The sequence below is a fragment of the Actinokineospora xionganensis genome (assembly GCF_014323725.1).
GTDB lineage: Bacteria > Actinomycetota > Actinomycetes > Mycobacteriales > Pseudonocardiaceae > Actinokineospora > Actinokineospora xionganensis.
Genome location: NZ_JABVED010000003.1, coordinates 393358 through 448325, shown reverse-complemented (window position 1 = coordinate 448325; position 54968 = coordinate 393358). Strand labels below are relative to the sequence as shown.

General features: G+C 69.3%; 60 protein-coding genes and 1 riboswitch (1 of these 61 running past the window's edge). Of the genes, 24 read left to right on the top strand and 36 right to left on the bottom strand.

Features of this window, described 5'->3' with window-relative positions:
- The 4 genes from GPZ80_RS08455 to GPZ80_RS32540 all read left to right on the top strand — a co-directional run.
- A protein-coding gene (locus tag GPZ80_RS08455; protein WP_187219678.1) for a YccF domain-containing protein crosses the window boundary here: on the top strand, window positions 1–262 show its 3' portion. The gene continues 113 nt to the left of window position 1, outside the view; 262 of the gene's 375 nt are visible here — the last part of the coding sequence; its start codon lies off the left edge, out of view; its stop codon occupies window positions 260–262.
- A gap of 93 nt (window positions 263–355) precedes the next feature.
- Window positions 356–838: a Scr1 family TA system antitoxin-like transcriptional regulator gene (locus GPZ80_RS08450; RefSeq protein ID WP_187219677.1), complete on the top strand. Its 483-nt coding sequence runs from the start codon at window positions 356–358 to the stop codon at window positions 836–838.
- An 11-nt stretch (window positions 839–849) separates the two neighbouring features.
- Entirely contained in the window at window positions 850–1443 is a 594-nt protein-coding gene (locus tag GPZ80_RS08445) for a DUF3558 family protein (RefSeq protein WP_187219676.1), read from the top strand.
- A 204-nt stretch (window positions 1444–1647) separates the two neighbouring features.
- The gene (locus GPZ80_RS32540) at window positions 1648–1881 is read left to right on the top strand and encodes a helix-turn-helix domain-containing protein (protein WP_312880210.1); all 234 of its coding nucleotides are present in this window, start codon (window positions 1648–1650) and stop codon (window positions 1879–1881) included.
- A 16-nt stretch (window positions 1882–1897) separates the two neighbouring features.
- Here the strand turns inward: GPZ80_RS32540 and GPZ80_RS08435 are convergent, their stop codons facing one another.
- The 6 genes from GPZ80_RS08435 to GPZ80_RS08410 form a co-directional block, all read right to left on the bottom strand.
- Window positions 1898–2710 (bottom strand): metallophosphoesterase family protein, encoded by an 813-nt coding sequence (locus GPZ80_RS08435; RefSeq protein ID WP_187219675.1) that lies wholly within the window; start codon window positions 2708–2710, stop codon window positions 1898–1900.
- Between the two features lie 48 nt (window positions 2711–2758).
- Window positions 2759–3529 (bottom strand): HAD-IIA family hydrolase, encoded by a 771-nt coding sequence (locus tag GPZ80_RS08430; RefSeq protein WP_187219802.1) that lies wholly within the window; start codon window positions 3527–3529, stop codon window positions 2759–2761.
- Between the two features lie 113 nt (window positions 3530–3642).
- A complete protein-coding gene (locus GPZ80_RS08425; RefSeq protein WP_376771657.1) occupies window positions 3643–4719 on the bottom strand; it encodes a sulfate/molybdate ABC transporter ATP-binding protein in 1077 nt (358 codons plus the stop codon).
- Complete coding sequence (locus GPZ80_RS08420; protein WP_312880196.1) at window positions 4716–5489, bottom strand: ABC transporter permease; 774 nt, start codon at window positions 5487–5489, stop codon at window positions 4716–4718. Before GPZ80_RS08420 ends, GPZ80_RS08425 begins: the two co-directional genes overlap by 4 nt.
- 158 nt (window positions 5490–5647) lie before the next feature.
- The gene (modA, locus tag GPZ80_RS08415) at window positions 5648–6361 is read right to left on the bottom strand and encodes a molybdate ABC transporter substrate-binding protein (protein ID WP_187219673.1); all 714 of its coding nucleotides are present in this window, start codon (window positions 6359–6361) and stop codon (window positions 5648–5650) included.
- Window positions 6358–6750 (bottom strand): TOBE domain-containing protein, encoded by a 393-nt coding sequence (locus GPZ80_RS08410; protein WP_187219672.1) that lies wholly within the window; start codon window positions 6748–6750, stop codon window positions 6358–6360. The genes modA and GPZ80_RS08410 overlap by 4 nt, the downstream gene beginning before the upstream one ends.
- Window positions 6751–6918: 168 nt before the next feature.
- On the opposite strand from GPZ80_RS08410, the gene moaA reads away from it, so the two are divergent.
- From moaA to GPZ80_RS08395, 3 genes are all read left to right on the top strand, one after another.
- Window positions 6919–7944, top strand: coding sequence for a GTP 3',8-cyclase MoaA (gene moaA / locus GPZ80_RS08405; protein WP_187219800.1), 1026 nt, complete (start codon window positions 6919–6921; stop codon window positions 7942–7944).
- Entirely contained in the window at window positions 7941–8201 is a 261-nt protein-coding gene (locus tag GPZ80_RS08400) for a MoaD/ThiS family protein (RefSeq protein ID WP_187219671.1), read from the top strand. Before moaA ends, GPZ80_RS08400 begins: the two co-directional genes overlap by 4 nt.
- Before the next feature lie 444 nt (window positions 8202–8645).
- A complete protein-coding gene (locus tag GPZ80_RS08395) occupies window positions 8646–9299 on the top strand; it encodes a LysM peptidoglycan-binding domain-containing protein (protein ID WP_187219670.1) in 654 nt (217 codons plus the stop codon).
- Between the two features lie 154 nt (window positions 9300–9453).
- On the opposite strand, the gene GPZ80_RS08390 is transcribed toward GPZ80_RS08395, so the two are convergent.
- The 4 genes from GPZ80_RS08390 to GPZ80_RS08375 all read right to left on the bottom strand — a co-directional run bounded on the left by GPZ80_RS08390 (window position 9454) and on the right by GPZ80_RS08375 (window position 12587).
- Window positions 9454–10368 (bottom strand): molybdenum cofactor biosynthesis protein MoaE, encoded by a 915-nt coding sequence (locus GPZ80_RS08390; RefSeq protein WP_312880195.1) that lies wholly within the window; start codon window positions 10366–10368, stop codon window positions 9454–9456.
- Window positions 10365–10844 (bottom strand): cyclic pyranopterin monophosphate synthase MoaC, encoded by a 480-nt coding sequence (moaC, locus tag GPZ80_RS08385; protein ID WP_187219669.1) that lies wholly within the window; start codon window positions 10842–10844, stop codon window positions 10365–10367. The genes GPZ80_RS08390 and moaC overlap by 4 nt, the downstream gene beginning before the upstream one ends.
- 16 nt (window positions 10845–10860) lie before the next feature.
- The gene (locus tag GPZ80_RS08380; protein ID WP_187219668.1) at window positions 10861–12255 is read right to left on the bottom strand and encodes an NAD-dependent malic enzyme; all 1395 of its coding nucleotides are present in this window, start codon (window positions 12253–12255) and stop codon (window positions 10861–10863) included.
- A gap of 143 nt (window positions 12256–12398) precedes the next feature.
- Window positions 12399–12587: a hypothetical protein gene (locus tag GPZ80_RS08375; protein WP_187219667.1), complete on the bottom strand. Its 189-nt coding sequence runs from the start codon at window positions 12585–12587 to the stop codon at window positions 12399–12401.
- A 79-nt stretch (window positions 12588–12666) separates the two neighbouring features.
- Here GPZ80_RS08375 and GPZ80_RS08370 point away from each other — a divergent pair, with 79 nt between their 5' ends.
- A complete protein-coding gene (locus GPZ80_RS08370; protein ID WP_187219666.1) occupies window positions 12667–14907 on the top strand; it encodes a helicase-associated domain-containing protein in 2241 nt (746 codons plus the stop codon).
- Window positions 14908–15083: 176 nt separating this feature from the next.
- Here GPZ80_RS08370 and GPZ80_RS08365 read toward each other — a convergent pair whose 3' ends face one another.
- Genes GPZ80_RS08365 through GPZ80_RS08350 form a run of 4 tightly spaced genes read right to left on the bottom strand, consistent with a single transcriptional unit; the run spans window position 15084 to window position 19763 of the window.
- Window positions 15084–15689, bottom strand: coding sequence for a GTP-binding protein (locus tag GPZ80_RS08365; protein ID WP_091379336.1), 606 nt, complete (start codon window positions 15687–15689; stop codon window positions 15084–15086).
- A complete protein-coding gene (locus GPZ80_RS08360) occupies window positions 15670–16362 on the bottom strand; it encodes a DUF742 domain-containing protein (protein ID WP_091379339.1) in 693 nt (230 codons plus the stop codon). The genes GPZ80_RS08365 and GPZ80_RS08360 overlap by 20 nt, the downstream gene beginning before the upstream one ends.
- Window positions 16363–16386: 24 nt before the next feature.
- Window positions 16387–16812: a roadblock/LC7 domain-containing protein gene (locus GPZ80_RS08355; RefSeq protein WP_026422971.1), complete on the bottom strand. Its 426-nt coding sequence runs from the start codon at window positions 16810–16812 to the stop codon at window positions 16387–16389.
- Window positions 16809–19763, bottom strand: coding sequence for a sensor histidine kinase (locus GPZ80_RS08350; protein WP_187219665.1), 2955 nt, complete (start codon window positions 19761–19763; stop codon window positions 16809–16811). Before GPZ80_RS08350 ends, GPZ80_RS08355 begins: the two co-directional genes overlap by 4 nt.
- Window positions 19764–20416: 653 nt before the next feature.
- On the opposite strand from GPZ80_RS08350, the gene GPZ80_RS08345 reads away from it, so the two are divergent.
- The 4 genes from GPZ80_RS08345 to GPZ80_RS08330 are packed head-to-tail and all read left to right on the top strand — an operon-like array spanning window position 20417 to window position 23813.
- A complete protein-coding gene (locus GPZ80_RS08345; protein ID WP_187219664.1) occupies window positions 20417–21430 on the top strand; it encodes an ABC transporter substrate-binding protein in 1014 nt (337 codons plus the stop codon).
- Between the two features lie 39 nt (window positions 21431–21469).
- Window positions 21470–22246 (top strand): ABC transporter permease, encoded by a 777-nt coding sequence (locus tag GPZ80_RS08340; protein WP_312880194.1) that lies wholly within the window; start codon window positions 21470–21472, stop codon window positions 22244–22246.
- Window positions 22243–23025 carry an ABC transporter permease gene (locus GPZ80_RS08335; protein WP_187219663.1) on the top strand — a complete coding sequence of 261 codons (783 nt, stop codon included), beginning with the start codon at window positions 22243–22245 and terminating at the stop codon, window positions 23023–23025. Before GPZ80_RS08340 ends, GPZ80_RS08335 begins: the two co-directional genes overlap by 4 nt.
- Window positions 23026–23030: 5 nt before the next feature.
- A complete protein-coding gene (locus tag GPZ80_RS08330; protein ID WP_187219662.1) occupies window positions 23031–23813 on the top strand; it encodes an ABC transporter ATP-binding protein in 783 nt (260 codons plus the stop codon).
- Between the two features lie 52 nt (window positions 23814–23865).
- On the opposite strand, the gene GPZ80_RS08325 is transcribed toward GPZ80_RS08330, so the two are convergent.
- Window positions 23866–24729 carry an LppU/SCO3897 family protein gene (locus tag GPZ80_RS08325; protein WP_187219661.1) on the bottom strand — a complete coding sequence of 288 codons (864 nt, stop codon included), beginning with the start codon at window positions 24727–24729 and terminating at the stop codon, window positions 23866–23868.
- A 655-nt stretch (window positions 24730–25384) separates the two neighbouring features.
- The gene (locus GPZ80_RS08320; RefSeq protein WP_187219660.1) at window positions 25385–25918 is read right to left on the bottom strand and encodes an LppU/SCO3897 family protein; all 534 of its coding nucleotides are present in this window, start codon (window positions 25916–25918) and stop codon (window positions 25385–25387) included.
- 119 nt (window positions 25919–26037) lie between these two features.
- Between GPZ80_RS08320 and GPZ80_RS08315 the strand changes: the two genes are divergently transcribed.
- Window positions 26038–27699, top strand: coding sequence for a DNA repair helicase XPB (locus GPZ80_RS08315; protein WP_187219659.1), 1662 nt, complete (start codon window positions 26038–26040; stop codon window positions 27697–27699).
- Here the strand turns inward: GPZ80_RS08315 and GPZ80_RS08310 are convergent.
- Genes GPZ80_RS08310 through ligD form a run of 4 tightly spaced genes read right to left on the bottom strand, consistent with a single transcriptional unit; the run spans window position 27670 to window position 30433 of the window.
- Window positions 27670–28494 (bottom strand): serine hydrolase domain-containing protein, encoded by an 825-nt coding sequence (locus tag GPZ80_RS08310; RefSeq protein WP_187219658.1) that lies wholly within the window; start codon window positions 28492–28494, stop codon window positions 27670–27672. The two genes, GPZ80_RS08315 and GPZ80_RS08310, sit on opposite strands and share 30 nt — an antisense overlap.
- A 54-nt stretch (window positions 28495–28548) precedes the next feature.
- Entirely contained in the window at window positions 28549–28977 is a 429-nt protein-coding gene (locus GPZ80_RS08305) for a PPOX class F420-dependent oxidoreductase (protein ID WP_187219657.1), read from the bottom strand.
- 15 nt (window positions 28978–28992) lie between these two features.
- Window positions 28993–29490 carry a riboflavin biosynthesis intermediates N-glycosidase gene (ybiA, locus tag GPZ80_RS08300; protein WP_187219656.1) on the bottom strand — a complete coding sequence of 166 codons (498 nt, stop codon included), beginning with the start codon at window positions 29488–29490 and terminating at the stop codon, window positions 28993–28995.
- Entirely contained in the window at window positions 29483–30433 is a 951-nt protein-coding gene (gene ligD, locus GPZ80_RS08295) for a non-homologous end-joining DNA ligase (RefSeq protein ID WP_187219655.1), read from the bottom strand. The genes ybiA and ligD overlap by 8 nt, the downstream gene beginning before the upstream one ends.
- Window positions 30434–30465: 32 nt before the next feature.
- Between ligD and GPZ80_RS08290 the strand changes: the two genes are divergently transcribed.
- Window positions 30466–31407, top strand: coding sequence for an o-succinylbenzoate synthase (locus GPZ80_RS08290; protein ID WP_312880192.1), 942 nt, complete (start codon window positions 30466–30468; stop codon window positions 31405–31407).
- Between the two features lie 13 nt (window positions 31408–31420).
- Here GPZ80_RS08290 and GPZ80_RS08285 read toward each other — a convergent pair whose 3' ends face one another.
- The 4 genes from GPZ80_RS08285 to GPZ80_RS08270 form a co-directional block, all read right to left on the bottom strand.
- On the bottom strand, window positions 31421–32002 hold the full coding sequence (locus tag GPZ80_RS08285; protein WP_246476855.1) for a Uma2 family endonuclease: 582 nt from the start codon (window positions 32000–32002) through the stop codon (window positions 31421–31423).
- Between the two features lie 133 nt (window positions 32003–32135).
- Window positions 32136–33758 carry a chaperonin GroEL gene (groL, locus tag GPZ80_RS08280; protein ID WP_091379368.1) on the bottom strand — a complete coding sequence of 541 codons (1623 nt, stop codon included), beginning with the start codon at window positions 33756–33758 and terminating at the stop codon, window positions 32136–32138.
- Window positions 33759–33927: 169 nt separating this feature from the next.
- Window positions 33928–35157 carry a serine/threonine-protein kinase gene (locus GPZ80_RS08275; RefSeq protein WP_187219654.1) on the bottom strand — a complete coding sequence of 410 codons (1230 nt, stop codon included), beginning with the start codon at window positions 35155–35157 and terminating at the stop codon, window positions 33928–33930.
- Between the two features lie 55 nt (window positions 35158–35212).
- Window positions 35213–35842 (bottom strand): AIM24 family protein, encoded by a 630-nt coding sequence (locus tag GPZ80_RS08270; RefSeq protein ID WP_187219653.1) that lies wholly within the window; start codon window positions 35840–35842, stop codon window positions 35213–35215.
- A 155-nt stretch (window positions 35843–35997) separates the two neighbouring features.
- Here GPZ80_RS08270 and moeA point away from each other — a divergent pair, with 155 nt between their 5' ends.
- From moeA to GPZ80_RS08250, 4 genes are all read left to right on the top strand, one after another.
- The gene (gene moeA / locus GPZ80_RS08265; RefSeq protein WP_187219652.1) at window positions 35998–37194 is read left to right on the top strand and encodes a molybdopterin molybdotransferase MoeA; all 1197 of its coding nucleotides are present in this window, start codon (window positions 35998–36000) and stop codon (window positions 37192–37194) included.
- 481 nt (window positions 37195–37675) lie between these two features.
- A complete protein-coding gene (locus tag GPZ80_RS08260; RefSeq protein WP_187219651.1) occupies window positions 37676–38392 on the top strand; it encodes a phosphatidylserine decarboxylase in 717 nt (238 codons plus the stop codon).
- Between the two features lie 3 nt (window positions 38393–38395).
- Complete coding sequence (pssA, locus tag GPZ80_RS08255; RefSeq protein WP_187219649.1) at window positions 38396–39373, top strand: CDP-diacylglycerol--serine O-phosphatidyltransferase; 978 nt, start codon at window positions 38396–38398, stop codon at window positions 39371–39373.
- Window positions 39374–39439: 66 nt separating this feature from the next.
- The gene (locus GPZ80_RS08250) at window positions 39440–41659 is read left to right on the top strand and encodes an AAA family ATPase (protein WP_187219647.1); all 2220 of its coding nucleotides are present in this window, start codon (window positions 39440–39442) and stop codon (window positions 41657–41659) included.
- Between the two features lie 39 nt (window positions 41660–41698).
- On the opposite strand, the gene GPZ80_RS08245 is transcribed toward GPZ80_RS08250, so the two are convergent.
- From GPZ80_RS08245 to GPZ80_RS08235, 3 genes are all read right to left on the bottom strand, one after another.
- Window positions 41699–42079: an SSI family serine proteinase inhibitor gene (locus GPZ80_RS08245; RefSeq protein WP_187219645.1), complete on the bottom strand. Its 381-nt coding sequence runs from the start codon at window positions 42077–42079 to the stop codon at window positions 41699–41701.
- Between the two features lie 270 nt (window positions 42080–42349).
- The gene (locus GPZ80_RS08240; protein ID WP_187219643.1) at window positions 42350–42970 is read right to left on the bottom strand and encodes a LytR C-terminal domain-containing protein; all 621 of its coding nucleotides are present in this window, start codon (window positions 42968–42970) and stop codon (window positions 42350–42352) included.
- A complete protein-coding gene (locus GPZ80_RS08235) occupies window positions 42967–43281 on the bottom strand; it encodes a DUF3263 domain-containing protein (RefSeq protein ID WP_187219641.1) in 315 nt (104 codons plus the stop codon). Before GPZ80_RS08235 ends, GPZ80_RS08240 begins: the two co-directional genes overlap by 4 nt.
- Window positions 43282–43432: 151 nt before the next feature.
- Between GPZ80_RS08235 and GPZ80_RS08230 the strand changes: the two genes are divergently transcribed.
- On the top strand, window positions 43433–44008 hold the full coding sequence (locus GPZ80_RS08230; protein WP_187219639.1) for a peptide deformylase: 576 nt from the start codon (window positions 43433–43435) through the stop codon (window positions 44006–44008).
- A 239-nt stretch (window positions 44009–44247) separates the two neighbouring features.
- A complete protein-coding gene (locus tag GPZ80_RS08225; protein WP_312880190.1) occupies window positions 44248–44847 on the top strand; it encodes a LysE family translocator in 600 nt (199 codons plus the stop codon).
- Window positions 44848–45007: 160 nt separating this feature from the next.
- Here GPZ80_RS08225 and GPZ80_RS08220 read toward each other — a convergent pair whose 3' ends face one another.
- Window positions 45008–45526, bottom strand: a complete 519-nt coding sequence (locus GPZ80_RS08220) for a hypothetical protein (RefSeq protein ID WP_312880189.1) — start codon at window positions 45524–45526, stop codon at window positions 45008–45010.
- 310 nt (window positions 45527–45836) lie between these two features.
- Between GPZ80_RS08220 and thiC the strand changes: the two genes are divergently transcribed.
- The 3 genes from thiC to GPZ80_RS08205 are packed head-to-tail and all read left to right on the top strand — an operon-like array spanning window position 45837 to window position 49144.
- Window positions 45837–47492 carry a phosphomethylpyrimidine synthase ThiC gene (thiC, locus tag GPZ80_RS08215; RefSeq protein ID WP_187219635.1) on the top strand — a complete coding sequence of 552 codons (1656 nt, stop codon included), beginning with the start codon at window positions 45837–45839 and terminating at the stop codon, window positions 47490–47492.
- Complete coding sequence (thiD, locus tag GPZ80_RS08210; protein WP_187219633.1) at window positions 47492–48325, top strand: bifunctional hydroxymethylpyrimidine kinase/phosphomethylpyrimidine kinase; 834 nt, start codon at window positions 47492–47494, stop codon at window positions 48323–48325. Before thiC ends, thiD begins: the two co-directional genes overlap by 1 nt.
- 9 nt (window positions 48326–48334) lie before the next feature.
- Window positions 48335–49144 (top strand): ion transporter, encoded by an 810-nt coding sequence (locus tag GPZ80_RS08205; RefSeq protein WP_187219631.1) that lies wholly within the window; start codon window positions 48335–48337, stop codon window positions 49142–49144.
- Here GPZ80_RS08205 and GPZ80_RS08200 read toward each other — a convergent pair.
- Genes GPZ80_RS08200 through thiO form a run of 4 tightly spaced genes read right to left on the bottom strand, consistent with a single transcriptional unit; the run spans window position 49141 to window position 51686 of the window.
- Complete coding sequence (locus GPZ80_RS08200) at window positions 49141–49587, bottom strand: MarR family winged helix-turn-helix transcriptional regulator (RefSeq protein WP_187219629.1); 447 nt, start codon at window positions 49585–49587, stop codon at window positions 49141–49143. The genes GPZ80_RS08205 and GPZ80_RS08200 overlap by 4 nt on opposite strands.
- Window positions 49588–49616: 29 nt before the next feature.
- Window positions 49617–50372: a thiazole synthase gene (locus GPZ80_RS08195; protein ID WP_187219627.1), complete on the bottom strand. Its 756-nt coding sequence runs from the start codon at window positions 50370–50372 to the stop codon at window positions 49617–49619.
- A gap of 1 nt (window position 50373) precedes the next feature.
- Window positions 50374–50574 carry a sulfur carrier protein ThiS gene (gene thiS, locus GPZ80_RS08190; protein ID WP_187219625.1) on the bottom strand — a complete coding sequence of 67 codons (201 nt, stop codon included), beginning with the start codon at window positions 50572–50574 and terminating at the stop codon, window positions 50374–50376.
- Window positions 50571–51686, bottom strand: a complete 1116-nt coding sequence (thiO, locus tag GPZ80_RS08185; protein ID WP_187219624.1) for a glycine oxidase ThiO — start codon at window positions 51684–51686, stop codon at window positions 50571–50573. Before thiO ends, thiS begins: the two co-directional genes overlap by 4 nt.
- A gap of 3 nt (window positions 51687–51689) precedes the next feature.
- A riboswitch (TPP riboswitch) is annotated at window positions 51690–51796 on the bottom strand.
- 28 nt (window positions 51797–51824) lie between these two features.
- Here thiO and thiE point away from each other — a divergent pair.
- Window positions 51825–52472 (top strand): thiamine phosphate synthase, encoded by a 648-nt coding sequence (gene thiE / locus GPZ80_RS08180; protein ID WP_187219621.1) that lies wholly within the window; start codon window positions 51825–51827, stop codon window positions 52470–52472.
- A gap of 33 nt (window positions 52473–52505) precedes the next feature.
- On the opposite strand, the gene GPZ80_RS08175 is transcribed toward thiE, so the two are convergent.
- From GPZ80_RS08175 to GPZ80_RS08160, 4 genes are read right to left on the bottom strand one after another with little or no spacing between them, the layout of a single operon-like run.
- On the bottom strand, window positions 52506–52898 hold the full coding sequence (locus GPZ80_RS08175; RefSeq protein ID WP_222718992.1) for a hypothetical protein: 393 nt from the start codon (window positions 52896–52898) through the stop codon (window positions 52506–52508).
- Complete coding sequence (locus GPZ80_RS08170) at window positions 52895–54106, bottom strand: putative T7SS-secreted protein (protein ID WP_187219619.1); 1212 nt, start codon at window positions 54104–54106, stop codon at window positions 52895–52897. The genes GPZ80_RS08175 and GPZ80_RS08170 overlap by 4 nt, the downstream gene beginning before the upstream one ends.
- Window positions 54099–54425: a hypothetical protein gene (locus GPZ80_RS08165; RefSeq protein ID WP_187219617.1), complete on the bottom strand. Its 327-nt coding sequence runs from the start codon at window positions 54423–54425 to the stop codon at window positions 54099–54101. The genes GPZ80_RS08170 and GPZ80_RS08165 overlap by 8 nt, the downstream gene beginning before the upstream one ends.
- On the bottom strand, window positions 54422–54844 hold the full coding sequence (locus tag GPZ80_RS08160; RefSeq protein WP_187219615.1) for an SseB family protein: 423 nt from the start codon (window positions 54842–54844) through the stop codon (window positions 54422–54424). The genes GPZ80_RS08165 and GPZ80_RS08160 overlap by 4 nt, the downstream gene beginning before the upstream one ends.
- Window positions 54845–54968 lie beyond the last annotated feature (124 nt).

The following is a 54968-nucleotide window of genomic DNA, read 5'->3' as shown; positions in this document are numbered from 1 at the left end:
CCTCGCGTCGTTCCGGATCGCCAACTACGCCCTCTGGCCCTTCGGTCGCACCATCGAACCCCGCGTGGACGCGGGCGCGCCGTCCGTGATCGGCAACATCATCTGGATCGTGTTCGCCGGCTGGTGGCTGGCGATCGGCCACATCGTCACGGGGATCGCGCTGTGCGTGACGATCATCGGGATCCCGTTGGGAATCGCCAATTTCAAGATGATTCCGGTGTCGCTGGTGCCTCTCGGCGCGCGCATCGTTCCGGTCGACTGAGCTTGTTTCACGGGTGGTGACAACTGGCCTGATCAGGTGGAATCCGGGTCAGGATGGCACGCTGCGGCATCGAATGTCCGTAGCGTGCCACGCATGGGATCGAGAAACAGGGCCAGCGCGCGCGAATTGGGCTCGCGACTCCAGGCTTACCGCGACAGTGCCGGATTGACCCTGCGCGATCTCGCCCAGAAGGTCGGCCGGTCGCCCGCACATTTGAACCGGCTCGAGAACGGCGTTCCGGGCACGGCGTCGGAGTCGGAGGTCGTCTACTACCTCGCCTCTTGCGGGGCGAGCTACGGGGACGTCGAGCGACTGCTGCAGTTCTGTCGGGATGCCAATGACGACCGCGGATACTGGCTGTGCCCGAGCGGCGAGTGGATGTCCGACAGCCTGCGATCGCTGATGTTCCACGAGTCGTCGGCGAACCAGGCGGTCAATTACCAGCCGGAAGTCATTCCCGGTCTACTTCAGACCGAGCCATATATCCAGGCCCTGCTCAGTCACGAGAACATATCGACCGAGCGGCGCCAAGCGAGGCATGTCGATGAAATTGGCTCATCGAAGTTCAAAGGATGAGCGGTGGAAGGATGGCGGGAATCATCGTGAGGCGTTCGACTCTGGTTCTTTCTTGTGCCGTTGCTGCGCTCATCAGCATCGGCGGCTGCACAAGTCCGACATCAGGAACCGCTACCCCAACCGGTGATGTGACAAGTGAGCCGACGTCTACTGGTGGTAGCTCGACCAAGACGTTCAAACCGACAAGCTCGACGAAGGTACCGGACAGCCCACTCGCAGATGCGCGGCCATGCGATCTCTTGACCAGCTCGGCCGCAAGTGCGATCAAGGTTGCGGGGGCCGGGTCCGACGATGAAGTCGGACGAGGAAGGATCTGTCTGTGGACGATTCCCGCTGAGTCGCTTCGAGACCGGGCGAACTTCACCATCGCGATCTTTGACACCCTCGGTGTCAAAGACATTAAAGCCAAAGGTGAAGTCAAGACAATCCCAAACATCGGGAAACATGAGGCACGACAGTGGGTCGGTATTGCGGACAACTGCGTATTCTCGCTCGCCGTTGGCCCGTCGACCAGGGTGGACGTCCTGACGTCATCGGCGAGTCTTGAAAAGTCGTGCGCAATCGCAGAGCAAGCCGCGAAGCTCGTCGAGCCGGAACTGCCCTGATAAATACTGACCACCAACCCGCTAAGAGCCTGAGCGCGCTTACGTCTCCCAAGCAGCCGCAGACGACCACGGCCGGTCCGATCAGACACCGCCCGACGGCGGATCGGCTCAGCAGGCGTTGCGGCTCTGTGTCGATCAGGAACACACGGCGGAGGGGTGAGGCGGGTGTCGGACCAAGACTGGCGCGGCCTTCGTGATCGGCGGATGGCGGAGCCGGGCGCGGCGGAAGCGTATGAGGCGGCGCGGCTGGCGTTCGAGCTTGGCACAGCGGTGCGGGAGATGCGAGAAGCACGCGGGTGGACCCAATCGCGGCTCGCTGAGGCGTCCGAGATGACCCAGCCCGCGATCGCACGGTTCGAGGTGGGTGGGACCGTTCCCACCATCCCGTGCTTGAGCGGCTGGCCGTCGCCTTGGCCGCTGAATTGGTGGTCGAGCTGAACCCGAAGTCCGTCGCCTAGTCCGGCTTCCACGGAAGTTCGACCACCAGGCACGGCCCGCCCACGAACACCCCGGCGTCCACGCCCAGCGCCTTGCCGCCGGCGTACTCGTGTGGACCGTCGATCTCCACCGGCAGCCTGCCGACCTGGTCGGCGATCACGCTGTGCCCGTGGACGACCTGACTTCCGCCCAGCACGGCCAGCAGGTCGTCCGCCACCTGTTCCCCATGGGGCCCGCGGAAGGCGTACCGGGTGGTCATCCGGCGCCAGACCTCCCACCAGTCGACGAGGTCGTCGGAGCGCAGGACGTCTCTGACGGCGGTGTTGATGGCTTCGATGTCCGGGCCCCAGTTGAGGTATTCGAGGGTGTCGGAGTGCATCAGCAGGTGGTCGCCCACCAGTGCCAGGACCGGGCGGTCGAGCAGCCAGGACACGTGGTCGTCGGTGAGCGCCTCCTGGTCGCTCACCATGCCGCCGTTCATCTCCCAGCTGCGCGCGAAACTGCGGGGGCCGAAGTCGGACGGGACCTCCGTGTCGCCGAACTTGTGCATGCCCAGGAGCAGGATCTCGTGGTTGCCGAGGAGCGTCTCGACCTTGCCGCCCGCCTTCTCCGCTGCTACGCCGAGGCGGATGACCAGGTCGATGACGCCGATGCCGTCCGGGCCGCGGTCGACGAAGTCGCCAAGGAACCACACGCGCGCGTCGCCGCCCGCCCAGGCGGCGTCGTCGTCGATGAGGTCCGCGGAGCGGAGCGCGTCAAGGAGTTCGTCGCGGTGCCCGTGGACGTCACCGACGACGTAGGTGCGCGCCACGGAACTTTCTTCCTGCACGGTCCGACGATAGGCGAGCCTCGCTCACGATGCGAAGGTATCGGCTGATCATCCTTCGACGCCCACCGGAAAGGGGTCCTTCGTCTGCCCGACGAGGTCGGCGATCGAGTCGATCACCCGGGTCGGGCGGAACGGGAACCGCTCGGCCGTGTCGCGGTCCGAGATGCCGGTGAGGACGAGGATCGTCCGCAGGCCCGCCTCCAGGCCGCTGAGCACGTCGGTGTCCATCCGGTCGCCGATCATCAGCGTGTTCTCCGAGTGCGCACCGAGGGAACGCAGGCCGGAGCGCATCATCAGCGGGTTCGGCTTGCCCACGAAATACGGCGCGTGGCCGGTGGCCTTCTCGATCAGCGCGGCGACGGCGCCGGTCGCGGGGGTGATGCCCTCACGGCTGGGGCCGGAGGCGTCGGGGTTGGTCGCGATGAAGCGGGCGCCCGCGACGATCAGCCGAATCGCGTGGGTGATCGCGGGGACGCTGTACGTCCGGGTCTCGCCGAGGACCACGTAGTCGGGGTCGCGTTCGGTGAGGGTGTAGCCGATCTCGTGCAGGGCGGTGGTCAGCCCGGCCTCGCCGATGACGAACGCGGATCCGCCGGGGCGCTGGCTGTCGAGGAACTTCGCCGTGGCCAGCGCGGAGGTCCAGATCGAGGACTCGGGCACGTCGAGTCCGGTGCGCAGCAGCCGGGCCCGCAGGTCGCGCGGGGTGTAGATCGAGTTGTTGGTCAACACCAGGAACGGCGTCTCGTCCGCGGTGAGCTCGGCGATCACCGCGTCCGCGCCGGGGATGAGGTGCTCCTCGTGCACCAGCACCCCGTCCATGTCCATGAGATACGTCCAGGGCCCACTCACCTGGCCACCTCACCGGTTCGGTGGCTCCACTCGCGAAGGCACTGTGACATTGATTCGCTCGCAAGCTCGCTCATGGCGTGAGGCTACCCAGCCGGGTCGGCGACGGCGGGGTGGACGCGGACCTCGGTGGCCTTCACCGCCAGGTAGACGCGAGATCCCGGCTCGATTGTGAGTTCGGCGACCGCGCCCACGGTCAGGTCCGCGGCCAGCCCGGACACCCACGGCCTGCCACCCGCGACCCGGATCCGCACGACGTCGCCGTGCGGCTCCATCGCCGTCACCGTCGCCTCGAACACGTTGCGCGGGCTGCCGTGGATCCGCTCGGTGTAGACCGCGACGTCGGCGGGCCGGAACACGGCGACCGCGGGCTCACCGTTGATCTCGGCGCCGCCGGAACCCGCGATGAGCGCACCGTCCACTGTTCGCAGCCCGTCGGGGCAGGCGGTGCCCGCGACCAGGTCGAGCCCGGCGACGCGGGCGGTGAACGGGGTGCGTGGGCGGGACAGGACCTCGCGGGTCGGGCCCTGTTCGACGACCCTCCCGCCTGCCAGGACGACGACCCGGTCGGCGATGGCGAGCGCGTCGAGCGGGTCGTGGGTGACCAGCACGGCCGCGCGGTCCCGCAGGACGCGGCGGACCACGCCGCGCAGCGCGGGGGCGGCGTCGACGTCGAGGGCGGCGAACGGCTCGTCGAGCAGGAGGAGCACGGGGTCGGCCGCGAGCGCCCGCGCGAGCGCGACACGCTGCGCCTGGCCGCCGGAGAGGCCGCGCGGCCTGCGGTCGGCGAGGTCCCCGGCGCCGACGTCGTCGAGCCACCGGCGGGCCGTGGTGTGGTCCTTGCCTTGCACGCGCGGTCCGAACTCGACGTTCGCCAGCGCGGTGAGGTGCGGGAAGAGCAGCGCCACCTGGGCGAGCAGGCCGACACCCCGGCGGTGTGGCGGCACCCGCACGCCGCCCGCGGTGTCAGTCAGCGTCATGCCGTCGACGGCGACCACCCCGGAATCGGGTTGGCGCAAACCGGCGAGGACGTCGAGGAGGGTGGACTTGCCGGAGCCGTTGGGCCCGAGCACGGCGATGACCTCCCCCGGCTCCGTGCGCAGGTCGACTTGGAGCCGGAAATCCCCCTGCGTCAGCACGAAGTCCGCGCGCAGCCCGGTCACGGCGCGCGCTCCACCGCGCGCGGGCGGGCCACGACGATCACCGCGATCGCGACCAGGACCAGCAGCAGGGACACGGCGATCGCACCGTCCACATCGGTCTCGCCGAGGAGGTACACCTGCAGCGGGAGCGTGCGGGTCACGCCTTCGAGGCTGCCCGCGAAGGTGATCGTGGCCCCGAACTCGCCGAGCGCGCGGGCGAACGACAGGACGACGCCGGAGCCGATGGCGGGCAGCAGGAGCGGGACGGTGACCCGGCGGAACACCGTCCACGGCCGGGCCCCGAGGGTCGCGGCGACAGCCTCGTAGCGCTCCCCCGCGGTCCTGAGTGCCCCTTCGAGCCCGACCACGAGGAACGGCATGGCCACGAACGTCTGCGCGATCACGACGGCGGCGGTCGTGTACGGGACCCGGACGCCGAACGCCAGGTCGAGTGCGTGACCGGCGAAGCCGGAACGGCCCAGGAGATAGAGGAGTGCGAGCCCGCCGACCACCGGCGGCAACACCAACGGAAGCAACACGACCGCGCGGAGCACCCGCACCCCCGGAACGCGCGCGCGTGCGAGCACGACGGCGAGGGGGCCGCCCAGGATAAGACAGAGAACGGTCGACATGGCCGCCGTCCGCAAGGAAAGCCCGAGCGCGGCCACCGCGCCCGGGCTCGTGACGTGTTCGACCCAGTTCCCCAAGTCCGCGCGGACGAGCAAACCGACCAGCGGCAACACCACGATGGCCAACCCGAGCACAGCGGGCACCCACAACACCCCCGGCACCCACGACGCTCCACGCCTGCTTCTCGTCGCCCGAAACCAGCGCGGCCCCCGCCCTTCCCTGGGGGGACGTCCCTTGGCCAGTCTATCGGCGCTGGGGGCCGGGGAGGAGGGGGTGTGGGGTTGCTGTGGATAACCGGGGCACCCTGTGGATGGCGGGGTCATGGCTTGCCGAAACCGGCTCTGACCAGCTCGTTCTGGCCGGTGGAACTCAGCACCAAGTCGACGAAGCGGCGGGCAAGGGGGGCGTTCGGGGCCTGTTTGGTGAGCGCGATCGGGTAGTTGTTGACCGCCGCCGCCGACTCCGGGAAGTCGATCGCGTCGACCTTTCCCGACCGGGCGTCGGTGACGTAGACCAAGCCCGCGTCGGCCTCCCCCGCCGCGACCTTGGTCAGCACCGCCTTCACGTCCTGCTCCTCGCTGGCGGGCCGCAGACCCGGGGCGACCTTGCGTGTCGCCGCGCCGCAGGGGACTTGGGGGGCGCAGACGACGACGGTCACGCCCGGGCGGGTCAGATCGGCGAGGCCGGTGATCCTGGCCGGGTTGCCGCGCGGGACGGCGATGGTGAGGTGGTTGGTGGCGAACACCGCCGGATTTTCCAGGTGGTCGGCCACGCGCGCGATCGTCGTCTCGTCCGCGGCGGCGAAGACGTCGGCGTCGGCGCCGTTGGCGATCTGCTGGGCGAGCGCCGATGAGCCCGCGAAGTTGAGCCGCACGTCGACGCCGGGGTTGTCGGTCTCGAATCCTTTCTCCAGGGCGGTGAACGACTCGGTCAGCGAGGCGGCCGCGAACACGGTCACGGTCGTCTCTGCCGGGCCCGCGCCGGTGCCGCAGCCCGCGAGCAGCGCCGCGGCCAGGAGCACGGCCTTGATCATGGCGTCTCCACCACCACTTGGGTGGCCTTCACGTAGGCGACGGCGAGCACCCCCGGTTCGAGGCCGAGTTCCCGGACCGCCTCCGAGCTCATCAGCGACACCACGCGGTGGGGACCGCACTGCATCTCCACCTGGGCCATGACCTGGTCGGCCAACACCTCGGTCACCAGTCCGACGAACCGGTTGCGCGCCGACCGCCCGCCCGCCATGGGGTCGGGTATCTCGCGGGCCTGGGTCCGGGCGAAGTCGGCGAGGACCGAGCCCTCCACGACCTTGCGCCCGGCCGCGTCGGATTCCGCCCGAAGGTGTCCGGCGTCGACCCATCGGCGAACGGTGTCGTCACTGACGCCGAGCAGGCGGGCGGCTTCGGATAACCGGAAGTACGGCACACTGGGAGCGTAACCTCCGCAGTCACGTCCTCATAGGACAATTTCACCCGCAATCGCGGTTGGACACTCGCCTCGCGGTCGTGCTCAGATAGCGGGCACCTCAGCCCATTCGGTGAAATCGCGACTACCCTGGATCAGGTGACAGCGGTTGATCTGGGACTTCCGGCAATGCCCGGCACGTCGAGTGCGCCACGCCCGGACAACCCCGCGTTGATCGACCGGTTCGGTCGGATCGCCAGGGACCTGCGGGTGTCGCTCACCGACCGCTGCAACCTGCGCTGCACCTACTGCATGCCCGCCGAGGGCCTCGACTGGATGCCCGGCGGCGAGATGCTCGACGAGGACGAACTCAGCAGGCTGATCCGCATCTCCGTGGAGACCCTCGGCATCACCAACGTCCGGTTCACCGGCGGCGAGCCGACGCTGCGCAAGGGCATCGAGAAGATCATCTCCGCCACCGCGGCCCTCTCCCCCCGACCGCGGATCTCGATGACGACCAACGGCATCGGGCTGGTGCGCCGCGCCAAGTCGCTGGTCGACGCCGGGCTCGACCGGATCAACGTCTCCCTGGACACCCTGCGGCCCGAGCGGTTCATGGAGATCACCCGCCGCGACCGGCTCTCCGACGTGCTCGACGGCCTCGCCGCCGCGCGCGACGCCGGGCTGACGCCGGTCAAGGTCAACGCGGTGCTGCTGCCCGGGATCAACGACGACGAAGCCGCCTCGCTGCTGCGCTACTGCGTCGACCACGGCTACCACCTGCGGTTCATCGAGCAGATGCCGCTCGACCCGCAGCACGGCTGGAAGCGCACGCAGATGATCACCGCGGAGCGCATCCTCGAGATGCTTCGCGAAGAGTTCGAGCTGACCGAGAGCCCGAGTCCGCGCGGGGCGGCCCCCGCGGAGCGCTGGCTGGTCGACGGCGGACCCGCCGAGGTCGGCGTCATCGCCTCGGTGACCCGCCCGTTCTGCGGCGACTGCGACCGCACCCGGCTGACCGCCGACGGCGCGCTGCGCTCGTGCCTTTTCAGCCAGTCGGAGACCGACCTGCGCGCGCCGCTGCGGGCCGGGGCCGACGACGCGGAGATCGCCGACCTGTGGCGGGCCACGATGTGGGCCAAACTCGCTGGGCACCAGATCAACGACGCCGGGTTCGCCCAGCCGCTGCGACCGATGAGCGCGATCGGGGGATGAGCGTGACGACAGCCACGGTCCGGTACTTCGCCGGGGCGCGAGCCGCCGCGGGCGTGCCCGAGGAGACCCTGGGACTTCCCTCCGGCGCCACGGTCGCCGATGCGCTGAAGGAGCTTTCCGTCCGCCACGGCGAGGCGCTCTCCCGGGTCCTGCTGGCGTCGAGCTTCCTGCTCGACGGTGTCGCGGTGCGCGATCGATCGATTCCGTTGAGCGACGGAATCGTGCTCGATGTGCTCCCGCCCTTCGCCGGCGGCTGAGTTCACGAACGGCCCAACACGCCGAAACGACGTGAGCCAAACCTCACCTAGCGTGAATTATCTCGAGCAGGACACGGAATCATAACAGCGAAACACAACCCTCTGACCTGCGGATTTACGGCCATCGAAGGCCCTTCGTCCAGCGTTACTGTGACGACGGTCACGGCTTGGATAATTTCCGAAACCCCTCCCGGTTACGTACCGTCGCTTTCTGGCTGGCCCCGAACCAGCCACGCACTACCCGGGAGTCCGTAGCGCCAAGTCCTGTCCGGCGGCCTCTCGGGAACCAACCCCGAGCGAAAGCGAACTTCCGGACAGGGGCGAGGGACCACGACGAACGTGCTTCGGCACGCCAGGCGTGGCAGCCGGGTGAGAGCCCCGGCCGGGCCGAAGTCTGGCCCGCCCACAGCGACACCGCTCGCAGGCGCGGGAGGAGAGACCCAAATGTCCTACCTAGGCAAGCACCGCAAGCCGTCCTCCGCCAAGCGCACCATCGCCCGCGTCATCGTCGCGGGTGTCGCGATCGGCGCCCCGATGGTCGCCGTCGCCGCCCCCGCCTCCGCCAGCAGCGTCAACTGGGACGCCATCGCCCAGTGCGAGAGCGGCGGCAACTGGAGCATCAACACCGGCAACGGCTACTACGGCGGCCTGCAGTTCAGTGCCAGCACCTGGCGGGCGTACGGCGGGTCGGGCATGGCCCACCAGGCCTCCCGCGAGGAGCAGATCCGCGTCGCGGAGAACGTCCTCAAGGGCCAGGGCATCGGCGCGTGGCCGACCTGTGGCAAGCGGGCCGGTTCGACCGCCGCTGTCGCGAAGAAGCCCGCCGCGGCTCCCAAGAAGGCCGCCACGAAGCCCGCTGCCCCCAAGGCCGCGGCGCCCAAGGTGACCGCCCCCAAGGTCGCGGCCCCCGCCGCCCCGGTGGCGCTGTCGAAGTCGAACCCGGCTGGCGACTACACCGTCGTCGCGGGTGACACCCTGTCGCAGATCGCCAAGCAGCTCAACGTGACCGGCGGCTGGCAGGCCCTGCACGAGAAGAACAAGAACTACATCGGCGACCCGAACCTGATCCTCGTGGGTCAGAAGATCGCCACCAAGTAAGTACGACGCCCCGCTCGATTGGGGCCCCAGCTCCGGACCCTCACCGCTACCCCCCGGCGGTGAGGGTCCGGTTCTGTTTCCGGGCGTTCGCGGATTCGTTGCGGGTGCCTGTTTGGGGTGAAGAGGCTGCGATACGGGCAGGCGGTGCGGCGGATCAGGGGCAGTTGACCCATTCATCGGTGCCGTCGGTGAAGAGCTGGTGCTTCCAGATCGGCAACCGCGCCTTGACCTCATCCACCAAATCCGCGCAGGCCACGAATGCCTCTCGCCGGTGTTCGGCGGCCACGGCGCACGCCAGGGCCACGTCCCCGATCGCCAGGTCACCGATCCGGTGGCTCACCGCGATCGCCCGGACGCCCGGGCGCCTGGCGATGTCAGCCGCCACTTCGGCGACGATGTCCTTCGCGTTGGGGTGGCCCTCGTAGCTCAGCCCGCGCACGCCACGGCCGTGGTCGTGGTCGCGGACAACGCCCGCGAAGGTCACCACAGCACCGGCCGCCGCGTGTTCCACCAGGGCCGCGTGTTCCTCGACGCTGATGGTGGAGTCGCTGATGTCGGCCCGCAGCACCTGGGCCGTCGCGGGCGCTTCAGCAGGTCGTGGGTGGTCACCCCCACGTAGTTGGTCCACCGCATGGGCCAGGACCGGCTCCAGAACGCCCAGACCGTCCCGAACGCCCCCGGAGGACCCCGGCAGATTCACCACGAGCGTGCGCCCAGCGACGCCCGCGAGGCCGCGGGACAGCACCGCAGTCGGCACTTTGGGCAACCCGGCTGCCCGAATGGCGTCCGCCAAGCCCGGGATCTCGTAGTCCAGGACCGCCCGCGTCGCCTCCGGGGTTCCGTCGGTCGGGGTGAGGCCGGTGCCGCCAGTGGTCACCACGACGTCCACCCCGGCGGCCACAGCCGCCCGCAGGGCCGTCTCGACCGGGGCGCCGTCGCGCACCACCACCGGGTCCGGGACGTCGAAACCGCGCTCGCGCAGCCAGGCGACGATGACCGGGCCGGTCTTGTCCTCATATACGCCGGTGGCGGCCCTGTTGGACGCGGTGATGACGTGTGCGGTGTTCACGACTGCTCCTCCCGGACCCAGGTGCCGCTCTTCCCGCCGTCCTTGCGCTCCACGCGGACCGCGTCGAGCACGGCGGCCGGGTCGACGGCCTTGATCATGTCGTGCAGGGTGAGCCCGCAGACCGCGACGGCGGTGAGCGCCTCCATCTCGACGCCGGTGCGGTCGTTGGTGCGCACGGTCGCCGAGATTCGCACCCGCGGCCCGTCGAGGTCGAAGTCCACCCGGACGCCGGAGAGGGCGATCGGGTGGCACAGCGGCACCAGCTCCGAGGTCTTCTTCGCCGCCATGATCCCGGCGATCCGGGCCGTGGCCAGCGCGTCGCCCTTGGGCAGGCCGTCCCGCCGCAGCAGCGCGACCACTTCCTCGGTGGTTCTGACAACCCCGCTGGCCACCGCGGTGCGCGAGGTCACCTCCTTGGCGGAGACGTCGACCATCCGGGCCGCGCCGCTGGCATCAACATGACTGAGTTCACCCACGAATTGAGCCTAGTACTCAACCCGAGTGAGAGGTCCCCGCGGCTTTGCGCACGGCTTCGGCGACCGCGGACGCGACCGCCGGGTCGAACACGCTGGGAACGATGAACGAGGCGTTGAGCTTGTCGCCGTCGACCACGTCGGCGATGGCGTCGGCGGCGGCGAGGAGCATTGTGTCGGTGATGCCGCGGGCCTGGGCGTCGAGCAGACCGCGGAATACGCCGGGGAAGGCCAGGACGTTGTTGATCTGGTTCGGGTAGTCCGAGCGGCCGGTCGCGACCACCGCGGCGTGTTTCTGCGCCTCGAGCGGGTCGATCTCCGGGTCCGGGTTGGCCAGGGCGAACACCACCGGGTCAGCGGCCATCGTCGCGACCTGGTCGGCGCCGAACAGGTTGGGGGCCGACACCCCGATGAACACGTCGGCACCGACCAGCGCGTCGTGCAGGTTGCCGGTCTTGTTGTCCCGGTTCGTGTTGGCCGCGACCCACTTCAGGTTCTCGTCGCCGTCGCCGCGTCCGGAGTGGACGATGCCGTCGACGTCGACGGCGACGATGTCGGCGGGGCCGCGGCGCAGCAGGAGCCGGATGATGGCCGAGCCCGCCGCGCCCACCCCGCACACCACGATCTTGGTGTCGGCCATGTCCTTGCCGACGACGCGCAGCGCGTTGCGGAGCGCGGCGACCACACAGATGGCGGTGCCGTGCTGGTCGTCGTGGAAGACGGGGATGTCGAGCAGGTCGCGCAGCCGGGCCTCGATCTCGAAGCACCGGGGCGCGGCGATGTCCTCGAGGTTGATGCCGCCGTAGACCGGCGCGATGAGCTGCACGGTCCGGATGATCTCCTCGGTGTCCTGGGTGTCCAGGCACACCGGCCAGGCGTCGACGCCCGCGAACTTCTTGAACAGCGCCGCCTTGCCCTCCATGACCGGCAGCGCGGCGGCGGGTCCGAGATTGCCCAGGCCGAGCACGGCCGAGCCGTCGGTGACGACGGCGACGGTGTTGCGCTTGATCGTCAGACGGCGGGCGTCGTCCGGGTTGTCGGCGATGGCCTGGCAGATGCGGGCGACACCGGGGGTGTACGCGCGGGACAGGTCGTCACGGTTGCGGAGCGCGACCTTGGCGTTGACCTCGATCTTGCCGCCGAGGTGCATGAGGAAGGTGCGGTCGGACACCTTGCGCACGACCACACCCGGCAGCACTTCCAGCGCCTCGGTGATGTCGCGGGCATGGTTGGCCGACACCGCGTTGCACGTGATGTCGACGACGATCCGGTCACTGTGCGACTCGACGACGTCGAACGCCGTGATGACCCCGCCGACCCGGCCGATGGCCCCAGCCAGGTCCCCCGCCGCGCTCGCCGAGGGCGGCGCCTCCACGCGGACGGTGATGGAGTAGCCGGGACCGGGCACTGGCATGCGGGGCTCCAAAGAAGACGACGCGTCTGGAATGGAGCGAGCCTAGCGCGAGGAGGTGATCACATTCTGTGTACTGACCGGTAGTAGGCGCAGGTCACGCCGTTCCCGAGGCAGGCGGTGGTCCACCGCCTGCCGCCCGCGGGTCAGCGGGTCTTGTTGATCTCCGTGACGGGGTGCTGGTAGGGCACCTGCTCCAGCGGGAACGTGACGTCGCCGTAGGGCGAGAGAGCGCCCTGGCGGTCCGAGGTCAGCTCGCTCACCGGGTGCGTGCCGTGGTCGTCGTCCCCCGCCCAGTGCGGGTCGACACGGTGGCTCTTGGCGGCCTTCGCCACGGCTCCTCCTTGGGATCACACGAACAGGTTTCGCGAGTACGGAGATTACCGGAACCACGGGCCGTATACCGTGGTCAGGGTGTCCAGCACCACGCTCACCGATTGGCTGCGCGCCCGGGACGACGAGGCGCTGACCGAGGTGCTGCGCGTGCGCCCCGACCTGGCCACGCCACGGCCCGCCGACACGACGGTGCTCGCCACCAGGGCCGGGACCCGCGCGTCCGTGGCCAGGGCGGCCGAGGGGCTCGACACGTTCACCCTCGCCGTGCTCGACGCGCTGCTCACGGCGGGCGCGGACAAGCAGCCCGTGCCGCTCGAAGGCCTGCTCGACGTGCCGCCCGAGCGGCTCAAGGAGGCGGCCGACACGCTGCGCACCATGATCCTGGCCTGGGGCGAGGACGACGGGATCAGTCTGGTCCCCGCCGCCCGGGAGGCGGGCGGCCTCTACCCGGGCGGGCTGGGCCGGTCCTCACCTTCGCTGACCGACGTCGACGTGTCCGTGCTGCTCGCCGAGATCGAGGACGACGAGCGCAAGGTCGTCACCGCCCTCGCGCACGGGCAGCCGGTCGGACGCACGAAGGACGCCGCGGAGATCCTTCCGCTGGCCGACGCGCGGACCCCGATCCAGCGGCTGCTCGCCCGCGGCCTGCTGCTGCGGGTGGACGCGCAGACCGTCGAACTGCCGCGCGAGGTCGGGCTGGCCGTCCGCCGGGAGCGCACCGGCGCCCTTACCGAGCCGACCCTGCACACCGCCACGAACAAGCAGTCCACTGTGGACGCCACGGCGGCGAGTGAGACGCTTGAAGTGTTGCGGCACATGGAAGCCCTCATCCACATGTGGTCCGACGATCCCGCCACGACGCTTAAGTCCGGCGGCATCGGCGTGCGCGACGTGCGGCGGCTGACCAAGGCCCTCGAGATCAGCGAGCGGCAGGCGACACTGCTCGTGGAGCTTGCGTTCGGCGCGAGCCTGGTCGCCGAGACCGACACCGTGATCCCCGAGTGGGTGCCGACCAACCACGCCGACCTCTGGCTCGCCGCCTCCCCCGCCAACCGCTGGGCGACGCTCGCGACCGCGTGGCTCGACCTGCCGCGACTCCCCGGCCTCGGCGGGCTGCGCGACGGCAAGGACAAGCTGCTCGCGCCGCTGTCGGAGGACCTGCGCCGCCCGGTCGCGCCGCTGGAGCGGCTGCGGGTGCTGACCGCCCTCACCGACCTCAAACCCGGCACCGGCATCGTCTCCCCCGACGAACTCGCCGCCGTCCTCGCCTGGCGCGCCCCCCGGCGCGGCGGCAGGCTGCGCGACGAGATCGTCCGCTGGACCCTGACCGAGGCCTCCGCTCTCGGCGTCGTCGCCCTCGGCGCGGTGAGCGGACCAGGCCGGGCGCTGCTCGACGAGGGCGCCGCGGCCTCCGCGAAGCGGATGGCCGAGGCGATGCCCGAGCCGATCGACCACTTCCTGGTGCAGGCCGACCTCACCGTCGTCGCCCCCGGCGTGCTCGAACCGCACCTGGCCGCCCAGGTCGGCGAGGTCGCCGACGTCGAGTCCGCGGGCAGCGCCACGGTCTACCGGGTGTCGGAGACGTCGATCCGGCGCGCGCTCGACGTCGGCCGCACCGCCGCCGACCTGCACGAACTATTCCGGCTGCGGTCCCGCACGCCGATCCCGCAGTCGCTGACCTACCTGATCGACGACGTCGCCCGCAGGCACGGGAGGCTGCGCGGCGGCGCGGCCACGTCGTTCCTGCGCTGCGACGACCCGGCGCTGGTCGCGGAGGTGGCGGCGCACCCGGTGGCGACGTCGCTGCGGCTGCGTCGGATCGCGCCGACGGTGCTGATCAGCCCGGTTCCGCTGCTGGAGATTCTCGACGAGCTGCGTGCCGTCGGGTTCACCCCGGCGGCGGAGGACGTCGACGGACAGGTCGTCGACCTGCGTCCCACCGGCAGGCGGGTGCAGACGGCCACGCGGGCGTTGCGCAGGCCCGCCGGCACGCGGGTGGCCGACCCCGAGCAGCTGTCCGACATCGTGCGGAGCATGCGGGCGGGCGACCGCGCGGCGGAGAGCAGGCGCAGCCGCCCGGTGTCGCCGAGCTCCGGCGGGGCGAACCTGGCGGAGGTGATGGCCCTGCTGAAAACGGCCATCCAGGACGGCAGCAAGGTCTGGATCGGCATGGTCGACGGCCACGGCAGCGCCGTCCAACGCGTCCTCATACCAGTCCGCCTGGGCGGCGGCGTCGTCGAAGGCCACGACCCCACCGGCGACGACCTCCACCGCCTCCCAGTCCACCGCATAACCAGCGCGGCGTTGGTCGACGACTGACCCGCTGGTCGCCTTCCCATACGGTCGCGAGTCCAACGTTCAAAACAACGAGTCCAACGTTCAGAACATCCGAAGTCCCAGCTCACGGTGACGTGAAAGTGGAAGTCGATGTTCTGAACGTTGGACTCGTTGTTTTGAACATTGGACTCGCGACCGTATGGGAAGGCGACCCCGGGCTAGACGGCGCGGGACATGCGTTGTTGCATGGCGTGTTGGACGAGGGTGATGAGCGCTTCCTTGGTGGAGTCGCGGTCACGCGCGTCGGTGGTCACGATCGGCACCGAAGGCTCGACGGTGAGCGCGTCGCGCACGTCGTCGATGCGGTGGTGCAGGACGCGGTCGAAACAGTTCAGCGCGATGATGTACGGCAGTCCGCGGTCCTCGAAGAAGTCGATGGACGCGAACGCGTCGGCCAGGCGCCGGGTGTCGACCAGGACGATGGCGCCGATGGCGCCGCGGACCAAGTCGTCCCACATGAACCAGAATCGGTGCTGACCCGGCGTACCGAACAGGTACAGGATCAGGTCGGAGTCGAGCGAGACGCGACCGAAGTCCATCGCCACCGTGGTGGTCGTCTTGTTCGGCGTCGACGACAGGTCGTCGACGTCCACGCTGGCCTCGGTCATGACGGCCTCGGTGGTCAGCGGAACGATCTCGGAGACCGAGCCGACCAGGGTCGTCTTGCCCACACCGAACCCGCCGGCCACCACGATCTTGGCCGAGGTGGTCGGCTGCGGTGCCGCGCCACGCGCGCTGAGAGGACTAGAGCCTGCGGAGCCCACTGAGCACCCTTTCCATGAATTCGATCGACGGCCGGTCGCCCACGACCATGCCGCTCTGGTGGATCGAGACCAGGCCCATTCCCGCCATGTCCCCGATCAGGACCCGGGCGACGCCGAGCGGAAGCCGCAGGTGCGCGGCGACCTCGGCGACCGAACGGGTATCCAGGCACAGGCCGCAGATGGATCTGTGCTCCGGGCGCACCGCCGCGTCGGGGACCCGGCCTCGGTCACTGGTGGACACCAGAGCCTCGATCGCCAGGTCGTAGTCGGAGCGGGTCCGACCACCGGTCTTGGTGTACGGGCGCACCAGTGAACCGGTTTCCTGCAGCGGGTCGTGCTCCGGCTCCGGGTCGAACGTCGGGACCGCGGGGATCTCCTTGCTGTCCCAGTCGGACTGCGCGGGGATACCCGAGTCGCCGTACAGCGCCGCGCTTGGCCCACCGAAGAGCCTCGCCCGGAACCCATCGATGTCGAACCGGTTCGGCGGGTCGCCGATGCCATGTTCGGGCAGGTCCTCCCAGCCGCGTTCCGACATCTCCGTCAGCCTCCGCTCGGGCTCATCCAGGGGTTCGTCGAGGTCGGATTCGCCGAAGCGGGAGTCCGAGCCGAACAGGTCCCGGTAGGAGAAGTCGTCCTCGGTACGCCTGCCGGTCGCCCGGCGCCCCGTACTCATCGCGCTCTCACCCCGCCGTCTCGATTACCTGCGCTGCGAGCCCTGAAGCTGCGCGCGCAGCTCGGGCGTCATCTGCTGGCCGACTCGCTCGACCAGGAGGGTCATCTCGTAGGCGACCAGTCCGATGTCGCAGTTCGGAGCAGCGAGCACCGCGAGGCACGAGCCGTCCGAGATCGACATCAGGAACAGGTAACCGCGGTCCATCTCGACCACGGTCTGGTTGACTCCGCCCGCTTCGAAGCACCTCGCGGCACCGGCGGTGAGGCTCACCAGGCCGGACGCCACCGCGGAGAGCTGTTCGGCGCGATCGCGGGGCAAGCCCTGCGATCCGGCCAACAGCAGTCCGTCGGCGGAGACCACCACGGCGTGCGCGACGCCGGGGACCTGGCGAACGAAATCGGTGATGAGCCACCCGAAGCTGCCGGGCTGCTGTACTGACGCGGTCGTCACTCCTGCTCCTCGTCTTGGCGGCTCTCGTCTGAACCGGTCTGGTCACCAGGGTAAGCGTCGACAAGGGCGTGTCGGCCCCGCCGAACCCCTTGTTGGAAGCTCGACATGCGGCCGCGGATCGCGTCCGCCGTGCGGGGAGGCAGTGGAGGCACCGCCGGCTGTTCGCCGGTGGTCTCCTCCCTTGGCGCTGCCGAACCGGGGACCAAGTGGGCTTTGGGGACCCGCTTGGGCAGTCCTGCGGTAGTCATGGTGTCAGCACTGTGGTCGAGCAGTGCACGGGCCCGCTGCCAACCGTCGTCACCAGGGGAAACCCAGGGATCGATGACGGGGGCCGGTTCGGGCTCCGGTGCGGGCTCGGGCTCGACGGCCGCGACGGGCGCCTCGACGGCCTCGGCCCGGGGCTCGGTGCGGTGGTCGGTCTCGGGCTCGGCCGGGGTCAGTGCGCCGTTGATCGTGCCGTTCGCGGGCGGGTTGCCGTTGGCGGCGGGGGTGGAGCCGGTGTCGCCCGCTTCGAACCACTGCGACAGGACGGCTTCGTAGATCGGCAGCCGCTCCGTGGGGGCGTCGCCGCCGTGGGTCTGCTCGGCGGGCCGGGGCGGCGGTTCGTACGCGTAGGCGCCGTTGGCCTCGTCGTCGTAGGGCTGCTCCGGCATCGGGGTGCCGAACAGTCCGACCCCCGAGTCGTCGTAGATGTGGCCGTTGAGCGCGGAGTTGATCTCTTCCGGGGAGGCGGGGGGACCCCAGCCGCCGGTGTCGTCGATCTTCTCCGCGCCGAAGCTCGGCTGGAACGGCGGGTAGCCGGTGACCTGCGCGGCGGAGCGCTCCACCGGGGACTCGGCCACCACGCCGCCGTCGGAGCGCAGTCGCGGCATGCTGCCGGTGAACGCGCCCGCGATGCCACTCGCCTTGGCCGCCGTGTCGCCGATGGCGGGCGGCAGGGCGATCGGAGAGATGATGTTGTTGGTCTGCGCCGGGGCGCCGGAGCCGTGGACCAGGCCCGCGGGGACGGTGATCCGGGCGATCAGGCCGCCCTCGATGTCCTCGTTGTCGCGCAGCCGCACGACGATGTCGTGCCGCTTGGCCAGCCGGGCGACCACGTACAGACCCATTCGCCTGGTCACGGCGACGTCGAGGTCGGGCGGGTCGGCGAGGCGGGTGTTGGCGTTCTCGATCTCGTCCTCGTTCATGCCGACGCCGGAGTCGGTGATCTGGATGGCGAGTTCCTTCTTCCTGGTCACCGCCATCCGGACGTAGACCTTCTTCTCCGGCTCGGAGAACGAGGTCGCGTTGTCCAGCAGTTCGGCGATCAGGTGGACGAGGTCGGAGACGGCGCGGCCCTGCACGGCGATGTCCGGCGCCGACAGCACCTCGATGCGGGCGTACTGCTCGACCTCGGACACCGCGGCGCCGACGACCTCCGCGGCGGGCACCGGGCGGCTGAGCTGGCGGCTCAGGCCGGAGCCGGAGAGCACCAGGAGGCTTTCGGAGTTACGCCGCATCCGGGTCGCGAGGTGGTCGAGCTCGAAGAGGCTGGCGAGCTGGTCCGGGTCCTGCTCGTCCTGCTCGAGCCGGTCGATCAGCGACAGCTGGCGCTCGACGAGCGTCTGGCTGCGCCGGGAGAGGTTGACGAAGATCGAGTTGATGTTGTCACGCAGCAGGGCCTGCTCGGTCGCCATCCGGACCGCCTGGTCGTGCACGGCGTCGAACGAGCGGGCGAGCTGGCCGGTCTCCTCGCGGGTGAACACCGGGACCGGCTCGACCGCGTTCTTGGCGGCCTCGACCGGGTCCGGGTCGGCGAGGATTCGCTGCACCGTCTCGGGCAGCCGCCGGTTCGCCACGTCCAGGGCGTCGCGGCGCAGCACGCGCAGCGGCACCAGCAGCGAGCGGGCGACGATCAGGGTGACGATCAGGGCGAGCAGCACGGCGGCGAGGACGATCGCGGCGTCGCGCCAGGCATCGACCTTGGCCGTGTCGGCGGCCGCGATGGCTTTCGACCGCAGCTTCTCCAGCAGCGAGATCTCGACCTTGCGCAGCGCCTCGGCGGTGGCCCTGGCGTCCTCGCGCAGCGAGTCGATCGAGATGCCCAGGGGCTGGTCCCGTGAGGCGTGGTAGAAGGCGAGCTGCTTGGTGGACTCGCGGTGGTCGACCTCGGCGCCGGAGAACGTGTCGGAGTAGAACTGCGACTCGACCGGCTCGGCGTTGGCGCGGAAGTTGGCGACGGAGGCGGCGTAGCTGGCCTCGGCGCCGCGGGCCATCTCGAGCATGCCGGAGGGGAAGTTGTCCCGGATGGCGGCGATCATCAGGATCGAGTTCTGCCTGCCCAGGAACTCCTTGCTCTCCACGACGCTGAGCGCGGCGCTGGCGAGGCGGTTGATCTCCGGGTCGCCGAGCGACGCGGTGAACTCCGAACCCGCGGCCAGCACGGCCTCCAGCAGGGAGGTGTACGCGCCGTAGACGCCGACGTCGGGGTATTCGCTGCTCATCGCGGCGGTGCGGACCGACTCGACGGCGGAGAGGCGGTTGGCCAGCGGCATCAGCAGCCGGGCGTCCTCCCGCTCCGCTTCGACGGTCTTCGCGGCCTGCGCGAGCCGGGCGAGGGTGGCGTTGGTCTTCTGGAACTGCGCCTGGATGTTGCCGACATCACCCTGTCGCTTGCCCGCGACATGGGCGACGACCAGGTTACGTTCGTTCTGCAGCTCGTGGACGAGCGCGACGACGTCGAGGGTCGAGCTGATGTCCGCGGCGGCTTCGTCGAAGTCGGCGGCGCGCTGCAACTCGTTGTCGGCGCGGAGCACGCCCAGGGCGATGGCGGTGATGACCGGGACCATGAGGACCGCGATCAGCTTGGTCCGCAGGCGCCAGTTGCGCAGCCGCCAGCGGGAACCGCCCTCGACCGTCTTGCGGCCGGGCGTCTTGGGCGCGGCGGATCGCGCCGCATCCCGGTCGGACACGACGCCACCGAATTTTCCAGGGCCTAGCTCGGCCCCGGCGGTGTGATCGGGCACTGCCTGCACACTCCTTGCATCTGAGCCAGTAGCCCGTTACTCGGCTAGCTCGAACGGACAACTACCCCAGTTAAGGACGCGGCGCATCGCGGTCGCCCGAAGCTGTGACGCTTGCCGCAACATGTCGGACCGAACCGGCCCGGCGTTACCGACGACCATGTGCGCCTGCTCTCCTCGCCGCTCGGATGAGCGTGCGCCTCACCTGTTGAGCACAGAAGGTAGCGAAGTCTCAGCGGCGATGTAACCCTTCCAGGGCATCATCACAGCCCTTATCAGGTACTTAGCAGTAGCAACAGTCCTCACCGGTGATGAAACTATGGACTATTCCAGACATTTGATCACCCAGATGGCAGCACTAGGGGGCATACCCCGAGTGGGTCATTACGCACGGTTAACCCCTGGTCAGGGCTCCGGAGCAATTCGCCCACTTGGGCCAACAGCTCCACCCGATTCAGTGAGAGAGTTCACCCCAAGACATCTGGCGCGCACTCATTGTGACTCGGTCCCAACGGACCATAGAGTGGCGCCTTGATGTCCGAGGGGGGTAACACCTCGACAAAACCGACCTCCTATGAGGAGAGGCTCCAATGCTCCGAAGCGTGACCACCAGACGGTTCTCCCGTGCCCGTCTGCCGATCGCCGCACTCGCTGTGGCCCTGCTGGCCAGCGGCTGCTCGCTGCTCGGCGGCGAGGACGGAACCGACGGCGCCCAGCAGGGACCGGGCGGAGTGGAGAAGGCCAAGATCAAGGTCGGGGTGCTGCCCGTCGTCGACGTCGCGCCGTTCTACCGCGCTATCGAGCAGGGGTACTTCAAGGAGCAGGGCCTCGACGTCGAAGCCCAGGTCATGGCCTCCGGGCCCGCCAGCATCACCGGCGTCATCAACGGCGACGTCGACATCGCGTTCGCCTCCTACCCGGCGCCGCTGCTCGCGCAGAGCAAGAAGCTGGCCGAGTTCAAGATCGTCGCCGACGCGCTCTCGGCGAAGCCCGGCCACCTCGTCGTGGTGACCCTGAAGGACTCCACCTTCAAGAAGCCGTCCGACGCGCCCGGCAAGCGGATCGCGATCACCGGCCGCAACAGCTTCACCGACCTGGCGCCGATGTCCGTCCTGAAGAACCAGGGCGTGGACTACAACCAGGTCAAGTGGATCGAGATGCCGCTGCCGGAGATGATGGGCGCCCTGCAGAAGGGCGACGTCGACGCCGCGGTCATGGTCGAGCCCTGGGTCACCAACTCGATGAAGAAGATCGGCGCGATCCCGGTGTTCGACGGCGCCTCGGGCCCGACGGCCGAGATCCCGATGTCGGGCTACGTCGCGATCGGCGGCCAGGGCAAGTTCGCCAGCACCAGCCCCAACACCATCGCCGCCTTCCAGCGCGCGCTGGCCAAGGCGCACGCCGAGGCGACCGACCGCTCCAAGATGGAGCCGATGTTCGTCAAGTACGCCAAGATCGACCAGCAGACCGCCCAGTTGGTCACCATCTCCACGTACTCGACCTCGTTGGAGGCCAACCGCATCCAGCGCGTGGCGAACCTGATGGAAGAGTTCGGTGTGATCAAGGGTCACCTCGACGTCAAGACGATGATCCCGAACGGTTCCACGGGCAAGTAGCGGCAGGGGGTGGGCTTCCTCCTCGGGAAGCCAAGCACAGTGAGTGGAACTCGACGGGTTCCCGCGAGTCTGGTCGGTCTGGCCGGCCTCTTCCTGATCTGGGAAGTGGCCAGCCAGACCGGTCTGGTTCCGGAGCTCTACCTGCGTCCGCCGAGCGAGGTCCTGCCTGCCATGGTGGGCCTGCTCGGCGACGAGAAATTTCTCCGGGCGCTGCTGGCCACCGTCCTGGCCACCGTCATAGCGCTGCTGATCGCGATCCTGATCGCGGTTCCGGGCGGCCTGGTGCTGGGCAGCATCCCGCTGGTGCGGCGGGCGTGCATGACGGTGGTCGAGTTCCTTCGGCCGATCCCGTCCGTCGCGCTGATCCCGCTGGCCCTGCTGATCACCGGCACCGGCCCGGACACGAAGATCGCGCTCGCGGTCTACGGCGCGCTGTGGCCGATCCTGTTCAACACCATGTACGCCCTCGACGAACTCGACCCGCTGCACGTGGAGACGGCCCGCGCGTTCGGCACCGGCCGAGTCGCCGTGCTGACCCGGATCGCGCTGCCCAGCGCGGCGCCGTTCGTGCTGACCGGGGTGCGGCTCTCGTTCACCATCGCCCTCGCCGTGGTGGTCTCCACCGAGCTGTTCGCGGGCGGCACCAAGGGCCTGGGCCAGTTCATCATGGAGGCCAACAGCGGCGGCGCCCACATGGACCAGGTGCTCGCCGGCACCGTCATCGCGGGCCTGGTCGGCTACGCGGCGAACGCGGGGCTGGAGCGGCTGAACGCGAAGCTGTTCGCCTGGAACGCCCCTCGGGGTGAGGCCTCGTGAAACGTTTCGGGACGTTCGCCCAGCGCTGGGTCGTGTTCGCCGTCGCGGTCACGGTCTGGGAGTTGGTGACCAGGTCCGCCGCCGACGTGTTCTTCCCGCCGCCGTCGCGGATCGCCCGCGCCGCGGCCGACGTGTGGTTCTCCAGCGCGTTCGGCGAACACATCGTGCCCGGTGTCAGCCGGATGCTCGGCGGCTTCGCGCTGGCGGCGATCATCGGCGTCGCCCTCGGCCTGCTGCTCGGGCGGTCCCGCACGGCGATGGCCTACCTGGGCCCGCTGTTCAACTTCATGCGGTCGATCCCACCGCCGCTGCTGGTCCCGTTCTTCCTCGCCACCGTCGGCGTGACGAGCATGCAGCTGCCGACGATCATCTTCGGCGCGATCTGGCCGGTGCTGCTCAACACCGTCGACGGCGCCCGGGGCGTGGACGCGACGAAGGTCGAGACCGCGCGGGCGTTCCGGCTGTCGAAGGTCCAGTGGATCCTGGGAGTGGTGCTGCCGTCGGCGGCGCCGAAGATCTTCGCCGGGTTGCGGCTGAGCCTGTCGATCTCGCTGATCCTGATGGTCATCGGCGAACTGATCGGCTCGGCCAACGGCATCGGCAACCAGCTGGTGCGCACCCAGCGCGACTACGACCTACCCGAGATGTGGTCCTGGATCGTGCTGCTGGGTGTGCTCGGCTACCTGTTCAACACGCTGCTGCTGATCGTCGAACGCCGTGCCCTGGCCTGGCAGCCGAAGCACTCGTTCGAGACCCAGGCGCAGGCGATCGGAGGATGACCGTGGTGCGGACAATGCTGGATGTGGCCGACCTCGGCCACACCTACCAGGCCAAGGACGGCGCGCACGACGCCATCGACGGCTTGACGTTCACCGTCGAGGCGGGCGAGCTCGTCTGTGTCGTCGGCCCGTCGGGCTGCGGCAAGTCGACCCTGCTGCGGTCGATCTCGGGCCTGATCCGGCCGACCCGGGGCACGGTCTCGCTGCACGGCACGCCGGTCGACGGCGTGCCCGCGGACCTGGCCGTGGTGTTCCAGGACTACAGCCGCTCGCTGTTCCCGTGGCTGACGGTCCAGCGCAACGTGGAGTTCCCGCTGCGTGAGCTGTCCAAGGCCGAGCGCACCGCCCGGGCGGGCGAGGCGCTGGCCGCGGTCGGCTTGGAAAACGCCGGCCGCAAGTACCCGTGGCAGCTCTCCGGCGGTATGCAGCAGCGCGTCGCCATCGCCCGCGCCCTGGCCTACCGGCCCGCCCTGCTGCTGATGGACGAGCCGTTCGCCTCGGTGGACGCGCAGACCCGGTTCGAGCTGGAGGACCTGCTGCTTCGCGTGCGCCGGGAACAGGACACGACGGTGCTGCTGGTCACCCACGACATCGACGAGAGCGTCTACCTGGGCGACCGGGTGCTGGTGCTGTCGAAGTCGCCCGCCAGGGTGGTCGCCGCGCTCGACGTCGGCCTGGGCGAGAAGCGCGACCAGATCACCACCCGCTCGTCGGACGAGTTCGTCGAGCTGCGGGCGAAGGTCGCTGGGCTGCTGCAGTCCGCGCCCACGGCCGAGACCGTCCACTGACGAACGAATGCCCCCGGCCGCGGCCGGGGGCATTCGTTCGTCTGCTGAAAGATCAGGTGGACTTGCCGCAGATGGTCACCTTGGGCTCGGCGTACATGAAACCGTCGTCGACGCCCTTGACGGTGCAGGCCTCCGGGTCGTTCTTGCCCTCGACGACCTGGAGCACCTCGAACTTGACCTTCGGGTCACCGCACGGGACCTTCCTGGCCTCGGCGGACTTGCGGAGATCGGTGAAGCACTCGCCGACCTTCGCGTTGACCATCAGGCACAGCGAGAACCCGCCGCCGCCACGCCTGCCCGACTGCTCGTACTCCATGTAGTCGCTGTCCTTCGGACAGTTCGCCGACGCACTGTCGAGCTTCTTGGCGACCTTGAACACCGCTTCGGGCTTCGTGCAGTCGATCTTCTCGACGTCGGCGTTGGTGGCGCTGTCGTTCTTGACCTTGATGCAGTCGCCGACCGCGGCGGACGCCGCCGACTTGTTGAACGCGAAGAACCCGCCGATGCCGACCGCCACGATCGCGACCAGGATGACCACCAGCTTGATGATCTTGCCCTTGCTCGGACCCGACGGCGGCGGGATGAACCCCGGCTGCATCGGCTCCTGGCCGAACGGCGGCGGCTGCTGGCTGTACGGCTGGTCGGGCTGCTGAGGCTGCTGCCCGAAGGGCGGCGGCTGCTGGCCCGGCTGCTGCCCGAACGGCGGCGGCTGCTGGCCGAACGGCGGGGGTTGGTGGCCCGGCTGCTGCCCGAAGGGGGGCGGCTGCTGGCCGGGCTGCTGCCCGTACGGCGGGGGCGGCTGCTGGCCGTAGGGCGGCTGTTGGCCCCCAGGAGGCGTCGGCGGCCCCTGGTTGTACGGCGGCTGCGGACCGCCGGGGGGCGGACCGTACGGGCCCGGCGGCTGCGGGTTGGACATCGTGCACCTCGTGGAGTTCGAACAGCGGGGGTTTGACGGGCCCGGCAGGCGACGAACCAGCGGTGGGCCAATCTAACGCGGGGGTCGGACACCGTGCGGCGAAACGCGGGAAAGGCAGGCGCGTTCTCCAGCCCTCACCAGCAAGTCGCCCGGAGCGTCACTTCCGTGACTTGCCACAGATCACCAGTTTGGGTTCGGCGTAGATGAACCCGTCGTCCACATCGGAGGACGCGCAGTCATCGGGCTTGGTTCCACCATCGACGATCTCAAGCACCTCGAATTTGACGGCCGGATCGACGCAGACGACCTTCCTGGCCTCGTCGGCCTGCTCAAGGTCGGTGAAGCACTCGCGGTCAGCACGGCCTTGTTGCCGCCCCGACGGGACCGGCTCGCCCGGGAACCCGGGTTCCCAGCCGTACGGATCGGTGGGGGCCGCTGCGAGCCCGCGCCGTAGGGCTGCTGGGGCCGGCGGCGGGCCGTGGGGCGGCCCAGCTCATGCGGGTTGGACATCTGCCACCTCTGGGCTTCCCGACGGCGGAGAACTGCGAACACGCCGGTCAGAAGCACCAGCGGCGCGAGAATAGCGGCCCGGTCCGACACGGCCACGGCGGACGGCCACCCCGGATGACCCGGGATGGCCGTCCGCGCGGAACAGTCAGGAAACGCCGGGTGTCTCGATGCAGAACACCGTCTTCGGCTCCGGGTAGCCCAGGCCGTTGCTGTTGGGGCAGCCGGACGGATCGGTGGTGCCGTCGATCACCTTGGTGATCTTGATGGCCTCCGGGCTGTCGCAGGAGCCGATCTTGAAAGCCTGGTTCGCGTCGTCGGACTCGTAGCAGTTGCCCGCGATGAAGTTCGGCATCAGGCAGATCAGGTTCTTCTCGTCACGCAGCTCGCGGTAAGCGCCCTCGGGGCAACTCGTCTCGGCCTTGTCCTTCTTGACCGCGACCCTGAAGACGGCGGACTTCTCGTCGCAGTCGACGATCGTCAGCTTCGCGGTGTCGTCGGTGCCGTTCACCGAGCCGCATTCGAGGGTGGCGGTGGTGTCTTCAGCGAAGAACACCTGGTAGGCGCCGAAGCCCACGCCTGCCAGCACCAGCGCGGCGACCAGGGCGATGACCCAGATCGGCAGGCTCTTGCGCCGCTTGGGGCCGGCTTGGGTCTGCTGCTGGTCAACGGGGTTGCTCATGTTCGCCTCTGCTGGGACCGGTGGATGGGCAGCGTGGACGGTAGCCGCCAGGTGCCCGCCGAGGGCAGGCCCGGTTACCGAACTGTGGCTTTGAGGTCGGAGTTTGCGACACTGGTCAGGTGACCGACGGCCCCCTGATCGTGCAGTCCGACAAAACCCTGCTGCTGGAGATCGACCACCCCAGCTCGAAGGACGCCCGAATGGCCATCGCGCCGTTCGCCGAACTGGAGCGCGCGCCGGAGCACATCCACACCTACCGGGTCACCCCGCTGGCCCTGTGGAACGCCCGCGCCGCCGGGCACGACGCCGAACAGGTCGTCGACGCGCTGGAGACGTACTCGCGGTACCCGGTGCCGCAGCCGCTGCTGATCGACATCGTCGACACGATGGGCCGGTTCGGGCGGCTGACCTTGCAGAACAGCCCGGTGCACGGGCTGGTGATGACGTCCATCGACCGCGCGGTCCTCGAAGAGGTGCTCCGCAACAAGAAGATCTCCCCGATGCTGGGCGCGCGTATCGACCAGGACACCGTGGTGGTGCACCCGAGCGAGCGCGGCAGGCTCAAGCAGCTGCTGCTCAAAGTCGGCTGGCCCGCGGAGGACCACGCGGGCTACGTCGACGGCGAAGCGCACGCGATCTCGCTGGTGCAGGACGGCTGGGAGCTGCGCGACTACCAGCGGATGGCGGTCGACTCGTTCTGGGCGGGCGGCTCCGGTGTCGTCGTGCTGCCGTGTGGGGCGGGAAAGACGCTGGTCGGCGCCGCGGCGATGGCGCAGGCGCAGGCAACGACACTGATCCTGGTGACCAACACGGTCTCCGGCAGGCAGTGGAAGCGGGAGTTGATCGCGCGGACGTCGCTGACCGAGGAGGAGATCGGCGAGTACTCCGGCGAGCGCAAGGAGATCCGCCCGGTCACGATCGCGACGTACCAGGTCGTCACCCGCAAGACCCGCGGCGAATACCGGCACCTGGAGCTGTTCGACTCCCGCGACTGGGGTCTGGTGGTCTACGACGAGGTCCACCTGCTGCCCGCGCCGGTGTTCCGGATGACCGCCGACCTGCAGTCGCGGCGCAGGCTGGGCCTGACGGCGACGCTGGTGCGGGAGGACGGCCGCGAGGGCGACGTGTTCTCCCTGATCGGCCCGAAGCGCTACGACGTGCCGTGGCGCGACATCGAGGAGCAGGGTTGGATCGCGCCCGCGGAGTGCACCGAGGTGCGGGTGACGCTCACCGAGAACGAGCGGCTGGAGTACGCCACGGCCGAGCCCGAGACCCGCTACAAGCTGTGCTCGACGGCGCGGACAAAACTGCCCGTCGTCCAGTCCATTTTGGATCGACACCCGGGCGAGCCCACCCTGGTGATCGGCGCGTATCTCGACCAGCTGGAGGAACTCGGCGAGGCGCTCAACGCCCCGATCATCCAGGGCTCGACGAAGAACAAGGAGCGCGAAGCCCTGTTCGACGCCTTCCGCAAGGGTGAGCTGCCGACCCTGGTGGTGTCGAAGGTCGCCAACTTCTCCATCGACCTGCCCGAGGCGTCGGTGGCGGTGCAGGTGTCCGGCACCTTCGGCTCACGCCAGGAGGAAGCCCAGCGTCTTGGCAGGCTGTTGCGGCCCAAGGGAGACGGCCGCCAGGCCCACTTCTACTCGGTGGTCGCCCGAGACACGCTCGACACCGAGTACGCGGCCCACCGCCAGCGTTTCCTCGCCGAACAGGGCTACGCCTACCGAATCTGCGACGCCGACGACCTGCTAGGCCCGCCCATTCCCGAGATCAGCTAGCACGGCGTCGGTGAAAGGCGTCCACGCCTCGATCGCCCACGGCCCGAAGTCCCGGTCGGCCAACGCCACGCAGGCCGCCTGGGCTTCGGGATCGACCCAGAGGAACGTCCCCGACTGTCCGAAGTGGCCAAACGTGCGCGGGGAGCTCTCCGTGCCGGTCCAATGTGGGCTTTTGCCGTCTCGGATCTCGAACCCGAGCCCCCAGTCATTGGGCTTCTTGTTGCCATAGCCGGGCAGCACACCGTTGAGCCCGGGGAACGCCACTGTCGACGCCTCCGCCATCAGCTCCTTGGACACCAACGTCGGCGACTGCAACTCGGCGGCGAACTTCGCGAGATCCCCACTCGTCGACTCGGCGCCCGCCCCGGCCGACCCGGTGAGCGCCGAAGCGGTCATCCCCAGCGGTGCGAACACCCCTTCCGCCAGATAGTCGGCGAACGGAATCCCGGTCGATTCGTGGATGAACTCGGCCAACAACTCGAACCCGGCATTGGAGTAGATCCGCCGCTGCCCGGGCGGTGCCTGGACAGTCGGTGAGTCGAAGGCGAGACCAGAGGTGTGGGCGATCAGGTGGCGCACCGTGGAGCCTTCGGGCCCGGCGGGCTGGTCCCACTCGACCGCCCCTTCCTCAATGGCCACAAGCACTCCGTAGGCAGTGAGCGGCTTGGTCACAGATGCCAGCCGGAACACCCGGTCCTGATCCCCACAGGTCCCCAGCACCCGCCCGTCAGCCCCGACAACCGCCACAGCCACGTTGTCGACCGGCCACTGCTCGACCAAACCCAAACTCCGCATGACACCACCCTACGAGCCCCAAACCACCCACCCGCGAGTCGGCAGGCGAGGAAGTCAGTCGGCGACTTCCGCGTGGGCGATTGTCTTGGTGATGGTGCCGAATACCAGAAGTTCTCCCGGCACGGCATTTCGCTTGCCGAAGGCCTCCGCTTTATCCGCCCCCATATACCGCTCCCCAAGCCGCGTCGCCCATTCCAGCATGAGGTCCAAGTCTTCCGACAGCTCGGCCTCGGCCTGGAACTGGACGAACGAATAGGGCGGTTCCTCCATGTCCACGCACAGCGCGAAGCGTGGGTCGCGGCGTAGGGCCTTGCCTTTCACGGTGTCCGCACCCGTGTTGAAGACGATGCGGTCGCGGTCGTCGACGAGGAACCAGATCGGCGCGACGTGTGGGGAACCGTCGGCGCGGACAGTGGCCAGTTTGCCGGTGCGGGTGCCGTGGTTGACGAAGCTCAGCCATTCGGCGTGGTCCATCTTGTGCATGGTCCCGAGCGTTCCTCAACGCAGGCGGTCGCGCACTTCCATCAGGGCCTTGCCGAGGAGGTTGAGGCCCCGCCAACGCCGCGGGTGGCGCGCGTCGGGACTGTCGGCGGCCAGGCCGATACCCCAGATCGGGTCGACCGGGCTGGCCTCGACGATCAGGGCGTTTCCGGTGCCGACCAGGTAGCCGTGCAGCTGCGGGTTCTGGCTGAACTTGGCCTCCGTGCCACGCACGACGATGTCGTAGCGGTGTTCGGTCCAGAGTTTGTCGTCGAAGCCTTTGACCTTGCGGCCCAGACTCTTGGCGGCGTCGGGGGTCGGGGCGTCGAAGATCTTCGCGGCGATCTGGTCGTCGCCGAAGAGGCGGGCCTTGCCGACCATCATGAAGTGCTCGGCAGTGGGGTAGACCTCACCGTCGAGGGTGAACTCCGCCGGCCACCACTGGCTCAGGCACGGCTTGCCGATGCGGCCGTCGGGCAGCGGGCGGTGGCCCCAGAAGAACAGGTACTCAGTCATCGGTTTCCCCCGGGTCGACGCCGTCGCGGTCGGCCCACTCCAGCAGTTCGTCGATGGCGAAGACGGCGTCGTCAATGCCCTCGTGCAGATCGCCCAGCTCGGCGAACCGTGCGGGCATCGTGGCGATAGTGAAGTCACCCGGCTCGGCGTCGTCAATCTCATTCCAGGCGATCGGGGCCGACACCCTGGCCTCCGGCACGCCGCGCACCGAGTAGGCCGACGCGATGGTGTGGTCGCGGGCGTTCTGGTTGTAGTCGACGAACAGCTGGGCTGGGTCGCGGTCCTTGCGCCACCAGGTGGTCGTCACGTCGTCGGGCGCGCGCCGCTCGACCTCGTGGGCGAACGCCAGCGCCGCGCGGCGGACGTCCTGGAAACCCCAGTTCGGCTCGATCCGCACGTAGATGTGCAGGCCCTTGCCGCCTGAGGTCTTGGGCCAGCCCACCGCGCCAAGATCGTCGAGGACCTCGTGGGCGACGTGGGCGACGCGGCGGACCGTGGCGTAGTCGCACTCCGGGCCGGGGTCGAGGTCGATCCGCCACTCGTCGGGCTTCTCGGTGTCGGCGCGGCGGGAGTTCCACGGGTGGAACTCGACCGTCGACATCTGCACGGCCCAGATGACGCTCGCCACCTCTGTCACGCACAGCTCGTAGGCGTGGCGGTTGTAGCGGGGAAACTCCACCCGGACGGTCTCCAACCACGGTGGCGCGCCATGCGGCACCCGCTTCTGGTGGACCTTCTCCCCCGCGACGCCCTCGGGGAAGCGGTGCAGCATGCACGGGCGCTCGCGGAGGGCGCGGACGATGCCGTCGCCGACGGAGAGGTAGTAATTGACCAGGTCGAGCTTCGTCTCACCCCGGGCCGGGAAGTACACCCGGTCGGGGTTGCTGACCCGGACCGTCCGGTGACCGACCTCAAGCTCCACGGCGGGCGACTTGGTTGCCATGAAGGCAAGCTAGCGCGTGCCAGGATGATCCGGTGGCTGACGACGTGCGGGTGTACGCGATTCCGATGCGGACGAAGTTCCGCGGCATCACGGTTCGCGAGGGGATGCTCCTGCGCGGTCCCGCCGGGTGGGGCGAGTTCTGCCCGTTCTGGGACTACGACGACGCCGAGTCCGCCCCCTGGCTCGCGAGCGCCCGGGAAGCCGCCGACCTGGGCTGGCCCGCGCCGGTCCGCGACCGGATCCCTGTGAACTGCACGGTCCCCGTCGTCTCCCCCGAACGCGCCGCCGAGATCGTCGCCGGATCGGGCTGCCGGACCGCGAAGGTCAAGGTCGCCGACCCGGGCTCGTCCCTGTCCGACGACTGCGACCGTCTCATGGCGGTCCGCGACGCCCTGGGCTCGGGAGGCCTGATCAGGATCGACGCGAACGGCGCGTGGGACGTCGACACGGCGGTCAAGGCGATCCGTGAGCTGGACAAGGCGGCGGGCGGCTTGGAGTACGTGGAGCAGCCGTCGAAGACGATCGAGGAACTGGCCGCGGTCCGGAAACGGGTGAACGTTCCCATCGCCGCCGACGAGTCCATCCGCCGCGCCGAAGACCCGATGCGGGTCGCGGTGGCGGGGGCCGCGGACATCGCGGTGTTGAAGGTCGCCCCGCTGGGCGGCGTCCGACGCGCGCTCGCGGTGGCGGAGGCGTGCGGCCTGCCGTGCGTGGTGTCATCGGCCCTGGAGACCAGCGTCGGCCTCGCGGCAGGCATCGCCCTGGCCGCGGCCCTGCCGGAACTGAACCACGCGTGCGGCCTGGCCACCCTGTCCCTGCTCACCGCCGACGTCACCACGCACCCGCTACGCCCGACCGACGGCTACCTCGCGGTCCCGACCAGCCCACCGATCCCCGACGCCATGCCGCACGTCACCGACGAGATCGAGACCCGCTGGCACACCCGCCTGGCGCGAGTGAACAGGCTCGGCTGACGGCACACGATCACTAGTCGAGCTCGTTCAGATCCAACTTGATAGATACCGGCGACGCTGTGATGGTGGCAGGCTTGTACGCCTGGATCGTGTTCTCCTCGACGTAGCGGCCCTCTGCCAGCCGGTAGGCCACCAGCGACCACCCGCGCAGCTCGTCACCCTGGTCAATGGTCCACAGGAATGGCACGCCTGCCGCAGCATAAGCCGCCATCTTGGTCTCCCGCTCTACCCGGCGATTACCGGGCGACCAGATCTCCACGGCGAGCACCAACTCTTCCGCATCGAAGCTGACGCCGACCGGCTTCCTCGTCAGGACAACGACATCCGGGATCAACGCGGTCCGCCACGCCGTGGAGATGCGCACGTTGACCGCATTGGCGACAAACAGGTCAGATCGATCCGCGGCCCGGAGTGCTTGCTTCACAATGAAGAGCAAATTGACCGCGGCAGTCTGGTGTTGGCCAGCCGGGGCAGGGCGCATGTGCAGATGTCCCCAGAGCAGTTCGAGGCGTGACCCGTCTATTGGCGGATCCATCGCCAACCAGTCCTCAACGGTGTAGGGGCCCATCATCCCGTGGTCGATAGCCGCGGACATTGCCCTCACCTCCAGAGTTGACACCAGGCCGGTCTCCCACACGGGAGCCTGCCGGTCGCGATCTCACCTCAATGGCACGAAGGCCCGATCCGGTGCGGATCGGGCCTTCGTGGTCAAGCAGGTTGGACTGGACTCAGAAGTCCATGCCACCGGTCGGGTCGCCCTGGGGGGCGGCTCCGGCCTTCTCCGGCTTGTCCGCCACGACGCACTCGGTCGTGAGGAACAGCGCGGCGATCGACGCGGCGTTCTGCAGCGCCGAGCGGGTCACCTTGGTCGGGTCCGGCACGCCCGCGGCGAGCAGGTCCTCGTAGACACCGGTCGCGGCGTTGAGGCCGTGGCCCTGCGGGAGGCCCTTGACCTTCTCCACCACGACGCCACCCTCGAGACCGGCGTTGATCGCGATCTGCTTGAGCGGCGCCTCGACGGCCACGCGGACGATGTTGGCGCCAGTCGCCTCGTCGCCCTCGAGCTTCAGCCCCGCGAAAGCAGCCTCGGCCGCCTGCAGCAGCGCGACGCCACCACCGGGGACGATGCCCTCTTCCACGGCGGCCTTGGCATTGCGGACCGCGTCTTCGATGCGGTGCTTGCGCTCCTTGAGCTCGACCTCGGTGGCGGCACCGGCCTTGATGACCGCGACACCGCCCGCGAGCTTGGCCAGACGCTCCTGGAGCTTCTCGCGGTCGTAGTCCGAGTCCGACTTCTCGATCTCGGCGCGGATCTGGTTGACGCGGCCCTGGATCTGCTCGGCGTCACCCGCACCCTCGACGACGGTGGTCTCGTCCTTGGTGACGACGACCTTGCGGGCCTTGCCCAGCAGCGAGATGTCGGCGTTCTCCAGCTTGAGGCCCACGTCCTCGGAGATGACCTGGCCGCCGGTCAGGATCGCGATGTCCTGCAGGATCGCCTTGCGGCGGTCGCCGAAGCCCGGCGCCTTGACGGCGACGGACTTGAAGGTGCCGCGGATCTTGTTGACGACCAGCGTGGCAAGAGCCTCGCCCTCGACGTCCTCGGAGATGATCAGCAGCGGCTTGCCGCCCTGCATGACCTTCTCCAGCAGCGGGAGCAGGTCCTTGACCGAGGAGATCTTGCCGCCGAACAGCAGGATGTACGGGTCCTCGAGGACCGCTTCCTGACGCTCGGGGTCGGTCACGAAGTAACCGGAGATGTAGCCCTTGTCGAAGCGCATACCCTCGGTGAGCTCAAGCTCCATACCGAGCGCGTTGCTCTCCTCGACGGTGATGACGCCTTCCTTGCCGACCTTGTCGAGCGCCTCGGCGATCAGCTCGCCGATGGTGGTGTCGCCCGCGGAGATGCTCGCCGTCGCGGCGATCTGCTCCTTGGTCTCGACCTCCTTGGCGTTCTTGTGCAGCTGCTCGATGACAGCCTCGACGGCCTGCTCGATGCCCCGCTTGAGGGACAGCGGGTCCGCACCGGCCGCGACGTTGCGCAGGCCTTCGCGAACCAGGGCCTGGGCCAGCACGGTGGCGGTGGTGGTGCCGTCACCCGCGACGTCGTCGGTCTTCTTGGCAACTTCCTTGACGAGCTCGGCCCCGATCTTCTCCCAGGGGTCCTCGAGCTCGATTTCCTTGGCGATGGAGACGCCATCATTGGTGATGGTCGGCGCGCCCCACTTCTTCTCGAGCACGACGTTGCGACCCCTGGGGCCGAGCGTCACCTTGACGGCGTCGGCGAGGATGTTCAGTCCGCGCTCGAGACCGCGACGCGCGTCCTCGTCAAACGCGATCAACTTGGCCATTGCGGTGTGGTCCTCCGTTGGGTGGAAACACGAAGCGTGGCCAGGCTCGGTGCCCGCGACGGACGCCCGGCGATAACGCCGGCCTCACCGTCCCGACCTTTGGCACTCGGAGAGGCCGAGTGCTAAGTCGGTTTTAGCACTCTAGGGCGTCGAGTGCAAGAAACGACCCTCAGTTGGAGGGCGGCGCCACAAGTGAGATGGACGGCAGCGTCTTGCGGGTAGTCGGCTTCGAGCTGCCCGACGACCCGGTGGACTCGTCCGACCCGACCGGGATCGACGGACCGGTCGTGGACGTGCCGCCACCGCCTCCGGGTTCGCCTTCCTTCGGCGAGAGGAACACGATGGCCCCGACGATCAGGCCGATCGCCACCAGCCCGACCAGCACCGGAGCGACCCAGCGGTTGCCGCCGCGCTCCTTGCCGAAGGCCGCCGCCCCCGCCGGGACCGGTGGGCGCAGCCGCACCGGCTCGGCATGGGAGGCCGACGGCGCCTGCCGCGGCGGGGTCGGGAACTGCTGGAACGTCTGCTGTTGCACGGGCCGTTGCTGCTGCGGCGCCTGCCGCGGCGGTGCGGACAGCGCCTGGCGGGCGGCGGCGATCAGCTCACGGCAACTGGCATAGCGCTGACCCGGCTGCTTGGACATGCCGCGCCGCACGACATCGTCGATCGCGGGCGGCAGGCCGGGGGCGAAGTCGGTCAGCCTGGGGGCCTCGCGGTTGAGGTGGCCCTGGATGACCTCGGACACCTGCCCCTGGAAGGGCGGGCGGCCGCTGAGGCAGGCGAACAGGACACAGGCCAGCGAGTACGCGTCGGTGCGGCCGTCGACCGGCTCGCCGCGCAGGTGCTCGGGCGCGGCGTAGGTCGGCGAGCCGAGGAAGTCGCCGCCGCGGGTGCGGTGGCCGGTGGCGCCGCGCCGGGTCAGGCCGAAGTCGGCGACGTAGACGTGCTCGGTGGCCGACTCGCGCGAGGTGACCAGCACGTTGGCCGGCTTCACGTCCAGGTGCACGAGGCCGCGTTCGTGCAGGTTGTCGAGGGCCTCGGCGACCTGGCTGAGCAGGCTGATCGCCCGCTGCGGGGCCATCGGGCCGTCCTTGACCAGGCTCGCCATGTCGGCGCCCTCGACGAGCCGCATCGCGATGTAGAGCAGCCCGTCGACCTCACCGAAGTCGTAGAGCGGCACGACGTTGGAGTGGTCGATGGCCGAGGTGTTGCGGGCCTCGTCGACGAACCGCTCACGGAACTCGGGGTCCTCGGTGAGGTGTTCGGCGATGACCTTGAGCGCGACCTTGCGCCCGAGTCTGACGTCGGTGGCGCGATACATCACGCTCATTCCGCCTTTGCCGAGCACTCCGTCGATGCGGTAATGCCCCAGGCGACGCCCAGTAAGGTCCTCCGACACGCCTGGAGCCTAACGTGGGCGTTGTGACGGCCGCGTCCGGTTCCGTGAGATCGATTCAGCGGGCGAGCCAGCCCGCCATCGCCCGGGGGGTCCTGGTCTGGGTCAGGAGGCGGCCGGGCCCTGCGAAGTCGAGCATCAGGCCCTCGCCGGTGCGGACCGACTGCGGGCCGGACTGGCTCACCGCGCGCAGCCTGGTCTGGGTGCCGTCGCTGTAGGCCAACACGCTCGCGGGGCCGACCGTGATCGCCTCACCCGGCTCCAAGGTGGCCACGTCGAGGGCGCCGCAGACGGCGAGGACGATCGTGCCGACGCCGCTGACGTGCTCCAGGAAGCCGTGCTCGGCGCCGAAGAGGGTGTGGAAGTTGGGCCAGCTCGGGTCGACCCGCAGGGTGCTGGCCACGGCGAGCCCGACGCCGCGGGCGACGCACCAGCCCGCTGTGCCGTCGAGGTCGAGCGCGTAGACCTCGCCGGGCAGGCCGGGTGCGACGTCGACCCAGCCGCCCTCGGCGGGAGCGGTGAAGACCGTGGGTCTGCCCTTGGAACGACCGCCCCCACGACGCTGATCGACGAGCACCCCGAAACTGGTGGCCAGCAGCGCCGAGTAGTCGGCCTGAACCGCTTCGCCTGGCGCCAACATGAGCCGTGCCACCCCAAAGGCCGGCGTGTGCCGTGTCCGTACTTGCACTGCGCGCCTCCCCGAAATTCTGGCGTCGGTCACCTGTCGGGGAGCAGGCGCGGATTGGCGGTGACCGTGGTCAGGCGCCGTCACGGTCCCCTTAGGTGACTGTCCGTCGGCGCGACGGTACTCGAACGCCGCCGACGATAGGGAAGGATGGGCGGGTGGCGAAACGCACCTACACGGCCCAGGAGTACCGCGACACCGTCGCCGCGCTCCTGCCGCCGCTGCCCGTCGTGTCCCTCCCGCTGGCCGACTGCCTGGGCCTCGTCCTGGCCGAGGACGTGGTGGCCGGGGTGTCGCTGCCGCCGTTCGACAACTCCGCCATGGACGGCTACGCGGTCCGCGCTGAGGACGTCGCGTCCGCTCCGGTCACGCTGCCGGTCGCGGACGACATCCCGGCAGGCCGCACCGACGTCCAGCCACTGGAGCCGGGGACGGCCCACCGGATCATGACCGGCGCACCGCTGCCCCCGGGCGCGGACGCGGTCGTGCAGGTCGAACTGACCGACGCCGGAACCGAGACCGTGCACATCACCGCATCGGTCCCCGCGGGCAAGCACCTGCGGCGAACGGGCGAGGACGTGGTGGAAGGCGTCACGGTCCTGCACGCGGGCACGGTCCTCGGCCCACCACAGCTGGGCCTGGCGGCGGCGGTCGGCCAGGGCACGCTCCCGGTCAGAAGGCCCCCACGTGTCATGGTCCTCTCGACGGGCTCAGAACTGGTTGCGGCAGGCGAGCCACTGCCCCCGGGCCACATCTACGAGTCCAACAGCGTCCTCATCGCGGCGGCCGTCGAGGAGATCGGCGGAAGCGCCACCGTCCTGCGATTCGTCCCCGACGACGTGGACAAGTTTCGCGCGGTGGTCGCCGAACACGCCCCAGGAGCAGACCTCCTGATCACCTCAGGCGGCGTGAGCGCAGGCGCGTACGAGGTGGTCAAGGACGCCCTCACCGGCCACGGCGTCGAATTCGTGCGGGTCGCGATGCAGCCGGGCGGCCCCCAGGGCTTCGGCACCTTCCTCGGCCTCCCGGTACTGACCCTGCCCGGCAACCCGGTGAGCGCCGCCCTGTCGTTCGAACTTTTCGTCCGCCCGGCGTTGCTAGGAGCGCTGGGACACCGGAACGTCGACCGTCCCCGCGCACAGGCGAGGGCAACGGAAGACATGTCGTCACCAGGAACCAAGACCCAATACCGACGGGCGCGGCACGATGACGGGATGGTGGAGGTAATGCCAGTCGGCGGCCCTGGTTCACACCTACTGTCCGCTTTCGCGGCATCGAACTGTTTGATCGAAATCCCGGTTGGCGTCGAACAGGTCAAAGCGGGCGACGAGGTAGACCTGATCTTGCTCGATTAACCGATCACGGCCACACCCGCACCGGACAAGCGCACCTTCTCCCTTTACCGCTCACCGGGGTCACTTTCAGGGACAGCTCGTTGCCCTTGAACTCCGGACGGGTCACCTTCAGGGACGGCTCTTCGCCTCTGCGCTTCCCCCTGCCCCTCGTCCTGGCCGCTTTTAATTCTCGATCATCGCTGTCAAGGGTCGCGCAGCGATCGCGTGGCGACTGGGAGCACGTGAGGCAGCCTGGGGCGGCTTGGGTAAGATCGCCACTGCAAGTAACCGTCTGCTCACCAGTCGAATTGATCGGTCAGGTGTGGGCGCGTAGAATGGTTTCGCTCCGCAACGGGGCATCCGATCGGTGCCGTGCGCCGTCGGGGGGTGCACGGCACTGGTCGGGTGCCCCGTGTTTCGATGCCGGTCAGATCTCGGTCGATACGACTGTTGGCGTAGCGTGTGGGCAAATCCGGCCGAGTCGCGAGGAACCAGCCACCTGATGTCCGCCCCGTCGCAGCCCCCGTCCGATGCCTTCAAGCACGCGGTCGAGCTGACCAAAAGCATCATCCCTCCGGTCCACCCGGGTGGTCGGCCGTTTGTCTTCGGCGCGCTTGCGGCGACCCTGATGATTCGGCGTCGTTCGCGTCGAGTCGGTGTGCTCAGTGCCGTGTTCACGGCGTGGCTGGCCTGGTTCTTCCGTGAGCCGAAGCGGGTCACTCCGCAGCGGCCCGGGATCGCCGTGGCGCCCGCCGACGGCACTGTCTCCCACGTCATCGAGGCTGTTCCGCCCGCCGAGCTCGAACTGGGCGACGACCCGATGCTGCGGATCAGCGTGTTCCTCTCGGTGTTCGACGTGCACGTCCAGCGCTCCCCCGCGACCGGCCAGGTCGTGCGGGCGATCCACAAGGACGGCGAGTTCCTCTCCGCCGACCTGGACGCCGCCAGCGAGGTCAACGAGCGCAACAGCCTGCACATCCGCACCGTCGACGGCCACGACCTGGCCGTCGTGCAGATCGCAGGCCTTGTCGCGCGGCGGATCATCTGCCAGGTCGCCGACGGGGACAAGGTCAACGCGGGCACCACGTACGGCCTCATCCGCTTCGGCTCCCGTGTGGACCTCTACGTGCCCACCGGCAGCCGGGTGCTCGTCGAAGCCGGTCAGCGGACCATCGGCGGCGAGACCGTACTGGCCGAGCTGCCGTCCGCGGAGCGCTGACCTATGGCGCCCGCGTCCCCCGGGGTGCGCCTGCTGCCCAACGCGATCACTGTCCTGGCGATGTGCGCCGGCCTTTCGGCCGTGCACTTCGCCATGCGCGACCAGTGGGCCGCGGTGATCGCCGCGATCGGTGTCGCGGCGATCCTGGACAGCCTCGACGGCCGCATCGCCCGCCTGCTCGACGCGACCAGCAAGATGGGCGCCGAGCTGGACTCGCTGGCCGACGCCATCTCGTTCGGGGTCGCACCGGCGCTGGTGATCTACGTCTGGAAGTTCGAGGACAACCGCCTGGGCTGGGGCATCGCCCTGATCTTCGCGGTGTGCATGATCCTGCGCCTGGCCCGGTTCAACACGCTGCTCGACGACACCGAGCAACCGCCGTACGCCAAGGAGTTCTTCGTCGGCGTCCCGGCGCCCGCGGGCGGTCTGCTCGCGCTGCTGCCGATGATGCTGACCATCGAATACGGCTCGCGGGACGTGTGGTGGCAGTCCAGGCCGTTCATCGCGCTGTGGACCGTGGCCGTCGCCGTGCTGCTGATCAGCCGCATCCCGACCCTGTCGGTGAAGTCGGTCAAGGTCTCGCCGCGCGCGGTGGCGCCGATGCTGGTGGGCGTGGGTCTGCTCGCCGCCGCGGTGATCACCTATCCGATGATCGCCCTGGCCATCGCCCTGGTCCTGTACCTGGCCCACATCCCGTTCGCGGTGCGCCGCAAGCACTGGCTGGCCAACCACCCCGAGGCCTGGGACGTCCCGTCGAAGGAACGCCGGGCGATCAAGCGCGAACACGGCACGCAGCGCCGGATCGGGCTGCGCCCACCGCTGCACCGGGTCGCGGGGGCGGCCAAGCGCGCGGTCCGGCTGCCCAGCCGCAACGGCGGACAGCAGGCGGCGGCGCCCCCGGCGCCGGAGCCGAGCGTGGCGGGCCCGGTCCGCAGGCGAAGCTGGCGACGCACAGGCCTGCGGCGCGAACAGTCCCGCTGACCCCTTCCCAGGCACAGAGTCGCAGACGTCCTGCGGCGCGAGAGCCACAGGCAATAGGCTCGCGGCGTGGGATCACAGATCACCCTGACCGCCCGGCTGTCCCCGTCCGCGCTCGACACCCGGCGCGGGGTGGTGCGGCTGCACCGAGAAGTGCTCGACGCCCTCGGCGTGCGGCACTGGGACGCCGTCCAACTCACGGGCGCGCGCGTCAGTTCCGCGCTGGCCGCCGAAGGCGCCCCCGCGGGGCCGACCGGGGTGATCCTGCTCGACGACGTGACCATGTCCAACCTCGGCGTGACCGAGGGCGCCGAGGTCGTCGTCTCGAAGGTCGAGGTCGCCCCCGCGCGTTCGGTGACCGTGGCGGGCTCGCGCCTGGCCACGACCTCGCTGACCCCGGAGACCGTCCGGTTGGCGCTGGTAGGCAAGGTCCTCACGGCGGGCGACGCGGTGTCGCTGCTGCCGCAGGACCTGTCCCCGCCCCCTGGCACGGACGTCTCGGCGGTGCGCGGCAAGCTGTCGCGGGCCATCGGCATGACGTGGACCAACGAGCTGCTCACGATCACCGCGACCGAGCCGCCGGGCGCGGTCACCGTCCACCCGTCCACTGTGGTCGGCTGGCGCGACGGCCCACGCACAGGCGAACGCGCACCCGCCCCGGCCGCCACCGCGCCGGTCCGGTCCGACCCGCCCGTGCCCGCGGAACCGCCGACCCCGATCGCCGACCTGGTGGGTGCCCAAGACGCGGCCCGCGCGCTCGCCGAGTGGTTCGAGCTCGCGTTCACGCGCCCGGAGCTGCTGGCGAAACTCGGCGCCGCCCCTCGGCTCGGAGCGCTGGTCACCGGCCCGGAGGGGGTCGGGAAGTCGACAGTCGTCCGCTCGGTCGCCCACTCCGTGGACGCCGCCGTCGTCGAACTGTCGGGTCCCACCGCCGCGGTCCTGGAGGCGAAATCGACCGCGGCCCTGGTGGATTCCGCGATCGCGGAGATCCGCGCGCACTCCGACGCGGGCAAGCCCAGCGTCCTGCTGATCACCGACATCGACGCCTTGCTTCCCGCCACGACCCCGCCCCCGGTCGCCACCGTGGTGCTGGACTCGCTGCGCGCCGCCATCGCCATCCCCCGAGTCGCGTTGGTGGCGACAACCGCCCACCCTGAAGCCATCGACCCCCGGGCCCGTGGCGTCGAGCTGATCGACCGCGAGCTGCGGCTGACCCTGCCCGACGGCAAGACCCGCACTGAGCTGCTGCGGATGCTGTTCCGCGACGTGCCGGTCGTGTCCGATGTGGACTACGCGGCGGTCGCCGAGCGTACCCCCGGCTTCGTCGCCGCCGACCTGATCGCCCTGCGCCGCGAGGCCGCCATCCGCGCGGCGCTGCGGCACAAGGACGCCGAAGACCCGCGGATCGAGTCCGCGGACATCCTCGGCGCGCTGGACACCGTCCGCCCGACGTCGATGTCCACTTCGGACACCCTACGCACCGGCAACGTGGCGCTCGAAGACGTCGGCGACATGGTGGAGACCAAGCAGGCGCTCACCGAGGCGGTGCTGTGGCCGCTGCGCTACCCGGACTCCTTCGCCCGCCTCGGCGTCGCTCCGCCGCGCGGCGTGCTGCTCTATGGCCCGCCCGGCGGCGGCAAGACGTTCCTGGTTCGCGCGCTCGCGGGAAGCGGGCAGCTCAACGTGCTGTCGGTGAAGGGCGCGGAGCTGATGGACAAGTGGGTCGGCGAGTCCGAGCGCGCCGTCCGCGAACTGTTCCGCCGCGCCGCCGAGGCCGCCCCCGCGCTGATCTTCCTCGACGAGATCGATGCCTTGGCACCGCGCCGGGGACAGTCGTCGGACTCCGGGGTGTCCGACCGGGTCGTCGCGGCCCTGCTGACCGAGCTCGACGGCGTGGAGCCGCTGCGCGACGTGGTGGTCGTCGGCGCGACGAACCGCCCTGAGCTGGTCGATCCCGCGCTGCTGCGCCCCGGCAGGCTGGAGCGGCTGATCTACGTGCCGCCACCGGACGCCGAGGCCCGCGCGGCGATCTTGAAGGCGACTGCCCGCAACATCCCGCTGGCGCCGGACGTCGACCTGGTCGAGTTCGCCAAGCAACTGGAGGGCTACTCCGCCGCCGACTGTGCCGCCGTCCTGCGGGAGGCGGCGCTCACGGCGATGCGCGAGAGCCTGGACGCGGCCGAGGTGACCGCGCGACATCTGGAGCAGTCGCGGGAGAAGGTGCGTCCCTCGCTGGACCCGGCGCAGCTCGCGACCTTGCAGGCCTACGCCGAGTCCCGCAAGGCGTGAGCGGACCGGCGGGGTCGACTCCCGCCGGTCCGGGCTCGATCAGATGTTGAAGACCGCGCCAGTCTCGACGAAGAGCTGGCACGCGTTGCCGAACGTCTCGTCGTAGGAGACTCGGCGATCGCCCCACACCCCCGTCGCGGTGACGCGCACCGGGTCGACGTGCAACGGGCACGCGCGGTCCGGGTGCACCAGGAGCGCGGTGAAGTCGCCCGTCACCGAGGCGAGCTGGGCGCAGGCAGCCTCCGGGCTGCGGTGGTGTCCGGCTGCCGGGCCGCAGCGCAGCGTGCCGACCCGCATCGGGTCGCCCTCGTGCTGGTAGGTGAGGACGAGCGACGCTGTCGTGGGCGTCGCCGAAGCAGGCTGAGCCGTCGCCACCGCGGTCGCGGCGATGGAAGCGGCGATAAGGACCTTGCGCAACATAGGTCAGTCAACCCTCTCATGGTATCGCGGTCATGATCGATGACCGAACGAATTCGAGAGTAGGCCGATGAAAAAACATCGCAACCCGGGCGCGATTCTTCCTTTCGCCCGTGACCGGCTGCACAATTGTCGCCCGATGGCCGCCCGCCGAATGGCGCAAGCCGCCCGGTTAAAGAACCTTGCCGCTGGTGGACGTCTCGCAGGCCGGGGCGCGACGGACCGCCGCGCCTGCCGCTTCCTTTATTGCCGGCGGTTTTCGGTCAAAGGAAGTTATTCCTTGCCCGCCGCGCCACGATAATCTTTGGTGACGATCAGGATAAGACCAGGCCGCGAATCCTTGATGCCCTCGAAACGCGGCTCGGAGCGAATGCCGAACTCCGCTGCCAGGGCCCGCGCGGCGGCTTCCTCGGCGGTGCCGGGAACGAAGTACACCGTCGTCGTCGGGATGATCCCCTGCGAGTAGTTCCCGGTCTCGACGACGTTCCAGCCGTGGGCGGCGAGATCATCCCGGGCCTTCGAGGCCAGGTCGGCCACCGTGCTGTTGTTGTAGACCCGAACGGGTTGATCCTTTGTGGACGGCGTACCCGGTTGGCCCGGCCCCGCCCCCGGCCCGGCGCTCGTGGGCACGGCGGTCGTCGTGACGGGTGGAGTCGTCGTGGTCGGCGCCGCCGACGACGGCGTCTGCCCCGGAGACGACTCGGAGGTCGATGGCGGCGTGACAGAGGGCTGCGACGCGGCGGGCGCCGAACTCTCCGGCTGCTGGCCTGCCTCGCTGTCGCCGTTGCCGCCGAGCAGCGTGACGACACCGAGAACGGTGGACACGGCGGCGACACCGATCAGCACGAGACCGGCGATCTTGCCAGGACGCGCCGCGGACGGGTCTGTGGTCATCGTGATTCCAATCCCAGCCTCCGCGCGGACCGCGCGCGGTGTCTGGTCGCCCGCATCCGGCGCAGTCGCTTCACCAGCATCGGGTCGACGGCCAAGGCTTCGGTCTTTTCGATCAGTTCGTTGAGAACCTGGTAGTACCTGGTGCTCGACATCTCGAACAGCTCGCGGATCGCCTGCTCCTTGGAGCCCGCGCACTTCCACCACTGTCGCTCGAAAGCCAAGATCGTGTGATCTCGCTCACTGAGCCCGCTGGACGCTTTCGCCCGCGTGGGTCGCGGGTCCGAAAAGGCCGATGCCTCAGCGGCGTTCATCTGGCTCCTCGCCTCACGGTCTGGCGAATCCGTGCTCCCGCAACGGAATCACACAGGTGTGATCCTCAGGCGCCATTACACCACGTCACCACCCGATGTGATCGTCATGTCCTCGGCGCGTCCGTCAACGCGCAATAACTACCCTGCCCGTATGACAGTTCACCCGATCCGGATCGTCGGCGACCCCGTCCTGCACGCTCCGACCTCGCCGATCGACCGGTTCGACGACGACCTCAAGACTCTGGTCGCCGACATGTTCGAGACCATGGAGGCGGCCAACGGCGTCGGCCTGGCCGCCAACCAGATAGGCGTCGCGCAGCGTGTCTTCGTCTACGACTGCCCGGACGACGAGGGCGTGCGCCACCGCGGGACGGTGGTCAACCCGGTGCTGACCACCTCGGAGATCCCCGACGGCATGCCCGACCCGGACGAGGACTACGAGGGCTGCCTGTCGGTCCCCGGCGAGACCTTCCCCACCGGCCGCGCCACCTGGGCGAAGGTCACCGGCCAGGACGTCGACGGCTCGCCGATCGAGGTCGAGGGCACGGGCTTCTTCGCGCGCTGCCTGCAGCACGAGACCGACCACCTCGACGGCTTCCTCTACCTGAACCGCCTGGTCGGACGAAACCAGCGCGAGGCCAAGCGCATGGTGAAGGCGAACAAGTGGGGCGTGCCCGGCCTGTCCTGGGACCCGTCCGTCTCCGAGGACCCCTTCGCCAACGACTGACCCTCCCACTCGCGAGTCCAACACTCAAAACAAGAGTTCAACCTTCAAGACGGTGAGCCGATGGTCGCGCCCGCGATCACGCGGGCCGTGCGGAGTCGCACCGGCCGCTTGAACGTCGAACCCATTCGCCTGGGTGTCGAACTCACCGGCCTGAGTGTTGAACTCACTGTTTTGGGCGTTGGACTCGCGGGGCGGAAAAGCTGTGGCGATCAGCGGCCGGGCGGGCGCACCATGCGTGCGTGACCTGGTCCGGCTTCCTTGCCTTCCTCATCGCCTCGTTCCTGCTCGCCATGGTGCCCGGGGTCGGCACCGCGATGCTGCTGCGACAGGCGATCCGCGGCGGCCGTCGCGGCGCGCTGGCGACGATGGCGGGGATGGAGGTCGGCGTCGCCGTGTGGGCCGTGGCCGCGGGGCTGGGACTCTCGGTGCTGCTTGTGGCCTCCGAGGTCGCGTACCAAGGCCTGCGGATCGTCGGCGTGTGCGTGCTGGTCTGGTTCGGGATCAAGGCGCTGTTCGGCAGGCATGAGCACACCGAGACCGCAGTCACCGCCGGCTCGGGGTTCCGCTCCGGACTGGTGGTGAACCTGGCCAACCCGAAGCTCGCCGTCTTCGCCATCTCGTTCCTGCCCCAGTTCGTCAGCCCCGACGCGCCGAACTGGGTTCTGCTGGCCCTCGCCGGGCTCTGGGTGGCGATCGACACCGTCTGGTACCTGCTGGTGATCGCGATGCTCACCCGCGTCATGGGCTGGCTGCGGCGCGCCGAGATCCGGACGCGGCTGGAGCGGTTCTCCGGGGCCGTGCTGATCGCGCTGGGTATCCGGCTGGCGCTTGAGGCCTAGGTCCTGTCCTGTGAGTCCGGTACGCGGGATTCGTGATCCGGGTGGTTCCTGGGCGCGCCGGCGTGAAGCCGCTCGTGCCGGGTTGTACTTGGGCTTCGCGCCGGTGCGGCCAGGGGCCGCCCGGGCGCGGATAGCGCGTGCCGGACTCACAGGACAGGACCTAGGCCAGGGCTCGCCAGGGCAGGTCCGGCAGGGAAGCCATCTCGGCGTACGAATCGGCGGATGACAGCTCGTCTTCGCGGCCGGCCAGTAAGAAGGTGCGCACCCGCTGGGCCTGGACCTTGCTGATCGGTTCGCCGGTGAGCAGGAACGGCAGTGATAGCCGCCAGTACGCCACCTGGCTGTCGCGGCGGCGGTGGGCGGCGCGTAGGCCGGCGACGGTAAGGCGCAGGGAGTGCTCGTTGTACGTCATCGCCGTGGGCATCGCGGCGTAGTCCCAGGCCCAGCGGGCCTGGTCGGCGCCCGCGCAGGCCAGGCAGCCGCTGTCGCCGGTCGCCAGTTCCGCGCGGCAGGTCGGGCAGACCGTGAGCCGCAGCGCCCAGTCCGTGCAGGTCCACGGGTGGGTGCCGGGCTCAGCGCCGAAGACCCGGGCGACCAGGTCGCGTTCCTCCGGGTCGCCCGCCACGATGCCCTCGGAGTCGAGCAGCGCGGCCCAGTCCGCTTTCCAGTAGGCGTCCACACGCTCCGTGCAGGTCGCGCACGCCAGGTAACCGCGACCTACGAGTTCGCCGCACGACGTGCAGGGAACGGCCGAGGCAGGTCGTCCGAGGCGCCGGGCTCCAGGCGGGTACGGCTGCGGCATGTGAGGAAGATTAGTGCTCGGTTGGCAACGCCGCGTCCGCCGACTAGGTTCGAGTAGACAACTGCACAAAAGAACGCGGGAGCTCGCGCCATGGCGGGCTGAGAGGGCGGCTGGTGTCCACGTCTTGGACCCGGTGCCGCCGACCGATGAACCTGACCGGGTAATGCCGGCGTAGGGAGGATTTCCGTTGACCGCTCTTGACGACCGTTCCGTGCGGCCCGCCGTGACCACCGGCCCGATCATCGGGTCGCACAAGGCCTACCGGGACGTGGGCGATGGCCTGCGCATTCCGATCCGACGCGTGGACCTCACCAACGGTGAGCAAGTAGACCTCTATGACACCTCCGGCCCGTACACCGACGAGAACGCGACCATTGATGTCCACAAAGGACTCGACAGGCTGCGCGAAAGCTGGATCGCCGAGCGGGAGCCGGTCAACGGCGCGGTGACGCAGTTGGCCTACGCCAAGGCCGGGATCATCACCAAGGAGATGCGGTTCTGCGCCGAACGCGAAGGCGTGACCCCCGAGTTCGTGCGTGACGAGGTGGCCATCGGCCGGGCGGTCATCCCGGTCAACCGCAACCACCCCGAGTCCGAACCCGCGATCATCGGCAAGAAGTTCCTGGTCAAGATCAACGCGAATATCGGCAACTCCGCCGTGTCGTCTTCGATCGAGGACGAGGTCGACAAGATGGTGTGGGCCGCCCGCTGGGGCGCCGACACGATCATGGACCTGTCCACCGGAAAGCGGATCCACGAGACCCGCGAGTGGATCATGCGCAACTCGCCGGTGCCAATCGGCACCGTGCCGATCTACCAGGCGCTGGAGAAGGTCGACAGCGACCCGTCCAAGCTCTCGTGGGAGATCTACCGCGACACGGTGATCGAGCAGTGCGAGCAGGGCGTCGACTACATGACCGTGCACGCGGGCGTGCTGCTGCGCTACGTGCCGCTCACCGCGAAGCGGGTCACCGGCATCGTCTCGCGCGGCGGGTCGATCATGGCCGCGTGGTGCCTGGCGCACCACAAGGAGAGCTTCCTCTACACGCACTTCGAGGAACTCTGCGACATCCTGCGCGAGTACGACGTCACCTTCTCCCTTGGTGACGGCCTGCGCCCCGGCTCGATCGCCGACGCCAACGACGAGGCGCAGTTCGCCGAGCTGCGAACCCTGGGCGAGCTGACGCACATCGCCCGCGCCAAGGACGTGCAGGTGATGATCGAGGGCCCCGGCCACGTGCCGATGCACAAGATCGCCGAGAACGTCCGCCTCGAAGAGGAACTGTGCGGCGAAGCGCCGTTCTACACCCTCGGTCCACTCGCGACGGACATCGCGCCTGGTTACGACCACATCACCTCCGCCATCGGCGCGGCGCAGATCGGCTGGCTGGGCACCGCGATGCTCTGCTACGTCACACCGAAGGAGCACCTGGGCCTGCCCAACCGCGACGACGTGAAGGTCGGCGTGATCACCTACAAGATCGCCGCGCACGCCGCCGACCTCGCCAAGGGCCATCCGCGGGCACAGGAGCGCGACGACGCGTTGTCCAAGGCGCGCTTCGAGTTCCGCTGGCAGGACCAGTTCAACCTCTCGCTCGACCCGGACACCGCGCGCTCGTTCCACGACGAGACGCTGCCCGCGGAACCGGCCAAGACGGCGCACTTCTGCTCCATGTGCGGTCCGAAGTTCTGCTCGATGAAGATCACCCAGGACGTACGCAAGTACGCCGAGGAGCACGGGCTTTCCTCCGTGGAGGCCATCGAGGCGGGCATGGCGGAGATGTCGAACGAGTTCGCCGACCACGGCAAGCAGGTCTACCTGCCTGTCGTCGACACGAAGTAATGCAAACGCCGGCTCGCACGCTGACCATCGCCGGATCAGACTCCGGTGGTGGCGCGGGCATCCAGGCCGACCTGCGGACGTTCTTCGCCTGCGGGGTCCACGGGATGTCCGCGATCACGGCGGTGACGGTGCAGAACTCCCTTGGTGTGACGGGAGTCCACACCATCCCGCCGAAGGTGGTGGCCGCGCAGATCGAGGCGGTCGCGACCGACATCGGCGTGCAGGCGGCGAAGACAGGCATGCTGGCCACCGCGGAGATCATCTCCGCGGTGGCCGCCGCCTGCGACCGAGTCCACATAGGACGATCCGGTATCCCCTTGGTGATCGACCCGGTCGCCGCGTCGATGCACGGAAACCCGCTGCTGGCTGGGGAAGCGCTCGAAGCGATCCGCACCGAGCTGTTTCCCCGCGCCACCCTGGTCACGCCGAATCTCGACGAGGTACGGCTGCTCACCGGGCTCGACGTCGGCACCCGGGCCCAGCAGCGCGACGCGGCGAAGGCGCTGGCCGACTTCGGCCCGCGGTGGGTGCTGGTCAAGGGCGGCCACATGTACGACGACGCCGAGTGCCTCGACCTGCTCTACGACGGCACGGACTTCATCGAGCTCGTCGGCCCGCGGTTCGACGTCAAACACACGCATGGCAGCGGTGACACGCTGGCGTCGTCGATCACCGCGGCACTCGCCAAGGGCAACGACATGGTGGCCGCGGTCAAGGCGGGCAAGGACTTCATCACCCGATCGGTGCAAGCCGCGTATCCGCTGGGTAGCGGTGTCGGACCCGTCTCGCCGCTCTGGCGGCTTCCCGACGGCGGTGATTTTCTGACACCTTAGGGTGTCGGAGTGATCACGCGCGAAGCCATCCGGGTACTCGTCACGCACCGACGGTTCCAGCAGTTCATCATCGCAGTCATTCTGCTCAACGCCGTCACTCTCGGCCTGGAGACCTCGAAAGCGATGGTCGGGCAGTTCGGCGGCGTCCTGTCTTTCCTGGACCGCGCGGCGCTCACCATCTTCGTCGTCGAGCTCACGTTACGGCTCTACGGCTTCGGCTGGCGGTTCTTCCGCGACCCGTGGAACGTCTTCGACCTGATCATCGTCGGTATCGCGGTGGTGCCCACGAGCGGTCCGTTCGCGGTGCTGCGGGCCATGCGGGTGCTGCGGATGCTGCGACTGATCTCGATGGTGCCCGCGATGCGGCGGGTCGTGAGCGGCCTGCTGCGGTCCGTCCCGGGGCTGTTGTCGATCATGGCGTTGCTGGCGCTGGTGCTCTACGTCGCCGGGGTGATGGCGACCAAGATGTTCGGTTCGGTCCAGCCGGAGAACTTCGGCGACCTCGGCACCTCGCTGTTCACCCTGTTCCAGGTCATGACCGGGGAAGCCTGGCCGGACATCGCCCGGGAGCTGATGAAAGAGCAGCCGATGGCGTGGATCTTCTTCGTCGTCTACATCCTCGTGTCGAGCTTCGCGGTGCTCAACCTGTTCATCGCCGTCGTTGTGGGCGGGATGGAGAACGAGATGACCGAGGACGTGCTGGAGGCGGAGGAGAAGAACGCCGCCGCCCAGGCCGCCTCCGACCAGTTGCTGCTCACCGAGATCCGGGCGCTGCGCGAAGAGGTGGCCGCGATGCGGAGCCTCGCCGAGGAGCGTTAGCCCTTCTGCTCTTCGGCCAACAGGGCTTCGAGGACGGGGATGGCCGCGACCAACTGCTCCCACTGGTCGGCGGGCAGCCGTTCGAGCCTGCGGCCGAGTTCGTGCACCCGTGTCGAGCGGACGCCGGAGACGACCCGCTCGCCCTCCTCGGTCGCCTGGACCAGGAACGCGCGGCGGTCGGCGGCGTCGGGCTCGCGGCGGGCGAGGCCGGACTCGACCAGGCTCGCGACGATCCGCGACATGGTGGGCGCGGCCACGCCTTCCTTACCGGCGAGGTCGCCCAGCCGAAGCTCGCCACAAGCGACCAAAGTGGACAGCGCGGAGATCGAGCCGTGCCCCAGGCCGGGGCTGCCCGACCGGCGCAGCGACCGGGAGAGGCGCCCGATGGCCAGGTAGAGACGCGCGGGTACGTCGCCCGCGGTCTGCTCGGCGTCCGATGTCATACCTCATTGTGCCGCGCGCTACCCGGGATTCATCGGGGAGGGCTCGATGCCTGCGCCCAGAACCGCTGCGGTATGCGCCCGGCCTGCCGGGCGAGCCTGCCCGCGACGACCGCCGAGCGCATCGCCGTGGCCATCTTCTCCGGGTCCGAGGCCCGGGTGACCGCCGTGGCCAAAAGCACCGCTGAGCAGCCGAGTTCCATGGCCAGCGCCGCGTCCGACGCCGTCCCGATGCCCGCGTCGAGGATCACCGGGACACCCGCGCGGGCCACGATCAGCTCGATGTTGTGCGGGTTTCGGATGCCCAGACCGGTCCCGATCGGCGACCCCAGCGGCATGACCGCCGCGCAGCCGACCTCCTCCAACCGCAGGGCGAGGACCGGGTCGTCGTTCGTATACGGCAGAACGACGAATCCCTCGTCCACGAGGGTGGTTGCGGCGTCAAGCAACTCGATGGGGTCGGGCAGCAGGGTCCGGTCGTCGGCGACAACCTCCAGTTTGATCCAGTTCGTCCCCAGCGCTTCCCTTGCCAGCCGGGCCGTCAGCACGGCCTCGGCGGCCGTTCGACAGCCGGCGGTGTTCGGCAGTGGATCAATCCCCAAGCGGCGCAGCACTTCCAGCACACCGGACCCGCCCGCGGTATCGACCCGGCGCAGCGACACGGTCGTCAGCTCGGTGCCGGAGGCGACCAGGGCGCGTTCGAGCACGGCGAGGTTGGCCGCGCCGCCGGTGCCGGTGATGAGCCGGGAGGAGTACTCCCGGTCGGCGATGACCAGTGGGTCGTCCATGTCAGCCTCCCTGCACAGCGGTCAGGATCTCCACGACGGAGCCCTCGGACACCGGCGCCCGCGCGTGGTCGGCGCGCGGCACCACTTCACCGTCGAGCGCGACTGCGATGCCGTTGGCGGGCAGCTCCAACGCGGTGAGCAGGTCGGCGATCGTGGTTCCGTCGGCGACCTCGCGGGGGCTGCCGTTGAGCTCGATCCTCATCGCGTCCTTCCTTGCGTGGTCCGGAAACGGGACGGGTCGGCCGCCCGCGCGTAGTCGGGGGCCGCGCCTTCGCGCAGGATGTCGAGGACCGCGGCCGCGGTGGCCGGGGCCAGCAGCAGGCCGTTGCGGTGGTGGCCGGTGGCGGCGAGCACTCCCGGTTCGAGCCAGCCGATGAGCGGCAGGTTGTCCTTGCTGCCCGCCCGCAGGCCCGCGGCGCACTCGGTCAGCGCGTACTCGGCGATTCCCGGCAGGACTTGCTCGGCGTCGGAGAGCAGGTCACGCACGCCGCCGACGGTCACGTCCTCGTCGTACCCGACCTCACACTGGGTCGCGCCGAGCACCAGTTCACCGTCGGCCCGCGGGACCAGGTAGACGGGACGCGACTCGACGTGCGCCCGGATTGTCCGCGTGGGCAAGGGAAGCGTGCCGTGTCGGGTGCGCAGCCGCAGGATCTCGCCCTTCACCGGCCGCGTGACGGACTCGAGGGCCGGGTGCAGTCCGGTGCTCCACGCTCCGGCGGCGATGACCGCGACCGAACAGTCCATAAAGGACTCACCGAGCTCCACCATGCCGGGCCGCACCGCCGTCGCCCGCTCGGGCACGAACTGGACCCCGGCCTCGCCGGCGGCTCGCCGCAAAGCGAGGAGAAGGTTTCTGTTGTCCACGGCAAGATCGCCGGGCACAGACAGTCCACTTCGGACTTTCGGTCCGACGGTCGGCTCCAGCGCCCGGATCTGCCTGCCGGTGAGCCGGTCGACCTCGCGGCCCAGGTTGAGCAGGTGGTCCGCGAGGACATCGAGCGTGCCGACGTCCGCGGAGTCAAGGGCCAGCGCGAGGGTTCCCTCGGTCCTGAGACCGATCTCGCCGAAAGGCCGCAGCTGCTCGGCGAACCCGGGCCACTGGGTAAGCGATTCGGCACCGAGAGCGAGCACGTCTTCCTCGCCGGGCCAGGACTCGGTGATCGGCGCCAGCATCCCGCCCGCCACCCAGGAGGCCCCCCTCGTCGGCGAGGGATCGATCAGGACGACCGGGTATCCGGACTCGGCGAGCCGCCAGGCCACGGACAGCCCGATGACGCCGCCGCCCACAACGGCGACGCGCTCGTCACGCATGTCTTTCACCACCATCACGCTCCCTGCGCCGGCATGACCCGGATCAGGTTCGACGGTCGGAGCGATCCAGCTCCCTCTCAGCCCGTACTCGGACTCCCGTGCGACCAGCCTTCACCGTAGCGCACTACCGTCAGCTTCATGCCAGGACTTGATGGTGACCAGATCAGGCGGAAGCTCGGCGAAGCCCGCCTCTACCTGTGCACTCCCAACCGCCCTGACCTCGCGGAGTTCGTGGACGCGGCCCTCGCGGGCGGCGTCGACATCGTGCAGCTGCGAGACAAGTCACTCGAAGCGGGCCCGGAGCTGCGGGTGTTGGCCAAGCTGGCCGAGGTCTGCGCCGCACGTGGGGCCCTGCTCTCGGTGAACGACCGGGCCGACGTGGCCCTGGCCGCCCAGGCGGACGTGCTGCACCTGGGCCAGGACGACATCCCGGTCGCCCTGGCTCGGCGCATCGTCGGGGACGAGGTCGTGATCGGCCGCTCCACCCACGATGTGGCGCAGGCCACAGCAGCGGCGTCGGAGCCCGGCGTCGACTACTTCTGCACCGGCCCCTGCTGGCCCACCCCCACCAAGCCCGGCCGCACCGCCCCCGGCCTCGACCTCGTCCGCGCTGCCGCCGCGATGGCTCCAGACCGCCCGTGGTTCGCCATCGGCGGCATCGACGGCGAGCGCCTACCGGAGGTCCTGGACGCAGGCGCCACCCGCATCGTCGTCGTCCGCGCAATCACGGACGCCGAGGACCCGAACGCCGCCGCGCAAGCGCTTGCCAATCGCCTGACCAGCTAGTCCGACAATTCCCGCCATGGGCGTGCTCGCGGCTCAGGACTCGGCGGATGGTGTCAGGACAAGTCGGGGGTCGTCAGTCGTGTAGGCGCGGACTTCGCCCCAGTCGCCGCCGATCAGCCAGTGGTCGTCGACGCGGTGGAGGTAGTCGATGTTGCCGAGGTCTTCCTCGCCTGCCGCGTCGGTGAAGTGCTGTGTCGAGCGCCGGTTCCACTCGACGCGGGTGGTGTTCGGGATGACCAGCCAACCGTCGGCGTAGCAGTACTGCTCGCCTGGTGTCGGGGCGCGGTAGGCGGGGTGGTGCTCGATGAGGACGAACTCGCCTTTGAACCGCAGCGCGCCGGGTGTGTCGTCGATCGCCAGGATGTAGCTGTCTTCCAGGTACACGCCGGAAAGCGCCGCCACGTCGGTGTAGTTCGTCATCGTCACCAGTCCCATTCGATGGGTGTGTGGTTGCCGGGACTCTTGCGGGTCACCGGGTTTCCGTTCGCGTCGGTTCGTTGACCGTTTTCGTCGCGGATCTCGATGTGCGGGTTGGCACTGCCGGGTGCGCGGGGGCTGCCTTCCTTGATGGTCAACCGGGTCACCCCATTGTCGTCGACGTATTTCGGTGGGCCGTTGTCGGTCTGGGTCTTCGTCCAGCCCTGAGCCTGCGCCCATTCGTCGAGTTCGCTGGCCTTGGGCTTGGCACCGCCGTCGAAGTAGTCCTTCAGGTTCGGCTTCACATTCGGCGCGTCCGGGTCGGCCTTGGACAACGTCCGCAACTTTTTGATCTTGGCGACCACTCCGGCGATCGGGATGAATCCGAACGCGGTGTTACCCAGCGCCCGTCCAGGCTCCTTCGACCACTGGTCCCAGTTGATCATTTGCTTGCCGAACTCGAGCGGGTTGTCGACCGCGAACGCCGCGGCGGAGGTCAAACCGTCCCAGATCTCGCCGTAGTGGCCGGGATCGTCGATGAGATGGTGGGGGCTGAGTTCCCAGAGGAACTCGGCGGTACCACTGAGTCCGTCCCACAGGCCCAACCCGACATCGCCGACGAAACCCGCGACGTCGCCGACACCGTCCCAGAACGCATCCCATCCGGACTGCTCGGGGGCCTTGTCCCCTTCGCCACGGATGACCCCGGCAGCACGGTCTCCCACTTCGGTGAGCTGCTGGCGAGCACGGTTGAGGAGATCGCGTGCGGCCTGCCGCTTGGCCTCCCCAGGGTCGGAGAACGGCGCGACCACCGTCGGCTCGCCCGCCGCGCTGCGCGCGTTCGCGTCGGTGACCGCCTGATCGTGCGCCTGCTTGGCCTGCCTGGTCGCGCTCTCGCCCTGGTCCCACAGCGAGATCGCCTCAATCGCCTGACCCTGCGCCCAACGCAGCGTCTCGGCGAAACCGGAAAGCGCCTTGGCGCACGCGTCGAATGCGTCGCCTGCCTGATACCAGCGGGTCGGCTCGTAGCCGAACTCGTCGCGGAAAGCGTCGCCCGCCTGGCCCTGCCAGGCGCCGCTGTCGATGGCTTTGAGCCCGTTGCCCGCGTTCTCCATGGCCGCACCACGGCCACGGATGGCGGTGACGTTGTCGTCGATGGCGCGCGCGTCGCCCGGGACCAACTCTTTGGGGTCGCGGGTCTGGCCCAGCTCAGCCATCGGCCACCTCCGCGGCGGGGTCGGCACCCGAACCGGTCGCGCGCATCGACTGCTCGGCGGACTGGTCGACGTCGATATAGGCGTCCAGCGACGCGTTGAGAGCCTTCGCGATCTTGTCGCCGTCCTCGATCAGCACCTCGACCCCGTACTGCCAGCGGTCACAGAAGTGCTCGAACGCTTCGTGCAACCCGTCGTGCCCGTACTGACCCGACCCGCCATCGATCCGATCGACCGAGCAGGTCTTCATGTCGTGCATCGTCTGCGAGATGGCCTGGCCCGCCTGATCCAACGCGGCGAGGTCGACGTTGAATCCAGTCATGCCCGCTCCTCCCGCTGCTCAGACCGCTGCCGCCGAGGATCGGTTCCGGGCAACCGCGCACCCGCGAACCGCGCGAGGCCATCTGGTTGCGGCAGCAACGGCAAGCCGTGATCCTCACCGACATCGAGCAGCACACCGATCCCAGCAGGAAGCTGCGCCAGCAGATCGGCGCCCTTGAGGCTCAACCACGGCGTGTCCTGCCCGAACGCGGCAAGGCGCTCCGGCGTCGAGAACGCCAACACCCACTGCCCCTTGCCCGGCAGCATCGACACCATCACCCCAGGACGCTGCCCCCGGGTCCGACGCGCGAACACCGTAGCCACCGCGAACGCGGCATCAAAATCCGCAGGCGACCGCCGCGCGGCCCGAACATCTCGCGCGACCCCTACGACCTCCGGCTCTGGCGACGAGTCGGTCATGAACCCCAACATAGAGCAGCCCCACACTCGGCGCGTCCGACGCGAGACAGGGGCAATGCAACTTCGAGTGGGCTCCGCTGCTGGTCGACGGCATCAACGACAGCCTCGGGGCGCACCTGTCGCT

What these genes read in the sequence shown, in the direction of transcription:
- modA (WP_187219673.1), bottom strand. Translation starts at nt 6,361, where the DNA reads ATGATCAAGGCCGTGCTCCTGGCCGCGGCGCTGCTCGCGGGCTGCGGC.
- moaA (WP_187219800.1), top strand. Translation starts at nt 6,919, where the DNA reads ATGCCCGGCACGTCGAGTGCGCCACGCCCGGACAACCCCGCGTTGATC.
- GPZ80_RS08245 (WP_187219645.1), bottom strand. Translation starts at nt 42,079, where the DNA reads ATGTTGCGCAAGGTCCTTATCGCCGCTTCCATCGCCGCGACCGCGGTG.
- GPZ80_RS08305 (WP_187219657.1), bottom strand. Translation starts at nt 28,977, where the DNA reads ATGCACAAGATGGACCACGCCGAATGGCTGAGCTTCGTCAACCACGGC.
- GPZ80_RS32540 (WP_312880210.1), top strand. Translation starts at nt 1,648, where the DNA reads ATGGCGGAGCCGGGCGCGGCGGAAGCGTATGAGGCGGCGCGGCTGGCG.
- GPZ80_RS08285 (WP_246476855.1), bottom strand. Translation starts at nt 32,002, where the DNA reads ATGTCCGCGGCTATCGACCACGGGATGATGGGCCCCTACACCGTTGAG.
- GPZ80_RS08260 (WP_187219651.1), top strand. Translation starts at nt 37,676, where the DNA reads ATGTCCGCCCCGTCGCAGCCCCCGTCCGATGCCTTCAAGCACGCGGTC.
- thiS (WP_187219625.1), bottom strand. Translation starts at nt 50,574, where the DNA reads ATGAGGATCGAGCTCAACGGCAGCCCCCGCGAGGTCGCCGACGGAACC.
- ligD (WP_187219655.1), bottom strand. Translation starts at nt 30,433, where the DNA reads ATGGCAACCAAGTCGCCCGCCGTGGAGCTTGAGGTCGGTCACCGGACG.
- GPZ80_RS08230 (WP_187219639.1), top strand. Translation starts at nt 43,433, where the DNA reads ATGACAGTTCACCCGATCCGGATCGTCGGCGACCCCGTCCTGCACGCT.
- GPZ80_RS08160 (WP_187219615.1), bottom strand. Translation starts at nt 54,844, where the DNA reads ATGACCGACTCGTCGCCAGAGCCGGAGGTCGTAGGGGTCGCGCGAGAT.
- GPZ80_RS08430 (WP_187219802.1), bottom strand. Translation starts at nt 3,529, where the DNA reads ATGGACGGGGTGCTGGTGCACGAGGAGCACCTCATCCCCGGCGCGGAC.
- GPZ80_RS08450 (WP_187219677.1), top strand. Translation starts at nt 356, where the DNA reads ATGGGATCGAGAAACAGGGCCAGCGCGCGCGAATTGGGCTCGCGACTC.
- thiO (WP_187219624.1), bottom strand. Translation starts at nt 51,686, where the DNA reads ATGCGTGACGAGCGCGTCGCCGTTGTGGGCGGCGGCGTCATCGGGCTG.
- GPZ80_RS08240 (WP_187219643.1), bottom strand. Translation starts at nt 42,970, where the DNA reads ATGACCACAGACCCGTCCGCGGCGCGTCCTGGCAAGATCGCCGGTCTC.
- GPZ80_RS08325 (WP_187219661.1), bottom strand. Translation starts at nt 24,729, where the DNA reads ATGTCCAACCCGCAGCCGCCGGGCCCGTACGGTCCGCCCCCCGGCGGT.
- GPZ80_RS08320 (WP_187219660.1), bottom strand. Translation starts at nt 25,918, where the DNA reads ATGAGCAACCCCGTTGACCAGCAGCAGACCCAAGCCGGCCCCAAGCGG.
- pssA (WP_187219649.1), top strand. Translation starts at nt 38,396, where the DNA reads ATGGCGCCCGCGTCCCCCGGGGTGCGCCTGCTGCCCAACGCGATCACT.
- GPZ80_RS08170 (WP_187219619.1), bottom strand. Translation starts at nt 54,106, where the DNA reads ATGGCTGAGCTGGGCCAGACCCGCGACCCCAAAGAGTTGGTCCCGGGC.
- GPZ80_RS08380 (WP_187219668.1), bottom strand. Translation starts at nt 12,255, where the DNA reads ATGCCAGTGCCCGGTCCCGGCTACTCCATCACCGTCCGCGTGGAGGCG.
- GPZ80_RS08400 (WP_187219671.1), top strand. Translation starts at nt 7,941, where the DNA reads ATGAGCGTGACGACAGCCACGGTCCGGTACTTCGCCGGGGCGCGAGCC.
- thiE (WP_187219621.1), top strand. Translation starts at nt 51,825, where the DNA reads ATGCCAGGACTTGATGGTGACCAGATCAGGCGGAAGCTCGGCGAAGCC.
- ybiA (WP_187219656.1), bottom strand. Translation starts at nt 29,490, where the DNA reads ATGACTGAGTACCTGTTCTTCTGGGGCCACCGCCCGCTGCCCGACGGC.
- groL (WP_091379368.1), bottom strand. Translation starts at nt 33,758, where the DNA reads ATGGCCAAGTTGATCGCGTTTGACGAGGACGCGCGTCGCGGTCTCGAG.
- GPZ80_RS08200 (WP_187219629.1), bottom strand. Translation starts at nt 49,587, where the DNA reads ATGACATCGGACGCCGAGCAGACCGCGGGCGACGTACCCGCGCGTCTC.
- thiD (WP_187219633.1), top strand. Translation starts at nt 47,492, where the DNA reads ATGCAAACGCCGGCTCGCACGCTGACCATCGCCGGATCAGACTCCGGT.
- GPZ80_RS08235 (WP_187219641.1), bottom strand. Translation starts at nt 43,281, where the DNA reads ATGAACGCCGCTGAGGCATCGGCCTTTTCGGACCCGCGACCCACGCGG.
- GPZ80_RS08445 (WP_187219676.1), top strand. Translation starts at nt 850, where the DNA reads ATGGCGGGAATCATCGTGAGGCGTTCGACTCTGGTTCTTTCTTGTGCC.
- GPZ80_RS08310 (WP_187219658.1), bottom strand. Translation starts at nt 28,494, where the DNA reads ATGCGGAGTTTGGGTTTGGTCGAGCAGTGGCCGGTCGACAACGTGGCT.
- GPZ80_RS08165 (WP_187219617.1), bottom strand. Translation starts at nt 54,425, where the DNA reads ATGACTGGATTCAACGTCGACCTCGCCGCGTTGGATCAGGCGGGCCAG.
- GPZ80_RS08360 (WP_091379339.1), bottom strand. Translation starts at nt 16,362, where the DNA reads ATGAGTACGGGGCGCCGGGCGACCGGCAGGCGTACCGAGGACGACTTC.
- GPZ80_RS08395 (WP_187219670.1), top strand. Translation starts at nt 8,646, where the DNA reads ATGTCCTACCTAGGCAAGCACCGCAAGCCGTCCTCCGCCAAGCGCACC.
- GPZ80_RS08195 (WP_187219627.1), bottom strand. Translation starts at nt 50,372, where the DNA reads ATGGACGACCCACTGGTCATCGCCGACCGGGAGTACTCCTCCCGGCTC.